At 70.1% G+C, this 43,594-nt stretch carries 56 protein-coding genes; 48 read left to right on the forward strand and 8 right to left on the reverse strand.

Going from position 1 to position 43,594, the window contains the following annotated elements; genetic code table 11:
• Nucleotides 1-40: 40 nt before the first annotated feature.
• From AB0O00_RS02520 to rfbA, 5 genes are all read right to left on the reverse strand, one after another.
• A complete protein-coding gene (locus tag AB0O00_RS02520) occupies nt 41-1,297 on the reverse strand; it encodes an acyltransferase (protein ID WP_363648266.1) in 1,257 nt (418 codons plus the stop codon).
• A 97-nt stretch (nt 1,298-1,394) separates the two neighbouring features.
• Nucleotides 1,395-2,351, reverse strand: a complete 957-nt coding sequence (locus AB0O00_RS02525) for an NAD(P)-dependent oxidoreductase (protein WP_363648267.1) — start codon at nt 2,349-2,351, stop codon at nt 1,395-1,397.
• A gap of 26 nt (nt 2,352-2,377) precedes the next feature.
• Nucleotides 2,378-3,280, reverse strand: a complete 903-nt coding sequence (locus tag AB0O00_RS02530; protein ID WP_363648268.1) for a glycosyltransferase family 2 protein — start codon at nt 3,278-3,280, stop codon at nt 2,378-2,380.
• A gap of 150 nt (nt 3,281-3,430) precedes the next feature.
• Complete coding sequence (locus tag AB0O00_RS02535; RefSeq protein ID WP_363648269.1) at nt 3,431-4,030, reverse strand: dTDP-4-dehydrorhamnose 3,5-epimerase family protein; 600 nt, start codon at nt 4,028-4,030, stop codon at nt 3,431-3,433.
• Nucleotides 4,027-4,902, reverse strand: a complete 876-nt coding sequence (gene rfbA, locus AB0O00_RS02540; RefSeq protein WP_363648270.1) for a glucose-1-phosphate thymidylyltransferase RfbA — start codon at nt 4,900-4,902, stop codon at nt 4,027-4,029. The genes AB0O00_RS02535 and rfbA overlap by 4 nt, the downstream gene beginning before the upstream one ends.
• Nucleotides 4,903-4,995: 93 nt before the next feature.
• Here rfbA and rfbB point away from each other — a divergent pair, with 93 nt between their 5' ends.
• The 41 genes from rfbB (at nt 4,996) to glmM (ending at nt 33,457) form a co-directional block, all read left to right on the forward strand.
• A complete protein-coding gene (rfbB, locus tag AB0O00_RS02545; RefSeq protein ID WP_363648271.1) occupies nt 4,996-5,970 on the forward strand; it encodes a dTDP-glucose 4,6-dehydratase in 975 nt (324 codons plus the stop codon).
• Nucleotides 5,967-7,283, forward strand: coding sequence for a hypothetical protein (locus AB0O00_RS02550; protein WP_363648272.1), 1,317 nt, complete (start codon nt 5,967-5,969; stop codon nt 7,281-7,283). The genes rfbB and AB0O00_RS02550 overlap by 4 nt, the downstream gene beginning before the upstream one ends.
• Before the next feature lie 111 nt (nt 7,284-7,394).
• The gene (locus AB0O00_RS02555; protein ID WP_359962256.1) at nt 7,395-7,796 is read left to right on the forward strand and encodes a DUF2304 domain-containing protein; all 402 of its coding nucleotides are present in this window, start codon (nt 7,395-7,397) and stop codon (nt 7,794-7,796) included.
• Nucleotides 7,793-8,572, forward strand: coding sequence for a glycosyltransferase family 2 protein (locus tag AB0O00_RS02560; RefSeq protein WP_363648273.1), 780 nt, complete (start codon nt 7,793-7,795; stop codon nt 8,570-8,572). The genes AB0O00_RS02555 and AB0O00_RS02560 overlap by 4 nt, the downstream gene beginning before the upstream one ends.
• Before the next feature lie 211 nt (nt 8,573-8,783).
• Nucleotides 8,784-10,595, forward strand: a complete 1,812-nt coding sequence (locus AB0O00_RS02565) for a hypothetical protein (protein ID WP_363648274.1) — start codon at nt 8,784-8,786, stop codon at nt 10,593-10,595.
• A 393-nt stretch (nt 10,596-10,988) separates the two neighbouring features.
• Entirely contained in the window at nt 10,989-11,297 is a 309-nt protein-coding gene (gene rpsJ, locus AB0O00_RS02570; RefSeq protein WP_012785157.1) for a 30S ribosomal protein S10, read from the forward strand.
• Nucleotides 11,298-11,311: 14 nt separating this feature from the next.
• On the forward strand, nt 11,312-11,959 hold the full coding sequence (gene rplC / locus AB0O00_RS02575; protein WP_030263524.1) for a 50S ribosomal protein L3: 648 nt from the start codon (nt 11,312-11,314) through the stop codon (nt 11,957-11,959).
• 4 nt (nt 11,960-11,963) lie between these two features.
• Complete coding sequence (rplD, locus tag AB0O00_RS02580; RefSeq protein WP_350573998.1) at nt 11,964-12,641, forward strand: 50S ribosomal protein L4; 678 nt, start codon at nt 11,964-11,966, stop codon at nt 12,639-12,641.
• Entirely contained in the window at nt 12,641-12,958 is a 318-nt protein-coding gene (gene rplW, locus AB0O00_RS02585; RefSeq protein ID WP_030280768.1) for a 50S ribosomal protein L23, read from the forward strand. Before rplD ends, rplW begins: the two co-directional genes overlap by 1 nt.
• 46 nt (nt 12,959-13,004) lie before the next feature.
• Nucleotides 13,005-13,841: a 50S ribosomal protein L2 gene (gene rplB / locus AB0O00_RS02590; protein WP_363648275.1), complete on the forward strand. Its 837-nt coding sequence runs from the start codon at nt 13,005-13,007 to the stop codon at nt 13,839-13,841.
• Nucleotides 13,842-13,852: 11 nt separating this feature from the next.
• Entirely contained in the window at nt 13,853-14,134 is a 282-nt protein-coding gene (gene rpsS / locus AB0O00_RS02595) for a 30S ribosomal protein S19 (RefSeq protein ID WP_030280772.1), read from the forward strand.
• Nucleotides 14,135-14,216: 82 nt separating this feature from the next.
• On the forward strand, nt 14,217-14,564 hold the full coding sequence (gene rplV / locus AB0O00_RS02600; protein WP_030280773.1) for a 50S ribosomal protein L22: 348 nt from the start codon (nt 14,217-14,219) through the stop codon (nt 14,562-14,564).
• Nucleotides 14,564-15,388 carry a 30S ribosomal protein S3 gene (gene rpsC, locus AB0O00_RS02605; protein ID WP_097237487.1) on the forward strand — a complete coding sequence of 275 codons (825 nt, stop codon included), beginning with the start codon at nt 14,564-14,566 and terminating at the stop codon, nt 15,386-15,388. The genes rplV and rpsC overlap by 1 nt, the downstream gene beginning before the upstream one ends.
• Before the next feature lie 5 nt (nt 15,389-15,393).
• Nucleotides 15,394-15,813, forward strand: a complete 420-nt coding sequence (gene rplP, locus AB0O00_RS02610; RefSeq protein ID WP_030232476.1) for a 50S ribosomal protein L16 — start codon at nt 15,394-15,396, stop codon at nt 15,811-15,813.
• Entirely contained in the window at nt 15,813-16,037 is a 225-nt protein-coding gene (rpmC, locus tag AB0O00_RS02615) for a 50S ribosomal protein L29 (protein WP_030232478.1), read from the forward strand. Before rplP ends, rpmC begins: the two co-directional genes overlap by 1 nt.
• Complete coding sequence (gene rpsQ, locus AB0O00_RS02620; protein ID WP_030280777.1) at nt 16,037-16,309, forward strand: 30S ribosomal protein S17; 273 nt, start codon at nt 16,037-16,039, stop codon at nt 16,307-16,309. Before rpmC ends, rpsQ begins: the two co-directional genes overlap by 1 nt.
• A 102-nt stretch (nt 16,310-16,411) precedes the next feature.
• Nucleotides 16,412-16,783: a 50S ribosomal protein L14 gene (rplN, locus tag AB0O00_RS02625; RefSeq protein ID WP_030232481.1), complete on the forward strand. Its 372-nt coding sequence runs from the start codon at nt 16,412-16,414 to the stop codon at nt 16,781-16,783.
• A 15-nt stretch (nt 16,784-16,798) separates the two neighbouring features.
• A complete protein-coding gene (gene rplX, locus AB0O00_RS02630) occupies nt 16,799-17,110 on the forward strand; it encodes a 50S ribosomal protein L24 (protein ID WP_270151185.1) in 312 nt (103 codons plus the stop codon).
• Nucleotides 17,110-17,679 (forward strand): 50S ribosomal protein L5, encoded by a 570-nt coding sequence (rplE, locus tag AB0O00_RS02635; RefSeq protein WP_350573995.1) that lies wholly within the window; start codon nt 17,110-17,112, stop codon nt 17,677-17,679. Before rplX ends, rplE begins: the two co-directional genes overlap by 1 nt.
• A gap of 4 nt (nt 17,680-17,683) precedes the next feature.
• On the forward strand, nt 17,684-17,869 hold the full coding sequence (locus tag AB0O00_RS02640; RefSeq protein WP_030055830.1) for a type Z 30S ribosomal protein S14: 186 nt from the start codon (nt 17,684-17,686) through the stop codon (nt 17,867-17,869).
• A 286-nt stretch (nt 17,870-18,155) separates the two neighbouring features.
• Entirely contained in the window at nt 18,156-18,563 is a 408-nt protein-coding gene (gene rpsH, locus AB0O00_RS02645; protein WP_196949336.1) for a 30S ribosomal protein S8, read from the forward strand.
• A 22-nt stretch (nt 18,564-18,585) separates the two neighbouring features.
• Entirely contained in the window at nt 18,586-19,125 is a 540-nt protein-coding gene (gene rplF / locus AB0O00_RS02650; RefSeq protein WP_363648276.1) for a 50S ribosomal protein L6, read from the forward strand.
• Nucleotides 19,126-19,128: 3 nt separating this feature from the next.
• The gene (gene rplR, locus AB0O00_RS02655) at nt 19,129-19,512 is read left to right on the forward strand and encodes a 50S ribosomal protein L18 (RefSeq protein WP_030280785.1); all 384 of its coding nucleotides are present in this window, start codon (nt 19,129-19,131) and stop codon (nt 19,510-19,512) included.
• Nucleotides 19,513-19,560: 48 nt separating this feature from the next.
• Nucleotides 19,561-20,184: a 30S ribosomal protein S5 gene (rpsE, locus tag AB0O00_RS02660; protein ID WP_030055834.1), complete on the forward strand. Its 624-nt coding sequence runs from the start codon at nt 19,561-19,563 to the stop codon at nt 20,182-20,184.
• Nucleotides 20,184-20,366 carry a 50S ribosomal protein L30 gene (rpmD, locus tag AB0O00_RS02665; protein WP_030055835.1) on the forward strand — a complete coding sequence of 61 codons (183 nt, stop codon included), beginning with the start codon at nt 20,184-20,186 and terminating at the stop codon, nt 20,364-20,366. The genes rpsE and rpmD overlap by 1 nt, the downstream gene beginning before the upstream one ends.
• Nucleotides 20,366-20,821 carry a 50S ribosomal protein L15 gene (rplO, locus tag AB0O00_RS02670; protein ID WP_097237491.1) on the forward strand — a complete coding sequence of 152 codons (456 nt, stop codon included), beginning with the start codon at nt 20,366-20,368 and terminating at the stop codon, nt 20,819-20,821. Before rpmD ends, rplO begins: the two co-directional genes overlap by 1 nt.
• A gap of 321 nt (nt 20,822-21,142) precedes the next feature.
• Nucleotides 21,143-22,453, forward strand: a complete 1,311-nt coding sequence (secY, locus tag AB0O00_RS02675) for a preprotein translocase subunit SecY (protein ID WP_363648277.1) — start codon at nt 21,143-21,145, stop codon at nt 22,451-22,453.
• Entirely contained in the window at nt 22,453-23,106 is a 654-nt protein-coding gene (locus tag AB0O00_RS02680) for an adenylate kinase (protein WP_363648278.1), read from the forward strand. The genes secY and AB0O00_RS02680 overlap by 1 nt, the downstream gene beginning before the upstream one ends.
• A 108-nt stretch (nt 23,107-23,214) precedes the next feature.
• Nucleotides 23,215-24,054, forward strand: a complete 840-nt coding sequence (gene map, locus AB0O00_RS02685; RefSeq protein WP_363648279.1) for a type I methionyl aminopeptidase — start codon at nt 23,215-23,217, stop codon at nt 24,052-24,054.
• A gap of 128 nt (nt 24,055-24,182) precedes the next feature.
• Nucleotides 24,183-24,608, forward strand: coding sequence for a large conductance mechanosensitive channel protein MscL (gene mscL, locus AB0O00_RS02690; RefSeq protein WP_363648280.1), 426 nt, complete (start codon nt 24,183-24,185; stop codon nt 24,606-24,608).
• A 194-nt stretch (nt 24,609-24,802) separates the two neighbouring features.
• A complete protein-coding gene (gene infA, locus AB0O00_RS02695) occupies nt 24,803-25,024 on the forward strand; it encodes a translation initiation factor IF-1 (RefSeq protein WP_003956442.1) in 222 nt (73 codons plus the stop codon).
• A gap of 56 nt (nt 25,025-25,080) precedes the next feature.
• The gene (rpmJ, locus tag AB0O00_RS02700) at nt 25,081-25,194 is read left to right on the forward strand and encodes a 50S ribosomal protein L36 (RefSeq protein ID WP_003956441.1); all 114 of its coding nucleotides are present in this window, start codon (nt 25,081-25,083) and stop codon (nt 25,192-25,194) included.
• Between the two features lie 178 nt (nt 25,195-25,372).
• Entirely contained in the window at nt 25,373-25,753 is a 381-nt protein-coding gene (gene rpsM, locus AB0O00_RS02705; protein ID WP_188306769.1) for a 30S ribosomal protein S13, read from the forward strand.
• Between the two features lie 72 nt (nt 25,754-25,825).
• Complete coding sequence (gene rpsK, locus AB0O00_RS02710) at nt 25,826-26,233, forward strand: 30S ribosomal protein S11 (protein ID WP_030232513.1); 408 nt, start codon at nt 25,826-25,828, stop codon at nt 26,231-26,233.
• A gap of 144 nt (nt 26,234-26,377) precedes the next feature.
• Complete coding sequence (locus AB0O00_RS02715) at nt 26,378-27,400, forward strand: DNA-directed RNA polymerase subunit alpha (RefSeq protein ID WP_030055844.1); 1,023 nt, start codon at nt 26,378-26,380, stop codon at nt 27,398-27,400.
• Between the two features lie 129 nt (nt 27,401-27,529).
• Nucleotides 27,530-28,009, forward strand: a complete 480-nt coding sequence (rplQ, locus tag AB0O00_RS02720; RefSeq protein ID WP_350519919.1) for a 50S ribosomal protein L17 — start codon at nt 27,530-27,532, stop codon at nt 28,007-28,009.
• Nucleotides 28,010-28,091: 82 nt separating this feature from the next.
• On the forward strand, nt 28,092-29,003 hold the full coding sequence (gene truA / locus AB0O00_RS02725; RefSeq protein WP_363648281.1) for a tRNA pseudouridine(38-40) synthase TruA: 912 nt from the start codon (nt 28,092-28,094) through the stop codon (nt 29,001-29,003).
• A 41-nt stretch (nt 29,004-29,044) separates the two neighbouring features.
• Entirely contained in the window at nt 29,045-30,703 is a 1,659-nt protein-coding gene (locus AB0O00_RS02730) for an ATP-binding cassette domain-containing protein (protein ID WP_363648282.1), read from the forward strand.
• 232 nt (nt 30,704-30,935) lie between these two features.
• Nucleotides 30,936-31,379, forward strand: coding sequence for a 50S ribosomal protein L13 (gene rplM / locus AB0O00_RS02735; RefSeq protein WP_030055846.1), 444 nt, complete (start codon nt 30,936-30,938; stop codon nt 31,377-31,379).
• Nucleotides 31,380-31,424: 45 nt separating this feature from the next.
• Complete coding sequence (gene rpsI / locus AB0O00_RS02740; RefSeq protein WP_224273932.1) at nt 31,425-31,928, forward strand: 30S ribosomal protein S9; 504 nt, start codon at nt 31,425-31,427, stop codon at nt 31,926-31,928.
• 164 nt (nt 31,929-32,092) lie between these two features.
• Complete coding sequence (gene glmM / locus AB0O00_RS02745; RefSeq protein ID WP_363648283.1) at nt 32,093-33,457, forward strand: phosphoglucosamine mutase; 1,365 nt, start codon at nt 32,093-32,095, stop codon at nt 33,455-33,457.
• 109 nt (nt 33,458-33,566) lie between these two features.
• On the opposite strand, the gene coaA is transcribed toward glmM, so the two are convergent.
• The gene (gene coaA / locus AB0O00_RS02750; protein WP_363648284.1) at nt 33,567-34,562 is read right to left on the reverse strand and encodes a type I pantothenate kinase; all 996 of its coding nucleotides are present in this window, start codon (nt 34,560-34,562) and stop codon (nt 33,567-33,569) included.
• Between the two features lie 99 nt (nt 34,563-34,661).
• Between coaA and glmS the strand changes: the two genes are divergently transcribed.
• Nucleotides 34,662-36,518, forward strand: a complete 1,857-nt coding sequence (glmS, locus tag AB0O00_RS02755) for a glutamine--fructose-6-phosphate transaminase (isomerizing) (protein WP_363648285.1) — start codon at nt 34,662-34,664, stop codon at nt 36,516-36,518.
• 32 nt (nt 36,519-36,550) lie between these two features.
• Here the strand turns inward: glmS and AB0O00_RS02760 are convergent, their stop codons facing one another.
• Entirely contained in the window at nt 36,551-37,099 is a 549-nt protein-coding gene (locus AB0O00_RS02760; protein WP_363648292.1) for a Uma2 family endonuclease, read from the reverse strand.
• A 169-nt stretch (nt 37,100-37,268) separates the two neighbouring features.
• Between AB0O00_RS02760 and AB0O00_RS02765 the strand changes: the two genes are divergently transcribed.
• The 5 genes from AB0O00_RS02765 to AB0O00_RS02785 all read left to right on the forward strand — a co-directional run bounded on the left by AB0O00_RS02765 (nt 37,269) and on the right by AB0O00_RS02785 (nt 42,609).
• Nucleotides 37,269-38,744 (forward strand): NAD(P)H-hydrate dehydratase, encoded by a 1,476-nt coding sequence (locus tag AB0O00_RS02765; RefSeq protein WP_363648286.1) that lies wholly within the window; start codon nt 37,269-37,271, stop codon nt 38,742-38,744.
• Between the two features lie 515 nt (nt 38,745-39,259).
• Nucleotides 39,260-40,447, forward strand: a complete 1,188-nt coding sequence (alr, locus tag AB0O00_RS02770; RefSeq protein WP_363648287.1) for an alanine racemase — start codon at nt 39,260-39,262, stop codon at nt 40,445-40,447.
• Nucleotides 40,448-40,520: 73 nt separating this feature from the next.
• Complete coding sequence (locus AB0O00_RS02775) at nt 40,521-41,693, forward strand: alpha/beta hydrolase (protein ID WP_363648288.1); 1,173 nt, start codon at nt 40,521-40,523, stop codon at nt 41,691-41,693.
• 117 nt (nt 41,694-41,810) lie between these two features.
• Complete coding sequence (gene tsaE, locus AB0O00_RS02780; RefSeq protein WP_363648289.1) at nt 41,811-42,305, forward strand: tRNA (adenosine(37)-N6)-threonylcarbamoyltransferase complex ATPase subunit type 1 TsaE; 495 nt, start codon at nt 41,811-41,813, stop codon at nt 42,303-42,305.
• Nucleotides 42,306-42,414: 109 nt separating this feature from the next.
• Nucleotides 42,415-42,609: a hypothetical protein gene (locus AB0O00_RS02785; protein WP_363648290.1), complete on the forward strand. Its 195-nt coding sequence runs from the start codon at nt 42,415-42,417 to the stop codon at nt 42,607-42,609.
• 25 nt (nt 42,610-42,634) lie between these two features.
• On the opposite strand, the gene AB0O00_RS02790 is transcribed toward AB0O00_RS02785, so the two are convergent.
• Entirely contained in the window at nt 42,635-43,201 is a 567-nt protein-coding gene (locus AB0O00_RS02790; protein WP_363648293.1) for a hypothetical protein, read from the reverse strand.
• A 154-nt stretch (nt 43,202-43,355) separates the two neighbouring features.
• Between AB0O00_RS02790 and tsaB the strand changes: the two genes are divergently transcribed.
• The coding region (gene tsaB / locus AB0O00_RS02795; RefSeq protein ID WP_363648291.1) for a tRNA (adenosine(37)-N6)-threonylcarbamoyltransferase complex dimerization subunit type 1 TsaB at nt 43,356-43,594 on the forward strand (239 nt) is incomplete at its 3' end.

Raw genomic sequence — 43,594 nt, forward strand, 5'->3', positions numbered from 1 at the left:
CCGGGCGCTCTCGTCGTGCCGGAAGGGGGAGGGCCCGGCCTCAGGCCGAGACGGTCGGCGGCCGGACGGCGTCCTGCTCGCGGTCGGCCTGCTCCGCGGTGCCGGCCGGTGCCGCGGCGGCCCGGCGGGCCTTGAGGCGGCGGACCGGTCCCGGCGTCCAGTCCTTGAGCTTCATCGCCGGCGACTCGATCAGGTGCCAGGACAGCGCGGCCAGCGCGACCGTCCCGGCCAGCGCGCAGGCGAGGAAGACGGGCTTGCCGTACTTGGCGTAGCCGAGCATGGCCAGCGACTGCTCGACGGTGAAGCCGTAGATGTAGATGCCGTACGAGTAGTCCCGCTTGCGGCCGACCTTCTGGAACGGGCGCGGCAGCCGGATCGCGAGCCAGAACAGCAGGTACGCGAAGGCCGGGTAGCCGAACACGAAGAGCCCGCCCCACTGCAGCGTGGCCAGGAAGACCAGCACGCAGGCCAGTGCCAGGCCGTCGTTGATCGGCACGCGCTCGCGGTAGAGCTGGAAGGTCGCGCCGATCATGAAGACGAAGCCCAGGTGGACGATGTAGTGGAAGACCAGCGGGCCGAGGAACGGGACGTTGACGGCGGAGCCGAGGTCCCCGGGGATGCCGCGCCAGGCGGGCGCGTCGATCCAGTCGTTGATGATCAGGCCCCACAGCGCGACCGCCGTCAGCGGCACGAAGCGGCGTGCCCGCAGCAGCACCCCGCCGGCCGCCAGCAGGCCCACGACTATGTAGCAGAGGATCTCGTACTTCAGCGACCAGAGCGCCCCGTTGACGCTCTGGTCGAAGTTGGTGTGGCGCCGGACGCCCTCGGCGATGACGCCGGAGACGTCCCAGCCGCCGGTGAGCGAGGTGTTCCAGGTGCCGCTCAGGTACGTCTTGGGGCCGTTGGGGTGGCTCCAGAACCCGTTGAGGGTGTGGTGCTGCCACCGGTACAGCAGCGGCATGATCACCAGGGTGGAGACCACCAGTGAGCCCCAGAGCCCGGGCATGATGCGCAGCGCGCGGTGCCAGGAGTAGCGGCCGATGGTGATGCGGCGGCCGCTGCCCGTGATCATGAAGCCGGAGAGGACGAAGAAGCCGATCACGGCCATCTTCCCGAGGTCGGTCTGCTCGCCGCTGCGCTTCCACAGCGGGTCCAGGTGGCCCCAGGCCAGCGGGTAGACGTGGGAGACCACGACCGAGGAGGCCAGCAGCAGTCTCAGCAGGCCGAAGCTGTTGGCACGCCCGGAGAACAGCTCGGCCAGGGTGCCGCGGGACTGGAACAGGCTGCGCGGTCTCATGGGTTCCTCAAGGAGTGGATCGGGGCTACCCGATGGGCGGAGGCGCCGGACGGTGGCCCGTCCGGCGCCGGTGGTGGCCCTGCTGGGTTTCCCGGTCCTACGCGGCCGGGGCGGTGGCCTGGGCGGTCCAGAGCTCGCGGACGGCCTCGCGCAGGCTGCGGCGGGGGGTCCAGCCGAGGCTCTCGCGGGCGACGGTGACGTCGAGCTGCTGCCACTCGGTCTCCGGGCCGGTGCCGTCGGGGGCCGGGACCTCGGTGATCTCGGTGGGCACGCCGCTCTCCTCGATCAGGAGCTCGACGAGGTGGCGGGCGGTGGAGGCGGATCCGGTGCCGACGTTGACGACCGGCGGGGCCGAGCGGTCGGCGGCGGCCAGCAGGACGGCGTCGAGGGTGTCGGTGAGGTCGACGAAGTCGCGCAGGGCGGTGAGCGGCTGCAGCGACAGCTGAGCGGTCTCACCGGCCACGCGGGCGGCGTCGAGCTTGGCGGCCATCACGCCGAGCAGGCTGTGGCCGGGCTGGCCGGCGCCGACGACGTTGCCGAGGCGCAGCACGACGCCGCTGATCCGGCCGGCCTCGACGGCGCGCACGACGGCCTCGGTGGCGGCCAGCTTGAGCTTGCCGTACTCCATGACCGGGGCGGCCGGGTCGCTCTCGCGCTGGCTGGTGCCGACCGGGGCCATGCCGTACTCGTGGACGGTGCCGAGGTGGACCAGGTGGGCGGGGGAGGCCATGGCGGCGACGGCCTCGATGAGCCGCTCGGTGAGGACGACGTTGGCCTGGTACATCTGCTCGTCGTTCAGGCCCCACATGCCGCCGGCCGCGTTGACGACGGTGTCGATCCGCTCGCGGTCGAGCAGCGCGGTGAGCTCGGCGGGGTCGCCGCCGGAGAGGTCGAAGGCGACGAAGCGGCCGGGGGCCGGCTCGGCCGGGGCCTTGCGGGCGAGGCTGACGACCTCGGCGCCCTGCGCCAGGAGGCGGGCGCCGAGCACCCGGCCGATGAAGCCGGTGCCACCGAGGACGGCCACCCGGGCCGGTGCCGTGTGCGGAGCGGTCATTGCGGGGACTCCAGGGGGTTCGTGGGTCAGCGGGGACGGCGGGCCGTGCTGGTGGCGTTGCGAAGCAGGGCCTTCGCGCCGTCCCACTGGCCGGCGCGCATCGCGCCCGGGACCAGGGTGAGGGCGTGGATGCGGGCGGACAGGTGGATCCGGGAGGCGCGCGCCGCCCGCGACCAGCCCTGCGCGTCGAGGCGGTCGGCGGCGTCGAGGAAGTAGCGCCGGGCCTCGGTGAAGCGGGTGCCGCTGAACGCGGACGAGGAGGAGATGCTGACGGCGTGCCGGCGGTACTGGAAGGCGAGCACGTCGTCGATGACCATCTGCTCGCCGGCCTGGAGCAGGTCGATGACCAGGGCGAGGTCCTGGATGATCTCCAGGTTGTCGCGGAAGCCGGTGGTCTTCACGGCCTCGGTGCGCCAGCAGATGGACGGGAAGTACAGCCAGTTGCCCTTGAGCAGGCTGACCGCGAGGTCCTCGCCGCCCATCAGGACGCGGCCCTGCGCCTTGGGCGCGTAGATGCGGCGCTTGGACTCGTCGGCGAGCGAGGTGCTGGGCCGGCCGTCGCTGCCGATGACCTGGACGCCGGGCTGGATCATCGCGACGCCGGGGTGCTGGGCGAGGATCGAGCGGATCGTGGCCACGTAGTTGGGCAGCATGACGTCGTCGGTGCCCATGAACATCATGTGCTCGTGCTCGGCCATGCCCAGGCACTTGCGGTAGTTGCCGGTGACGCCGAGGTTCTGCTCGTTGCGGAAGTAGCGCACCCGCGGGTCGTCCAGCTCCGCGAACCACTCCGGGACCCCGGGCTCCTTGCCGTCGTCCACTACGGTCAGCCGCCAGTCCGGGTCGGTCTGGGCCAGGACGCTGCGGACCGCCTCCTGCATCAGTGCGACGTCGCCGTAGTACGGAAGCAGGATTTCCAGAGTGGTCATGGTGGAGGCACATCCGGTGGTCGGTTCGGGGCCTGCGGGCGGGAGCACGACCCCGCGGCGGGCCCATCATACTGAGCCCCGCAGGGCCCTCCGCCGACGGCGATGCCCGGACCGGGGCCGCTGCGGGCGCCGGTCCGGGCATCGGTCGTTTCAGCTGGTGCGCAGGCTTTCGGTGTAGGCCACGCACTTCTCGTAGTCCGGCAGCAGGCCGCTCGCGATGGCCTCGGCGAGCGAGGGAGCGGCGGCGTCGCGGGCCGACAGCTGGGGGGCGCCGGCGGGCCACTCGATCGCGAGGTCGGGGTCGAGCGGGTGCACCGAGTGCTCGCCGGTCGGGTTGTACGTCTCGGAGCAGACGTACGACAGGGTGGCGTCGTCGGTCAGCGCGCAGAAGCCGTGGCCGAGGCCCTCGGCGATGTACACGGACTTGCGCTCGACGTCGTCGAGGCGGACGAACTCCCACTTCCCGAAGGTGGGGGAGCCCACCCGCAGGTCGACGATCACGTCCAGGACGGCGCCGCGCACGCAGCTGACGTACTTGGCCTGGCCGGGCGGGACGTCGGCGAAGTGGATGCCGCGCACGACGTCCTTGGCCGACACCGACAGGTTGCCCTGGGCGAGCCGCAGCGGGTGGCCGACGACCTCCTCCAGGCGGTCGAAGCGGTACCACTCCATGAACAGCCCGCGCGGGTCGCCGTGCTGCTGCGGGGTGACCTCGAAGGCGCCCGGGATGGACAGTTCGCGGAACTTCACTTGGCCGCCTCCTCGTCGAGCAGCGCGACCAGGTAGTCGCCGTAGCCGCTCTTGCGCAGCGGCTCGGCCAGCTCGCGCAGCTGCTCGGTGTCGATCAGGCCGGCCCGCCAGGCGGCCTCCTCGATGCAGCCGATCTTGAAGCCCTGGCGCTCTTCGATGACCCGGACGAACTCCGAGGCCTGGACCATCGAGACGAACGTGCCGGTGTCCAGCCAGGCGGTGCCGCGGTCCAGGACGGTCACGTGCAGCTCGCCGAGCTTGAGGTACTCCTCGTTGACGGCGGTGATCTCCAGCTCGCCGCGGGCGCTCGGGGTCAGGCCGCGGGAGATCTCCACCACGCGGTTGTCGTAGAAGTAGAGGCCGGGCACGGCGTAGCGGGACTTCGGGGCGTCCGGCTTCTCCTCGATGGAGATGACCTGGCCGTGGTCGTCGAACTCGACGACGCCGTAGGCGGTCGGGTCGGCGACCGGGTAGGCGAAGACCATGCCGCCCTTGGGGTCGGTGCGCTGGGCGAGCCGGGTGCCCAGGCCGCTGCCGTGGAAGATGTTGTCGCCCAGGATCAGCGCGACCGGCTCGTCGCCGATGAAGTCGGCGCCGAGGACGAAGGCCTGGGCGATGCCCTCGGGCTTCTCCTGGACGGCGTACTCCAGCTTCAGGCCGAACTGGGAGCCGTCGCCGAGCAGACGCTGGAACTGCTCCTGGTCCTGGGGGGTGGTAATGATCAGGATCTCGCTGATGCCCGCCATGACCAGGGTCGACAGCGGGTAGTAGATCATCGGCTTGTCGAAGACCGGGAGGAGCTGCTTCGAGACAGCCCGGGTCAGCGGCCAGAGTCGGGAGCCGGTGCCGCCGGCCAAGAGGATTCCACGCATGGCACGCAGCTTATGTGAGGTCCGGGGGCGCTTCGGAAGCCCCCGTCGGCCCGGGGTCGGGGGTTCGATTCGCCCCGGTAGACTGCCCGCACTATGCGCATCCTCGTCACCGGCGGCGCCGGCTTCATCGGTTCAGAGTTCGTCCGCCAGCTGCTCGGCGCCGACGCAACGGATCAGATCACCGTCTTCGACAAGCTCACCTACTCGGGCGTCGAGGCCAACCTGGCCCCGGTCGCCGCCCACAGCGGCTACACCTTCGTGCGCGGCGACATCTGCGACGCCGACGCCGTCGACCAGGTGATGCCCGGGCACGACGTGGTCGTGCACTTCGCGGCCGAGTCGCACGTCGACCGCTCGATCGAGGGCGCCGGCCCGTTCGTGGTGACCAACGTCCTCGGCACCCAGGTGCTGCTGGACTCGGCCCGCAAGCACGGCGTCGCCCGCTTCGTCCACGTCTCCACCGACGAGGTGTACGGCTCGATCTCCGAGGGCTCGTGGACCGAGGAGTGGCCGCTCGCCCCGAACTCCCCGTACTCCGCCTCCAAGGCCGGCTCCGACCTGCTGGCGCTCGCCTACCACCGCACCCACGGCATGGATGTGGTGGTCACCCGCTGCTCCAACAACTACGGGCACTACCAGTTCCCGGAGAAGGTCATCCCGCTGTTCACCACGAACCTGCTGGACGGCAAGAAGGTGCCGCTGTACGGCACCGGCGGCAACATCCGCGACTGGCTGCACGTCTCCGACCACTGCCGCGGCATCGAGCTCGCCATGCGCAAGGGCCGCGCCGGCGAGGTCTACAACATCGGCGGCGGCACCGAGCTGACCAACAAGGAGCTCACCGAGCTGCTGCTGCAGGCCGCCGGCGCCGACTGGTCCTCGGTCGAGCCGGTCGCCGACCGCAAGGGCCACGACCTGCGCTACTCGCTGGACATCACCAAGATCAGCGAGGAGCTCGGCTACGCCCCGCAGGTCCGTTTCGAGGACGGCCTCGCGGCCACCATCGCCTGGTACCGCGAGAACCGCGCCTGGTGGGAGCCGCTGAAGGCCAAGGCCGCGCTGCGATGACGAACCCGGTGGCCAAGCTGCTGGGGGCGCTGCCCCCCGGCGTGCGGCTCGTCGCGGGGGGCACCGTCGTGCTCGGTGCCTCCTCGTACATCTTCCTGGCGCTCGCCGGGCACGGCTTGGACACCACGCAGGTCGCCGGCGTCTCGATGCTGTGGACGCTGGTCATGTCGGTCGGGTACGGGCTGTTCTCGCCGGTCGAGCTGGAGCTCAACCGGCTGGTGGCCGCCCGCGACGTGGCCGGCCACGGCCCCGGCCCGGCCATCCGCCGGGTGCTGCTCGCCACCGCCGCCGTGCTGGCCGTCGTGCTGGCCGGCGTCGCGGTGGCGGCCCGCCCGATCGCGGACCGCTTCTTCTCCGGCGACATCGGCCTGGTGGCCGGCATGGGCGGCGCGCTGGTCGGCCTGGCCGTCAGCTCGGTGGCCCGCGGCGCGCTGGCCGGCCTCGGCCGGTTCGGCGCGTACGGCCTCCAGCTGGGCGTCGACGGCGGCCTGCGGATCGGCCTGGCCGCGCTGATCCCGCTGTTCGGCGTGCACTCCGCGTTCGCCTTCAGCCTGATCCTCGTCGTGGCGCCGCTCGCCGCCTCGGTGATCGGGATGCGCTCGGTGCTCGCCGACCGCCGCGGCGGCCCGGCCCCGGCCTGGCGCGACGTCGTCACCGGGCTCGGCCTGCTGACCGGCTCGACGCTGCTCGCGCAGCTCATGGTCAACGCCGCGGTGGTGAGCGTGGGCGTGCTGTCGCCGTCCTCCAAGGCGCTGATCGCCGCGCTGCTCAACGCGGTGGTGCTGGCCCGGGTGCCGCTCTTCGCGTACGCGGCCATCCAGGCCTCGCTGGTCTCCTCGCTGTCCGGGGCAGCGGCGGCCGGCAACCACGCCGAGTTCCGCAAGGTCCTGCTGCGCACCGGCGGCATCGTCGCGCTGATGTGCACCGCGGCCGGCGTGCCGACGGTGATCCTCGGCCCGTGGGCGATCCGGCTGTTCTTCAAGGCCCAGGACGTGCTCGGTCCGCTCGACTTCCTGTGGCTGTCGCTCGGCACGCTCTGCTACATGCTCGCGACGGTCTTCGGGCAGGCGCTGCTCTCGCTCGGCCGCCACCAGCGGCAGCTGCTGTCCTGGCTCGCCGGCACGGTGGTGCTCGTCGCCGTGACCGCGGCGCCGGGGGCGATCGCCACGCGCGTCGAACTGGCCTACCTGGCTGGTGCCGCGGTCAGCGCGGCTGCCATGCTATGGGCGCTGGCCCGGTCCCTGTCGGCTCCGGTCGCGACCGCGGTGGAGCCGGGTGCAACCATGGCGGCGCGCCAGTCGTCAGAAGTCTGACACCATCTGCGCGGCCCCCGGACAACCGGCGGCGGCAGTCCGTTCCGCCAGGCCTTTTAAACTGTCATTGCTTTCGCCACGCCACACAGCCGCTGAAAGGCGCTCCCCGTCGTGCATCTCACCGTCATCACTTCGATCACCGGCGTGCTGGTGCTCGTCTACATCCTGGAGCTGCTGCGCCGACAGCAGCTCCGGGAGAAGTACGCGGCGATCTGGCTCGCGATCGGCGTCGTCGTCGCGCCGCTCGGGTTCTTCCCCACGATCCTGGACTCCACCGCCCGCCGGCTCGGCATCGCCTCCGGCGTCAGCCTCGTCCTGTTCGCGGGCTTCATCCTGGTGCTGATGGTCTCGCTGCACCTGAGCTGGGAGGCCTCCCGGCTGGAGGCCGAGACCCGCACGCTGGCCGAGGACGTCGCGATGATGCGCGCCTACCTGGCCGAGCACCACGACTACCCGATCGCGCGCAGCAACAACGACGCCGCCAAGGCGAACGACCCCGGGGTGACGGCATGATCGACGGCAAGCGGGTACTGATCATCCTCCCGGCCTGGAACGAGGCCGAGGGGCTGCCCAAGATCCTCCGGGAGATCCAGCAGAAGCTGCCCGGCGTCGACACCCTGGTCGTCGACGACGGCTCGGTGGACGACACCGCCGCCGTCGCCGCGGCGAACGGCTCCAAGGTCGCCCAGCTGCCCTACAACCTGGGCGTCGGCGGCGCGATGCGCTTCGGCTACCGCTACGCGCACCTGCACGACTACGACATCGCGCTGCAGTGCGACGCCGACGGCCAGCACGACCCGTCCTACGTGCCGTCGCTGATCGCCAAGCTGGACGAGGCCGACCTGGTCATCGGCGCCCGCTTCGCCGGCGAGGGCTCGTACAAGGTGCGCGGCCCGCGCTCCTGGGCGATGAAGCTGCTCTCGGTGGTGCTGTCCCGGGTCGCCCGCACGCGGCTGACCGACACCACCTCGGGCTTCAAGGCCTGCAACAAGCCGATGATCGAGTTCTTCTCGCAGTGGTACCCGGTGGAGTACCTGGGTGACACGATCGAGAGCATGGTCGGCGCCGCCCGCTGCGGCTTCGTGATCCGCCAGGTGCCGGTCGCGATGCGCGAGCGGACCACCGGTACGCCCAGCGCCTCCCCGATCAAGGCGACGATCTACCTCGCCCGGGCCGGCCTGGTCCTGCTGCTGGCGATGATCCGCCGGATGCCCAAGCACCTCAAGCTGATCCAGCCCGCCACCAAGAAGGCCGCGGCCCCGCGGCGCGAACTGGCCGGCCGACGCTGATCACGGCGCGTGACCGCCGGGCCCGAACCCGTGAGTGAGCGGGTGGGGCCCGGCATCGCCTTGCTAGCGTGGCGGGCGTGAACGTCCCGTCGGCATTCCGGGGGCGTTCCGTGGCGACCGGATGTCCCCCGGCCGGCGCCCGCAGACCTCGCTCGCCCCGTCGAGCCGGCCCGACCTGCGGCAGAGTGCCGCTTCACGGAAGCGAATAGACATGACGGATTTGGCACCGGACGTCGTCGGCGCCCCCTCCAGCACGCCCGACGGCGCCAGAGGCGCGTCGACCGGCGGGACGTCGACGGCCCGGCCGGGCGGCCGCTTCGACCGGTGGACGGAGAAGCGCTGGTTCCTCCCGCTGGGGGAGGGCGTGGTCAGCGTCGTCGTCGCCCTCGGGTTCATGCTGCTGTGCACCCACATCAGCGTCAACCCCACCACCCGCATCGGGCAGGTCAGCGGCCTCGCCAAAATCCAGCAGTACGCGGCGCTGCTCGGCATCCCGCTCCTCGCGGTCCTGCTGTTCCTCGCCTACCGCGGCACGCTGCGCTACTACCAGGTCGCGCAGCGCCTGGCGTGCGCGGCCATCGCGGGCCTGGGCACCGGCGTCGTGGCCGGCGGCATAGTGGTCGCGCTGCACGGCACCCCGTGGGGCCTGGGCGGCCAGGAGGGCGACCCCGGCAACCTCATGGGCATGGCCAACGACATGATGCGCGGCAAGGGCCTGCCGGGGGTCTACCCCCCGCTGTTCCCCGCCCTGCTCGCGGTCTGGGCCAAGCTCTTCCACAACGGCATCGCCGGCGTGGGCCACGCCCTCAAGGACCTCCAGCTGATCCTCAGCGCGCTGGTCGGGCCGATGGCCTACCTCTCGTGGCGGATGCTGCTGCGCCCGTTCTGGGCGATGGCGGTCGCGGTGCCGACCTCGATCGTCTTCCTCGACCCGATCCGCCCGTACAGCCACGGCTCCATGCTGGTGCTGCTGCCGCTGCTGGCCGCCTGCTTCCGTGAGATCCGTCGCGCCGACGAGCTCTCGACCCGTTCGGCGCTGCTGCGCGGGCTCGGCTTCGGCATCGCGTTCGGCGTGATGTTCCTCTGGTACTCGGGCTGGTACCTGTGGGCCGCGCCGGGCTCGTTCATCCTCGGCCTGATGCTGTTCCCGTGGCGCCGCGGCCGGGCCGCGATCAAGCGCGCGGTCCTCTTCCTCGGCGCGATGCTGGTCACCGCCGCCGTGATCGGCGCGCCGCTGCTGTACCAGCTGGTCCGCCTGGGTGCCACGACGATGGACCGCTACGCGTACATCAACACGTACATCGACCCGGCGTACGTCATGGGCTGGGCGTCCGACCGCTCCGGCCCCCTGACGTACCACAACTGGCCGGAGTCGGGTGAGCTGGCCGGCCAGACCGGCTTCGGCGTGCTGCTGCTCCTGGGCGTGGGCATCGGCGTGGGCCTCGGCCTGCGCAACATCGCGGTCCGCACCGCGGGCTTCGTGCTCGCCGGCGCCTGGCTGCTGCGCTTCTGGTTCGCCTCCCACATGGAGCACAACCAGGCCGTCCAGCTGTACCCGCGCACCACCTGGATCATCTTCTACTGCCTGATCATCCTGGCCGTCCTCGGCGTGATGCTCACGTACGAGCGCGGCTTCGGCTGGATCCGCGGCACGCTGAAGGAGGTCGCCCCGGCCCGGGCGGCCCGGATCTCGCCGCGCGTGATGGCCCAGCTGGCCGCCGGTCTGGTCTGCGCGATCGCCCTGTTCGCCACCATGGGCGGCTCGTGGTCGGCCAACCGCTTCATGCCGTCCACCAACCCGGGCGTCGAGGACATGGGCCTGGACGCGCTGCGCGCCCACCTGCAGCAGCTGGACAACGGCAAGTGCCCCAAGTACTCGCCGAACAACGGCGTCCGGGCCTGCAACCCGATCAACATGGGGCTGTCCGAGTACACGTTCGGGCCGGACCAGAAGAAGCTCTACTGCGCCAACGCGGCCTCCAAGGAGTACGACGTCGTGTGCGGCCGCCCGCCGAAGGACTGACCACCGACGGGTGACGATCGGGGCCGGTGAGGTGCACCTCACCGGCCCCGATTGGCATCCGGGCTGCTCCATGTGGCAGTATGTCCAAGTTGCTCGGTTGAGTGCCGATGCTGCGCGCCTCCCGCCGGGAGGACTGGAAGCGAGTCCCATGTACTCGTCGTTCCCGTGATGGCCGTCAAGCGTGAGTTCTACGCCACGGCAGCTGCGGGGCGAAAGTACGGGAATCTTCCGGGAAGCGTGAGCGGGGCCTCGGCCCGGCTGCCCCTCACCCCGAAAGTTTGAAACCGACGAGTTCTTCGCCGGTTTTTTGCAAGCGCGAGTGCGACACGCCCGAGCGCGGGGGTCGGAGAGGGAGTCGTGCAGTGACTAAGGACAAAGGACTACTGAGTAGCCATGGCGGGACAGAAGATCCGCATCCGGCTCAAGGCCTACGACCACGAGGTCATCGACTCCTCGGCGAAGAAGATCGTCGAGACGGTGATCCGTACTGGTGCGCAGGTCGCGGGCCCGGTGCCGCTGCCCACTGAGAAGAACGTGTACTGCGTCATCCGCTCGCCGCACAAGTACAAGGACTCGCGCGAGCACTTCGAGATGCGTACTCACAAGCGTCTGATCGACATCCTCGACCCCACGCCGAAGACGGTTGACTCGCTCATGCGTCTCGACCTGCCGGCGGGCGTCGACATCGAGATCAAGCTCTGAGAGGCGCACCGAAGATGGCTAAGCAGATTAAGGGCATCCTGGGCGAGAAGCTCGGCATGACCCAGGTCTGGGACGAGAACAACCGGATCGTTCCGGTGACCGTCGTCAAGGCTGGGCCCAATGTCGTGACCCAGGTCCACACCGCCGACAGCCCGGCCGGCTACGACGCCGTCCAGATCGGCTTCGGCGAGATCGACCCCCGCAAGGTGAACAAGCCCCTCGCGGGTCACTTCGCCAAGGCCGGTGTCACCCCGCGCCGTCACCTGGTCGAGCTCCGTACCTCGGACGCCTCCGAGTACACCCTGGGCCAGGAGATCACCGCCGAGCTGTTCGAGGCGGGTGTCAAGGTCGACGTGACCGGCACCTCCAAGGGCAAGGGCTTCGCCGGTGTCATGAAGCGTCACAACTTCAAGGGCCTCGGCGCCGGTCACGGCACCCAGCGCAAGCACCGCTCGCCCGGTTCCATCGGTGGCTGCGCCACCCCGGGCCGCGTGTTCAAGGGCCTGCGCATGGCTGGTCGGATGGGCCACGAGCGTGTCACGACCCAGAACCTGACCGTGCACGCGGTCGACGCGGAGAAGGGTCTGCTGCTCATCAAGGGCGCCGTCCCGGGCCCGAACGGCGGCCTCGTCCTCGTCCGCACCGCGGCGAAGGGGCTGTGAGGAAATGAGCACCATTGACATCCTGTCGCCGGCTGGCGACAAGACCGGCAGCATCGAGCTGCCGGCCGAGATCTTCGACGCGAAGGTCAGCGTTCCGCTGATGCACCAGGTCGTCGTGGCGCAGCTCGCTGCGGCCCGTCAGGGCACCCACAAGACCAAGACTCGTGGCGAGGTCCGCGGTGGCGGCAAGAAGCCGTACCGCCAGAAGGGCACCGGCCGCGCCCGTCAGGGCTCGACCCGTGCGCCGCAGTTCGCCGGCGGTGGCGTCGTGCACGGTCCCGTGCCGCGCGACTACTCGCAGCGGACCCCGAAGAAGATGATCGCCGCCGCCCTGCGCGGTGCGCTCACCGACCGGGCCCGCCACAACCGCATCCACGTCATCACCGACGTGACCGCGACCGAGGCGCCGTCGACCAAGGCCGCCAAGAGCCTGTTCGGCAAGATCACCGACCGCAAGAACGTCCTCCTGGTCGTCGAGCGTGCGGACGAGCTGGGCCTCAAGTCCGCTCGCAACCTGCCGAACGTGCACATCCTGGACGCCGGTCAGCTGAACACCTACGACGTGCTCGTCTCCGACGATGTGGTCTTCACCCAGGCCGCCTTCGAGCGTTTCGTGGCCGGTCCGGCCGCGTCCGCCAAGGCCGTTGCCGCTGAGGGCGAGCTCGAAGGGAGCGCCGCCTGATGAGCGACGTTACGAGCAAGACGTTCACGGACCCCCGTGACGTCCTGGTGAAGCCGGTCATCTCGGAGAAGAGCTACTCGCTCCTCGACGAGAACAAGTACACGTTCATCGTGTCGCCGGGCGCCAACAAGACCCAGATCAAGCAGGCCGTCGAGGCGGTCTTCTCGGTCAAGGTCGAGGCTGTCAACACGATCAACCGTCAGGGCAAGCGCAAGCGCTCCAAGACGGGCTTTGGCAAGCGCAAGGACACCAAGCGCGCCATCGTGACGCTGGCCGAGGGCAACCGCATCGACATCTTCGGTGGTCCGGTCTCCTGAATCGGGAGATCGTGATCGTCGATTAGGACGAGGACGAGAGAGCCAAATGGGCATCCGCAAGTACAAGCCGACTACGCCGGGCCGTCGTGGCTCCAGCGTGGCCGACTTCGTAGAAATCACGCGGTCCACCCCGGAGAAGTCGCTGGTTCGCCCGCTGCACAGCAAGGGCGGCCGCAACAACGCCGGTCGTGTCACCGCTCGCCACCAGGGTGGCGGTCACAAGCGCGCCTACCGCGTGATCGACTTCCGTCGTCACGACAAGGACGGCGTGCCGGCCAAGGTCGCACACATCGAGTACGACCCGAACCGCACCGCGCGCATCGCGCTCCTGCACTACGTGGACGGCGAGAAGCGCTACATCATCGCGCCGCGCGGCATCGCGCAGGGCGACCGGATTGAGAACGGCCCCGGCGCCGACATCAAGCCCGGCAACAACCTGCCGCTGCGCAACATCCCGGTCGGTACCACCATCCACGCGGTGGAGCTGCGTCCCGGCGGCGGTGCCAAGCTGGCCCGCTCCGCGGGTTCCGGCATCCAGCTGCTGGCGCGTGAGGGCAAGATGGCGCACCTGCGCATGCCCTCCGGTGAGATCCGTCTGGTCGACGCGCGCTGCCGCGCCACCGTCGGCGAGGTCGGCAACGCCGAGCAGTCGAACATCAACTGGGGCAAGGCCGGCCGCATGCGCTGGAAGGGCGTCCGCCCGACCGTGCGTGGTGTCGCCATGAACCCGATCGACCACCCGCACGGTGGTGGTGAGGGTAAGACCTCCGGTGGTCGCCACCCGGTCTCGCCGTGGGGTAAGCCCGAGGGCCGCACCCGTCGCCCGAACAAGGCGTCGGACAAGCTCATCGTGCGCCGCCGCAAGACCAACAAGAAGCGCTAGGAGCAGGTCAGATGCCGCGCAGTCTTAAGAAGGGCCCCTTCATCGACGGCCACCTCATCAAGAAGGTGGACGCTCAGAACGAGGCGGGTACTCAGAACGTCATCAAGACCTGGTCCCGTCGTTCCGTGATCTCCCCGAGCATGCTCGGTCACACGATCGCGGTTCACGATGGCCGTAAGCACGTCCCGGTGTTCGTCACCGAGTCGATGGTCGGCCACAAGCTCGGCGAGTTCGCTCCGACCCGTACCTTCCGTGGCCACGTGAAGGAAGACCGGAAGTCGAAGCGCCGCTAAAGAGCCCATCAGTGGCCCCTGGCCACGGGCTGAGCTTGCGCGCCAAAAAGACTCAATGACTTACTCCATTAAGGGGACAACCATGGAAGCCAGGGCTCAGGCGCGGTACATCCGCGTGACGCCCATGAAGGCCCGCCGCGTGGTGGACCTCATCCGTGGCATGAATGCCACGGAGGCCCAGGCCGTCCTGCGTTTCGCTCCGCAGGCCGCCACCGTGCCGGTCGGCAAGGTGCTCGACAGCGCCATCGCCAACGCCGCGCACAACTACAACCACTCCAACGTGGACGACCTCTACATCTCCGAGGCGTACGTTGACGAGGGCCCGACCCTGAAGCGGTTCCGTCCGCGTGCCCAGGGCCGCGCCTACCGGATCCGCAAGCGGACCAGCCACATCACCGTGGTCGTCAGCAGCAAGGAAGGGACCCGGTAATGGGCCAGAAGGTTAACCCGCACGGGTTCCGCCTCGGCATCAGCACGGACTTCAAGTCCCGCTGGTACGCCGACAAGCTGTACAAGGACTACGTCAAGGAAGACGTCGCCATTCGTCGCATGATGACGAAGGGCATGGAGCGCGCCGGCATCTCCAAGGTCGAGATCGAGCGCACCCGCGACCGCGTCCGCGTTGACATCCACACCGCTCGCCCCGGCATCGTCATCGGTCGCCGTGGCACCGAGGCCGACCGCATCCGCGGCGACCTCGAGAAGCTGACCGGCAAGCAGGTCCAGCTGAACATCCTCGAGGTCAAGAACCCCGAGCTGGACGCCCAGCTCGTGGCTCAGGGCGTCGCGGAGCAGCTGTCCTCGCGCGTCTCCTTCCGCCGTGCCATGCGCAAGTCGATGCAGGGCACCATGAAGTCCGGCGCCAAGGGCATCAAGGTCCAGTGCTCCGGTCGTCTCGGCGGCGCCGAGATGAGCCGTTCGGAGTTCTACCGCGAGGGTCGCGTGCCGCTGCACACCCTGCGTGCGAACGTCGACTACGGCTTCTTCGAGGCCAAGACCACCTTCGGCCGCATCGGCGTGAAGGTCTGGATCTACAAGGGCGACGTCAAGAACATCGCCGAGGTCCGCGCTGAGAACGCCGCTGCCCGCTCGGGCAACCGCCCGGCCCGTCCCGAGGGTGGTCGTCCCGCCCGCGGTGGCGAGCGTCGCGGTGGCGAGCGCGGTGGCCGCGGCCGTCGTCCCGCCGCTGCCGAGGCCCCCGCGGCCCCGGCCGTCGAGGCTCCGGCTGCAGAGAACACCGGAACGGAGGCCTGACCCAAATGCTGATCCCCCGTCGGGTCAAGCACCGCAAGCAGCACCACCCGAAGCGCCGCGGCGCTGCCAAGGGTGGCACCGAGCTGGCGTTCGGCCAGTTCGGCATCCAGGCCGTGACCCCGGCCTACGTGACGAACCGTCAGATCGAGTCCGCTCGTATCGCGATCACCCGTCACATCCGTCGTGGCGGCAAGGTCTGGATCAACATCTACCCGGACCGCCCGCTCACCAAGAAGCCGGCCGAGACCCGCATGGGTTCCGGTAAGGGTTCGCCGGAGTGGTGGATCGCGAACGTGCACCCGGGTCGGGTCATGTTCGAGCTGTCGTACCCGAACGAGAAGGTTGCTCGCGAGGCGCTCACCCGCGCCGCGCACAAGCTGCCGATGAAGTGCCGGATCGTCCGGCGCGAGGACGGTGAGAGCTGATGTCGGCCGCTACCAAGGCTGCTGAGCTTCGCTCGCTGGACAACGAGGGTCTCGTTGCCAAGCTGCGCGAGGCCAAGGAGGAGCTGTTCAACCTCCGCTTCCAGGCGGCGACCGGGCAGCTCGACAACCACGGACGGCTCAAGCTCGTCCGCAAGGACATCGCGCGGATCTACACCCTGATGCGCGAGCGCGAGCTGGGCATCGAGACGGTGGAGAACGCCTGATGACTGAGAACACCAACGAGACGCGCGGTTTCCGCAAGACCCGTGAGGGTCTCGTCGTCAGCGACAAGATGGACAAGACCGTCGTCGTCGCCGTCGAGGACCGCGTCAAGCACGCTCTGTACGGCAAGGTCATCCGCCGTACGAACAAGCTGAAGGCGCACGACGAGCAGAACGCGTGCGGCGTCGGCGACCGGGTCCTCCTCGCGGAGACCCGCCCGCTGTCCGCCACCAAGCGCTGGCGCGTCGTCGAGATCCTCGAGAAGGCCAAGTAACGAAGCCGATGAGGTACGGCCGTATGTGCACCGGGTCCCCCTGGGACGCCGGTGTGAGCAGCGGCCGGCCCGTCGACTCTCGTTGACGATCAGGAGAAAGCTGTGATCCAGCAGGAGTCGCGACTGCGTGTTGCCGACAACACTGGTGCCAAGGAGATCCTTTGCATCCGTGTTCTCGGTGGCTCCGGTCGCCGCTACGCCGGCATCGGGGACGTCATCGTCGCGACCGTCAAGGACGCGATCCCCGGTGGTTCGGTGAAGAAGGGTGACGTCGTCAAGTGCGTCGTCGTCCGCACCGTCAAGGAGCGTCGTCGTCCGGATGGCTCGTACATCCGTTTCGACGAGAACGCCGCTGTCGTGCTGAAGAACACCGAGGGTGACCCCCGTGGCACCCGCATCTTCGGCCCGGTGGGCCGCGAGCTGCGCGACAAGAAGTTCATGAAGATCATCTCGCTGGCGCCGGAGGTGCTCTAACCCATGGCGAACAGCATGAAGATCAAGAAGGGTGACCTGGTCCAGGTCATCACCGGCAAGGACAAGGGCAAGCAGGGCAAGGTCATCCAGGCCCTGCCGGCTGAGAACAAGGTCCTGGTCGAGGGTGTCAACCGGGTCAAGAAGCACACCAAGCCGGGTCCGGGTACCCAGGGTGGCATCGTGACCGTCGAGGCCCCGGTGCACGTCTCCAACGTCCAGCTGGTCGTGGAGAAGGACGGCAAGAAGGTCGTCACCCGCGTCGGCTACCGCTTCGACGACCAGGGCAACAAGATCCGCGTTGCCAAGCGGACCGGTGAGGACATCTGATGTCTGAGACGACTGTTGAGAAGGTGGCCCCCCGCCTCAAGGAGCGTTACAACTCCGAGATCAAGGGCCAGCTGCAGGAGCAGTTCTCGTACGAGAACGTCATGCTGATCCCCGGCCTGGTCAAGGTCGTGGTCAACATGGGTGTCGGCGAGGCCGCCCGTGACAGCAAGCTGATCGAGGGCGCGATCAAGGACCTGACCGCGATCACCGGTCAGAAGCCGGCCGTGACCAAGGCCCGCAAGTCCATCGCGCAGTTCAAGCTGCGCGAGGGCCAGCCGATCGGCACCCACGTCACCCTCCGTGGTGACCGTATGTGGGAGTTCCTGGACCGTCTGGTGTCGCTGGCCCTGCCGCGCATCCGTGACTTCCGTGGCCTCTCCCCGAAGCAGTTCGACGGCCGTGGCAACTACACCTTCGGTCTGACCGAGCAGGTTATGTTCCACGAGATCGACCAGGACAAGGTCGACCGTCAGCGCGGTATGGACATCACCGTCGTGACCACCGCTCAGACCGACGACGAGGGCCGGGCGCTCCTGCGCGCTCTGGGCTTCCCGTTCAAGGAGGCGTGAGCCAATGGCGAAGAAGTCCCTCATCGCGAAGTCCGAGCGCAAGCCGAAGTTCGGCGTCCGGGCCTACACCCGGTGCCAGCGCTGCGGCCGTCCGCACTCGGTGTACCGCAAGTTCGGCCTGTGCCGTGTCTGCCTTCGTGAGATGGCGCACCGCGGCGAGCTGCCGGGCGTGACCAAGAGCTCCTGGTAGTCCTCTCTCCGTAGAGGGCCAGAGTTCTAGGCACCGCCAGCGACGCAGAGGTGCCCGACCCCACATCGCCCCGTTTTGGGCTCCCGTACGGATTCCCGTAAGGTTGTGGGGTCGGGCCCCCTGCCACGGCTTCCCCATGGATGTCCGTGGCCCTTCCTTGGAAGGGCTCGCACCCAGTCTTACTACGTCGTAGGTCCCCTGCGCTTGTGCCCCTGACGCACTCGTTCCGAGTGCGGTGGGGGGACCTGGTGCGGAGAAACCACGGCGAGAGAGGCCTGAGGCCATCATGACCATGACCGACCCCATCGCAGACATGCTCACGCGTCTGCGTAACGCGAACTCGGCGTACCACGACTCTGTCGCGATGCCGTCGAGCAAGATCAAGGCGCACGTCGCCGAGATCCTGCAGCAGGAGGGGTACATCTCCTCCTACAAGGTTGAGGAGCCCACCGAGGGCGAGGTCGGCAAGAAGCTGACCATCGAGCTCAAGTTCGGCCCCAACCGTGAGCGCTCCATCGCCGGCATCAAGCGCATCAGCAAGCCGGGTCTGCGTGTTTACGCAAAGTCCACCAACCTGCCCAAGGTGCTCGGTGGCCTCGGCGTGGCGATCATCTCCACGTCGTCCGGCCTCCTGACCGACAAGCAGGCCGCCAAGAAGGGCGTAGGCGGAGAAGTTCTCGCCTACGTCTGGTAATTCGGGAAACGGAGGTACAGCAATGTCGCGCATTGGACGGCTGCCCATCCAGGTCCCCGCTGGCGTGGACGTCACCATCGATGGCCAGACGGTCGCGGTGAAGGGCCCCAAGGGTTCCCTCACCCACGTTGTCGCTGAGCCGATCGAGATCGGCAAGGGCGAGGACGGCACCGTGCTCGTCTCCCGCCCGAACGACGAGCGTCGCTCGAAGGCCCTCCACGGCCTGACCCGCACGCTGGTGGCGAACATGATCACCGGCGTGACCGCGGGCTACCGCAAGTCGCTGGAGATCAGCGGTGTTGGTTACCGAGTCACGGCGAAGGGCTCCGACATGGAGTTCGCGCTGGGCTACAGCCACCCGATCCTGGTCACCGCGCCGGAGGGCATCTCCTTCGTCGTCGAGTCGCCCACCAAGTTCCACGTGGACGGCATCGACAAGCAGAAGGTCGGCGAGATCGCCGCCAACATCCGCAAGCTGCGCAAGCCCGACCCGTACAAGGCCAAGGGCGTCAAGTACGCGGGCGAGGTCATCCGCCGCAAGGTCGGAAAGAGTGGTAAGTAAGCGATGAGTGTCTCTGTCAAGATCGGCAAGGGCAACGCCTACAAGAGCGCCGCTCGCAAGCGCCGCGCGATCCGCGTTCGCAAGCGCGTCGTCGGCACCGAGGTGCGTCCGCGTCTCGTCGTGACGCGCTCGAACCGTCACATGGTCGCCCAGGTCATCGACGACGCCAAGGGTCACACCCTGGCGTCGGCGTCCACCCTCGACGTGTCCATCAAGGGCGCCGAGGGCGACAAGACCGAGCTGGCCAAGAAGGTCGGGAGCCTGGTCGCCGAGCGCGCCAAGGCCGCCGGCATCGAGTCGGTCGTCTTCGACCGCGCGGGCAACCGGTACGCCGGCCGCATCGCCGCCCTGGCGGACGCGGCCCGCGAGGCCGGGCTCGACTTCTAAGCCGCTCGTCGACTCAGTCGACGGACGTAATCGAGAGAGGTAATTCCAATGGCTGGACCCCAGCGCCGCGGTAGCGGCGCCGGCGGTGGCACCGGCGGTGGCGAGCGGCGCGACCGTAAGCGTGACGACCGGGGCAACGCCCCCGCCGTCGAGAAGACCGCTTACGTCGAGCGCGTTGTCGCGATCAACCGTGTCGCCAAGGTTGTCAAGGGTGGTCGTCGTTTCAGCTTCACCGCGCTGGTCGTGGTGGGCGATGGCGATGGCACCGTGGGTGTTGGTTACGGGAAGGCGAAGGAGGTTCCGGCCGCCATCGCCAAGGGTGTTGAGGAGGCCAAGAAGAACTTCTTCAAGGTCCCCCGTATCCAGGGCACCATCCCGCACCCCATCCAGGGTGAGAAGGCCGCCGGCGTCGTGCTCCTGAAGCCCGCCGCCCCCGGTACCGGTGTTATCGCCGGTGGTCCGGTGCGCGCCGTCCTGGAGTGCGCCGGCATCCACGACATCCTGTCGAAGTCGCTCGGCTCGGACAACGCGATCAACATCGTGCACGCCACCGTGGCTGCTCTGAAGGGCCTCGTTCGCCCCGAGGAGATCGCCGCCCGTCGTGGCCTGCCGCTGGAGGACGTGGCCCCCGCCGCTCTGCTGCGGGCGCGTGCTGCTGGGGTGAGCGCCTGATGGCTCGCCTGAAGATCACGCAGACCAAGTCGTACATCGGCAGCAAGCAGAACCACCGTGACACCCTGCGTTCGCTTGGTCTCAAGCGCATGCACGACGTCGTGGTGAAGGAGGACCGTCCCGAGATCCGCGGGATGGCCCACACGGTCCGTCACCTGGTGACGGTTGAGGAGGTGGACTGATCATGGGCGACAACCCGATCAAGATCCACAACCTGCGTCCCGCCCCGGGTGCCAAGACCGACAAGATCCGCGTGGGTCGTGGTGAGGGTTCCAAGGGTAAGACCGCCGGTCGTGGTACCAAGGGCACCAAGGCCCGCTACCAGGTTCCGCAGCGCTTCGAGGGTGGCCAGATGCCGCTCCACATGCGTCTGCCGAAGCTGAAGGGCTTCAAGAACCCGTTCAAGATCACGTTCCAGGTCGTCAACCTCGACAAGCTGGCCGAGCTCTACCCGCAGGGTGGCGAGGTCACGGTCGAGGACCTGGTCGCCAAGGGCGCGGTTCGCAAGAACTCCCTCGTCAAGGTGCTCGGCACCGGCGAGATCTCGGTCGCGCTGCAGGTGACGGTCGACGCCGTCTCCGGCTCCGCCGCCGAGAAGATCACCGCCGCTGGCGGTACGGTCACCGAGCTCGTCTGAGCCCGCTGACCACAGCTCCGAACCCCGCACTTCCTCCGGGAGGTGCGGGGTTCGTGCTTTTCCGGTTCGGCCACGGACCGAAAACAGGCCGGAGCGGCCCTCGTTCTTTTGTGTGGCAAATCCGGGCATCCCGTACCCCGTAGGTGGGGGAGGGGCCGTACGCGCTTCTTCCGAGTGGCTGCGCACTGTTAGAGTCCGTGGAGTTCCCTTGTAGGCTGCGCGTAGGCTCGCCTGTGCCGTCTGTACGGGGGCCCGAACCGCAAACTCCCCATTCAGGACCGACCCTCCCGCCGACGACGTGCGGGAGGCGCAGGAGGCACCGTGCTCAGTGCGTTCGCGCGGGCGTTCCAGACGCCCGACCTGCGCAAGAAGCTGCTGTTCACGCTGGGCATCATGGTGCTGTTCCGGCTGGGCTCGCACATCCCGATTCCCGGCGTGAGTTTCACCGCCGTGAACGAGTGCGTGAAGGAGACCAAGAACAGCGGCCTCTTCGGGCTCGTCAACCTGTTCAGTGGTGGCGCGCTTCTTCAGCTCACGATCTTCGCGCTCGGCATCATGCCGTACATCACCGCGAGCATCATCCTCCAGCTCCTCACGGTCGTGATCCCGCGACTCGAGGCGCTGAAGAAGGAGGGCCAGGCCGGTACGGCGAAGATCACCCAGTACACCCGCTACCTGACCATCGCGCTCGCCGTGCTCCAGGGCACCGGCATCGTCGCGACGGCCTCCAGCGGTGCGCTGTTCTCCGGCTGCCCGCTGGCGAACCAGATCGTGCCGGACACCGGCGTGTTCCGGATCGCCGTCATGGTGCTGACCATGACCGCCGGCACCACCGTCATCATGTGGCTGGGCGAGCTGATCACCGACCGGGGCATCGGCAACGGCATGTCGCTGCTGATCTTCACCTCGATCGCGGCGCAGTTCCCCTCCAACATGTGGGCGATCAAGCAGTCGGGCACCATCGGTGGCGGCTGGGTCGAGTTCCTCTCCGTCGTCGCGGTCGGCATCATCGTTGTGATGCTGGTCATCTTCGTGGAGCAGGCGCAGCGCCGGATCCCGGTGCAGTACGCGAAGCGCATGATCGGCCGGCGCGCCTTCGGCGGGACCTCGACCTACATCCCGCTCAAGGTCAACCAGGCCGGTGTCATCCCGGTCATCTTCGCCTCGTCGCTGCTGTACATCCCGGCCCTGGTGGTCCAGCTGACCAACAGCCAGGCCGGCTGGGCGACCTGGATCCGGACGAACTTCGTCAAGGGTGACCACCCGATCTACATGGCCACCTACTTCCTGCTGATCGTCTTCTTCGCCTTCTTCTACGTCGCGATCTCCTTCAACCCCGAAGAAGTTGCCGACAATATGAAGAAGTATGGTGGCTTCATCCCGGGCATCCGGGCCGGCCGGCCGACGGCCGAGTACCTGAACTACGTGCTCACCCGAATCACGTGGCCGGGTTCGCTCTACCTGGGCCTGATCGCGTTGATCCCGATGATCGCCCTGGTCGCCTTCGGACAGCAGACCAACTTCCCGTTCGGCGGCACCAGCGTTCTCATCGTCGTCGGCGTCGGACTCGAAACTGTGAAGCAGATCGAGAGCCAGCTCCAGCAGCGCAATTACGAAGGGTTCCTCCGCTGATGCGTATCGTCCTCGTTGGTCCTCCCGGGGCCGGGAAGGGTACTCAGGCGCACCTGCTCGCCAAGACCCTGTCCATCCCCCACATCTCCACCGGAGACCTGTTCCGCGCCAACATCGGTCAGGGCACCCCGCTGGGGCTCGAGGCCAAGAGCTACATGGACGCGGGTCTCCTGGTGCCGGACGAGGTGACCATCGGGATGGCCAAGGACCGGATGCTGCAGGCGGACGCCGCGAACGGCTTCCTGCTCGACGGCTTCCCCCGCAACCTGGGCCAGGCCAAGGCGCTGGACGAGTTCCTCGCCGAGCAGGGCATCAAGCTCGACGGCGTGCTGGACCTGGAGGTCCCCGAGGACGAGGTCGTCCGCCGGATCGCCGGCCGGCGCCTGTGCCGCAACGACGGCGGCCACGTGTTCCACGTGGACTACAACCCGCCGAAGGCCGAGGGTGTCTGCGACGAGTGCGGCGGCGAGCTGTACCAGCGCTCGGACGACACCGAGGAGAAGGTGCGCACGCGCCTGGAGGTCTACCACACGGAGACCGAGCCGATCATCGACTACTACGTCCAGCAGGGCCTGGTGGCGACGATCTCGGCGCTCGGCAAGGTGGACGAGGTCACCCAGCGCGCGATCGAGGCGCTGAAGCAGGACAGCTGAGTTTTTTAGCGACGTACGTACGGCCGCGCTCCCCATCCCGGGCAGCGCGGCCGTACGGCGTCGTACGGTGGTAGGCAGTGGCAAGAGCAACGTGGAAGGCGTGACCAGATGGTGGAGATCAAGACCCCCGAGCAGATCGCGAAGATGCGAGCGGCCGGGCTGGTCGTCGCCGAGGCGCTCAAGGCCTGCCGTGAGGCGGTCGCTCCGGGGGTGACGACCCAGGAGCTCAACGACATCGCCGACAAGGTGATCACGGACCACGGCGCCACGTCGAACTTCCGCGCGCACCACGGCGGCCTGTGGTTCCCGGGCGTGATCTGCGCCTCGGTGAACAACGAGGTCGTGCACGGCATCCCCGGCGAGCGGGTGCTGCAGGAGGGCGACGTCATCTCGATCGACTGCGGCGCCATCCTGGACGGCTGGCACGGCGACTCGGCGATCACCGTCGCGGTCGGCGAGGTCCGCCCCGAGGTCGAGATGCTGAGCCGGGTGACCGAGGGCTCGATGTGGGCCGGCATCGCCCAGATGAAGAAGAGCAACCGGCTGGTCGACGTCTCCAAGGCGATCGAGGGCTTCATCCGCCGCCAGCCGCTGCCGCCGAAGGGCAAGTGGGGCATCACCGAGGGTTACGGCGGCCACGGCATCGGTACCGCGATGCACATGGAGCCGCACGTCCTGAACTACGTCGAGCGCGGCCGCGGCAAGGGCCCGAAGCTGGTCCCCGGCACCGTGCTGGCGATCGAGCCGATGGTGTCGCTGGGCACTCCGCACACCACCGTGCTGGAGGACGACTGGACGGTCGTCACCAACGACGGCACCTGGGCCTCGCACTGGGAGCACTCGGTGGCCGTCACCGAGCAGGGCCCGCTGGTCCTGACCGCCTTCGACGGCGGCAGGGCGGAGCTCGCGAAGCTCGGCGTCACGGCCGCGCCGGACCCGCTCGCGTAGCCGGCCGGTGGCCAACTGCCGCTGCTGACAAGGCATCAGAGCCCTGGAGGTTTGGACCTCCAGGGCTTTTGTCCTATTTTTATCGGCTGGCAGTGGTCACTGGTGGGCTCAGAGCGAGGAGAGAGCACGTGCTCAAGGGATTCCGCGACTTCATGATGCGCGGCAATGTCATCGACATGGCGGTCGGTGTGGTCATCGGTGCCGCGTTCACCGGGGTGGTGACCGGCTTCGTGTCCGCGTTCCTCACCCCGCTGGTGGGCGTGGTCGTCGGTGCGGCCGGCGACTTCAGCACGTACAAGGCGACGATCGCCGGGGTCACCTTCCCGTACGGCCAGTTCCTCAACGTGCTGATCGCGTTCGTGATGACGGCCGCGGTGCTCTACTTCTGCGTCGTCCTGCCGGTGAGCAAGGCCACCGCGCGGTACATGCCGAAGAAGCCGGCCACGCCGAAGCGTCCGTGCCCCGAGTGCCTGACCGAGATACCCGAGGCCGCCCGCCGCTGCTCGGCCTGCACCGCCCACGTCGAGCCGCTGACGGTCTCCGCCGGGGTCTGACCGCCAGGGGTGTGACGCTGTCGGCTTCCGGGGCCCCCGTTTTGGCCCATCGTTCGTGCTGGCGTAGGATGGACCGTCGGCTCACTCGTAGCGTGCTTCAGCACGCCCTCTTCCCCTCGGGGACGGGGTGAACCCAGGTTCGCACGAGCGTTCCGCATACGGTAGCCGGTCCCGGAAGGTGGATCTCGCAGTTCATGGCTAAGAAGCAAGGCGCCATTGAGATCGAGGGCACCGTGATCGAGTCTCTTCCGAACGCGATGTTCAAGGTCGAGCTGCAGAACGGTCACAAGGTCCTCGCGCACATCAGTGGCAAGATGCGCATGCACTACATCCGCATCCTGCCGGACGACCGGGTCGTCGTGGAGCTCAGCCCCTACGACCTCACGCGCGGCCGGATCGTCTACCGCTACAAGTAAAGTCACATCATCGCCTCGCGGCGGTGGCGTCAGATCTAGACCCGGAGAACCTGAACATGAAGGTCAAGCCGAGCGTCAAGAAGATCTGCGACAAGTGCAAGGTGATCCGCCGCCACGGTCGGGTCATGGTGATCTGCGACAACCTGCGCCACAAGCAGCGCCAGGGCTGATCTCTCCCCAGCATTTCTCGTAGTACTTCGCGCGACGCGAAAACGTCATAAGCGGGCTACCCGATCCGTCCCTGTGAAGGGCCGGACTGCCGCCCCCGGTCAGAGGCCGGGGCTCCCTCATCGTGAGATGTCGGAGTAGGTAGCACGCAAGACCTCTGAAGAAACACAGGAGCCTTGAATGGCACGCCTCGCCGGCGTTGATCTCCCCCGTGAGAAGCGGATCGAGATCGCCCTCACCTACGTGTACGGCATCGGTCGTACCCGCGCCCAGCAGACCCTGGCCGAGACCGGTGTCAACCCGGATGTCCGCGTTCGCGACATCTCCGAGGACGACCTCGTCAAGCTGAGCCAGTACATCGACGCCAACTACACGGTCGAGGGTGACCTCCGCCGTGAGGTGGCCGCCGACATCCGCCGCAAGGTCGAGATCGGCTGCTACGAGGGTCTGCGTCACCGCCGTGGCCTGCCGGTCCGCGGCCAGCGCACCCACACCAACGCGCGTACCCGCAAGGGCCCGCGTCGCGCGATCGCCGGTAAGAAGAAGCCGGGCAAGAAGTAGTCCGTCCCGTAACCGGACATCCCTCCGGCCCGCGGGTCAGCGGACCGACCACCTCAGTAGGAGAACAGACTTATGCCCCCCAAGGGTCGTCAGGCTGCCGGCGCGAAGAAGATCCGCCGCAAGGAAAAGAAGAACGTCGCTCACGGCCACGCGCACATCAAGAGCACGTTCAACAACACCATCGTTTCGATCACCGACCCCGCGGGCAACGTGATCTCCTGGGCCTCCGCCGGCCACGTCGGCTTCAAGGGCTCGCGCAAGTCCACCCCGTTCGCCGCGCAGATGGCCGCCGAGGCCGCTGCCCGTCGCGCGCAGGAGCACGGCATGCGCAAGGTTGACGTCTTCGTGAAGGGTCCGGGCTCCGGCCGCGAGACCGCGATCCGTTCGCTCCAGGCCACCGGCCTCGAGGTCGGCTCGATCCAGGACGTCACCCCCACCCCGCACAACGGCTGCCGTCCGCCGAAGCGCCGCCGCGTCTGACGCAGCGCCTTCGGGCACGCGGGTCTTGCTTTAAACCTCGTACGGGGTCCCCTTCGGTGAGTGTCACTGTTTGCGGGACCCCGTACGCTTGGTCCTGTCGGCATCAAATAGTGGGTGCCGAAGACAACTGGAGGAACATCCCCCATGCTTATCGCTCAGCGTCCCTCGCTGACCGAAGAGGTCGTCGACGAGTTCCGCTCGCGGTTCGTGATCGAGCCGCTGGAGCCGGGCTTCGGCTACACCCTCGGCAACTCCCTGCGCCGCACGCTCCTGTCGTCGATCCCGGGTGCCGCTGTCACCAGCATCCGCATCGACGGCGTCCTGCACGAGTTCACCACCGTGCCGGGCGTCAAGGAGGACGTGACCGACCTCATCCTCAACATCAAGCAGCTGGTCGTCTCCTCGGAGCACGACGAGCCGGTCGTGATGTACCTGCGCAAGCAGGGCCCGGGTGTCGTCACCGCCGCCGACATCGCGCCGCCGGCCGGTGTCGAGGTGCACAACCCCGAGCTGGTCCTCGCCACGCTGAACGGCAAGGGCAAGCTGGAGATGGAGCTGACCGTCGAGCGCGGTCGCGGCTACGTCTCCGCCGTCCAGAACAAGGCCTCCGGCCAGGAGATCGGCCGCATCCCGGTCGACTCGATCTACAGCCCCGTGCTGAAGGTCACCTACAAGGTCGAGGCCACCCGTGTCGAGCAGCGGACCGACTTCGACAAGCTGATCGTCGACGTCGAGACCAAGCCCGCCATGCGTCCGCGCGACGCCATGGCCTCGGCCGGCAAGACCCTGGTGGAGCTGTTCGGCCTCGCCCGCGAGCTGAACATCGACGCCGAGGGCATCGACATGGGCCCGTCCCCGACGGACGCCGCCCTGGCCGCCGACCTGGCGCTGCCGATCGAGGAGCTGGAGCTCACCGTCCGCTCCTACAACTGCCTCAAGCGCGAGGGCATCCACACCGTGGGTGAGCTCGTCGCCCGCTCCGAGGCCGACCTGCTCGACATCCGCAACTTCGGTGCGAAGTCGATCGACGAGGTCAAGGCGAAGCTGGCCGGCATGGGCCTGGCCCTCAAGGACAGCCCGCCCGGGTTCGACCCGACCGCGGCCGCCGACGCCTTCGGCGCCGACGACCTGGACGACGCGGGTTACGCCGAGACCGAGCAGTACTAAGAGATTTGGCCGCGGGGGCGGTTCTTCCGAGGACCGTCCCCGTCGTCGTGAAAGTCGTGCGGGCACAGTGCCCGTACGCCCGCTGCGGTACCTGGTACGGCCGCAGTCGGAGATCCAAGGAGTAATTCCATGCCGCGTCCCACCAAGGGTGCCCGCCTCGGCGGCGGCCCGCACCACGAGCCGCTGCTGCTCGCCGGTCTGTGCCGGGAGCTGTTCCAGTACGGCCGCATCACCACGACCGAGGCCAAGGCCCGTCGGATGCGCCCGCTGGCGGAGAAGCTGATCACCAAGGCGAAGAAGGGCGACATCCACAACCGTCGCCTGGTGCGCAAGACGATCACCGACATCGCCGTGCTGCACACCCTCTTCACCGAGATCGCGCCGCGCTACGAGAACCGCCCGGGTGGCTACACCCGCATCACCAAGATCGGTCCCCGTCGTGGCGACAACGCCCCGATGGCCGTGATCGAGCTGGTCGAGGCGCTGACCGTCGCGCAGACCGCCGTCGGCGAGGCCGAGGCCGCCACCAAGCGCGCCGTCAAGGAGGCCGACGAGGCCGCTGCCGTGGAGACCAAGGCCGACGAGGCCGAGGCCGCCGAGCAGGCCTGACACCTCTAGGTGTGTTGCGGGCCCGCTTCCCCAGCGATGGGGGAGCGGGCCCGTTCCCTATCCCCGCGGAGATTGAGAAGCAGTGGTCAACGATTGCGCCGAGCAGCCGCCGGTGAAGGACGGCCCCGCCGACGGGTACGTCCGCGTCCGGCTCGACCTCGCCTACCACGGTGCCGAGTTCTCCGGCTGGGCCCGCCAGAAGGGCGGCCGCCGGACGGTCCAGGAGGAGATCGAGAGCGCCCTGCAGGTCGTCACCCGCAGCAGCGAGCTGTTCCCGCTGACCGTGGCCGGCCGCACCGATGCCGGCGTCCACGCGCGCGGCCAGGTCGCGCACGTCGACCTGCCGGCCGAGCTCTGGGAGGCGCACCGCGAGAAGCTGCTGCGCCGGCTGGCCGGGCGGCTGCCCGGGGACGTCCGGATCTACCGGGTCGGCGAGGCGCCGGCCGGGTTCGACGCGCGCTTCTCGGCGATCTGGCGCCGCTACGCCTACCGCGTGGCCGACCACCCGGGCGGGGTGGACCCGTTGCTGCGCGGGCACGTGCTCTGGCACGACCGGCCGCTCGACCTCGACCGGATGAACGCGGCCGCGAAGCTGCTGCTCGGCGAGCACGACTTCGCCGCGTACTGCAAGAAGCGCGAGGGCGCGACCACCATCCGCACCCTGCTGGAGCTGCACTGGGACCGCGTCCCGGTGGACACCTACGCCGCCCAGGAGGGCTCGCTCGCGGTCGCCACCGTCCGCGCCGACGCGTTCTGCCACAACATGGTCCGGGCGCTGGTCGGCGCGATGCTGCTGGTCGGCGACGGGCACCGGCCGGTGGAGTTCCCCGGCGAGGTGCTGGCCGGCGGCGTCCGCAACTCGGCCGTCAACGTGATCCGGCCGTACGGGCTCACGCTGGAGGAGGTCGGCTACCCGGCCGACGACCTGCTCGCCGAGCGCAACCGCCAGGCCCGGCGCATGCGGACCCTGCCCGGGCAGCCGGCGGCGGGGTAATCCGTTTGGGCGGGGGGCGTGGGCTTGCGACAATCGCTCGCATGGGACACGTCGAGATTTCGCACCTTGAGTACTACCTGCCGGACGGGCGGGTGCTGTTCGACGACGCGTCCTTCCGGGTCGGCGAGGGCGCCGCGGTCGCCCTCGTGGGGGCCAACGGCGCCGGCAAGACGACGCTGCTGCGCATGATCGCGGGCGACCTCCAGCCGCACGGCGGCTCGGTGACGATCAGCGGCGGGCTCGGCGTGATGCGCCAGTTCGTCGGTACCACCGGCCGCGAGGACCAGGCCGCCACCCCCGGCGCGCTGCCGGCCGACGCCTCCGTCCGCGACCTGCTGGTGTCCGTCGCCCCCGGGCGGATCGCCACCGCCGCCCGCGCGGTGGACGCCGCCGAGCTCGCGATGATCGCGCAGGACGACGAGAAGACCCAGATGGCCTACGCCCAGGCGCTCTCCGACTGGGCCGACGTCGGCGGCTACGACTACGAGACCGACTGGGACGTCTGCACCATGGCGGCCCTCGGCGTGCCCTTCGACAAGGCCCAGTGGCGCGGCCTGAACACCCTCTCCGGCGGCGAGCAGAAGCGGCTCGTCCTGGAGGCGCTGCTGCGCGGCCCGGAGGAGGTGCTCCTCCTCGACGAGCCGGACAACTACCTGGACGTCCCGGGCAAGCGCTGGCTGGAGGAGGCCATCAAGGCCACCTCGAAGACCGTCCTGTACATCTCGCACGACCGCGAGCTGCTCTCCAAGACCGCCGACAAGATCATCGCGGTCGAGTCCGGCGCCGCCGGCAGCAGCGTCTGGGTGCACGGCGGCGGCTTCGACAGCTTCCACGAGGCCCGCAAGGACCGCTTCGCGCGGTTCGAGGAGCTGGGCCGGCGGTGGGACGAGGAGCACGCCAAGCTCAAGAAGCTGGTCGTCACCCTGCGCCAGGCCGCCGCCGTCAGCCACGCGCTCGCCACCCGCTACGCCGCCGCCCAGACCCGGCTGAAGAAGTTCGAGGAGGCCGGCCGCCCGGAGGAGCCCCCGCGCGAGCAGACCATCACCATGCGGCTCAAGGGCGGGCGCACCGGCGTGCGCGCGTTCACCATGGAGCAGCTGGAGCTCACCGGCCTGATGCAGCCCTTCGACCTGGAGGTCTACTACGGCGAGCGGATCGGGGTGCTCGGCGCCAACGGCGCGGGCAAGTCGCACCTCCTGCGGCTGCTGGCCGGCGACGACACGGTCGAGCACACGGGCTCGTGGAAGCTCGGCGCGCGCGTCGTCCCGGGCCACTTCCGGCAGACGCACGCCCACCCGGAGCTGTTCGGCCGCACCGTCCGCTCGATCGTCGAGGAGGAGCACGCGCTCAGCCGCGGCGCCGCGATGGGCGCGCTGCGCCGGTACGAGCTGGACCGGCAGGAGGAGCAGAAGTTCGAGTCGCTGTCCGGCGGCCAGCAGGCCCGGCTGATGATCCTCAAGCTCGAACTGTCCGGCGTGACGGCCCTGTTGCTCGACGAGCCGACCGACAACCTGGACCTGGAGAGCGCCGAGGCGCTGCAGGCCGGCATGGAGGCCTTCGACGGCACGGTGATGTGTGTCACCCACGACCGCTGGTTCGCGAGGACCTTCGACCGCTTCCTGGTCTTCGGGGCCGACGGCCGGGTCTACGAGTCGTCCGAGCCGGTCTGGGACGTGACGCGGGTCGAGCGCGAACGCTGAGTGACCGGCGGGCGGGTCCCGGAGGTTTTTTGACCCCTCCCCGCCCGCCCGGTAACCTGGACGCTTGATGTGCGTATTGGCTCGCTCTATCTCACGTGAGAGGTCGGTACGCCGGAGACATCAGGTCGACGACCAGCGGTCACCCTTGAATTGCGTCCAAGGTTGACCAGGCTGCTCTTCCGTCCGGGTGCTCCTGTCAGGACTCACTCACTGAAAAGCGAAGGCTACGACCGTGCGTACGTACAGCCCCAAGCCCGGCGACGTCCAGCGTCAGTGGCACGTCATCGACGCGACCGACGTCGTGCTCGGCCGCCTGGCTTCCCAGGCCGCCAACCTCCTCCGGGGCAAGCACAAGGCGATCTACGCGCCGCACGTTGACACTGGTGACTTCGTCATCATCATCAACGCCGACAAGGTGCACCTGTCCGGTAACAAGAAGACCCAGAAGCTGGCCTACCGCCACTCGGGCTTCCCGGGCGGTCTGCGCTCGGTGCGCTACGACGACCTGCTGGCGAACAACCCGGAGAAGGCCGTCGAGAAGGCCATCAAGGGCATGATCCCCAAGAACAGCCTGGGCCGTCAGATGCTCTCGAAGCTGAAGGTCTACTCGGGCGACCAGCACCCCCACGCTGCCCAGCAGCCGGTGCCGTTCGAGATCACCCAGGTCGCGCAGTAATTCGGCCACCAAGCCCCCCATCACTGAAAAGAGCTGAGGAACACCGTGGCCGAGACCACTGAAACCCTTGAGGTCGACTTCGACGAGACCGTCGTCGAGGGCGAGTACACCTCCGAGGAGAGCTACACCTCCGAGTCGCTGGCCGGCCGCTTCGGCGAGGCCGTCCCCGGCGCCGGCCTGGGCCGTCGCAAGGAGGCGATCGCCCGCGTGCGCATCGTCCCCGGCACCGGCCAGTGGAAGATCAACGGTCGCACCCTCGAGGGTTACTTCCCGAACAAGGTGCACCAGCAGACCGTGAACGAGCCCTTCAAGCTCCTCGAGCTGGACGGCCGTTACGACGTCGTCGCCCGCATCAGCGGTGGCGGCGTCTCCGGCCAGGCCTACGCGCTGCGCCTCGGCGTGGCCCGTGCCCTGAACGAGGCCGACGTGGACAACAACCGCGGCGCGCTGAAGAAGGCCGGCTTCCTGACCCGTGACGCCCGCGCCGTCGAGCGCAAGAAGGCCGGTCTGAAGAAGGCCCGCAAGGCGCCGCAGTACAGCAAGCGCTAATCGCGTCCCAGGGGGTGCGTACCGCCCTGGCGGCGTCGCCCCCTGGTTTGCGCAACCGTCGCCCCGGAGTACCACGTGTACTCCGGGGCGACGCGTTCCCCGGCTACTGTGCGGCGGTCGGGGACGGAGTGGACTTCCGGGACTGGTTGATGGAGGACGGGACAGTGGGACGACTCTTCGGTACGGACGGCGTGCGCGGGGTGGCCAACCAGGGCCTGACGGCGGAGCTCGCGCTCGGCCTGTCGGTCGCGGCGGCCCACGTGCTCGGCGAGGCCGGCGCCTTCGACGGCCACCGGCCGGTCGCGGTGGTCGGCCGCGATCCGCGCGCGTCGGGCGAGTTCCTGGAGGCCGCGGTCATCGCCGGCCTGGCCAGCTCCGGCGTCGACGTGCTGCGCGTCGGCGTGCTGCCCACCCCGGCCGTGGCGTACCTCACCGGCGCGCTCGGTGCCGACTTCGGCGTGATGCTCTCCGCCAGCCACAACGCGATGCCGGACAACGGCATCAAGTTCCTCGCCCGCGGCGGCCACAAGCTGGACGACACGATCGAGGACGCGATCGAGGCCCACTACCGCGCCCACGCCCTCGGCGGCGAGGAGTGGAACCGTCCGACCGGCGCGGCCGTCGGCCGGGTGCGCGAGTACACCGAGGGTTTCGACAAGTACGTCGCCCACCTGATCGGCGTCCTGCCCAACCGCCTGGACGGCATCAAGGTCGTCATCGACGGCGCCCACGGCGCCGCCGCCTACGTCGCCCCCGAGGCCTTCGCCCGGGCCGGCGCCGAGGTCGTCCACACCCTGGGGGCGGAGCCCACCGGCCTCAACATCAACGACGGCGTCGGCTCCACCCACCTGGACCGGCTGCGCACCGCGATGAGGGAGCACAAGGCCGACCTCGGCATCGCCCTCGACGGCGACGCCGACCGCTGCCTGGCCGCCGACGCCGACGGCAACGAGGTGGACGGCGACCAGATCATCGCCATCCTCGCCGTCGCCATGAAGGAGGCCGGCACCCTGCGCCGCAACACCGCGGTCGCCACCGTGATGTCCAACCTCGGCTTCAAGCTGGCGATGGAGCGCGAGGGCATCGACCTGGTGGAGACCGCCGTCGGCGACCGCTACGTGCTGGAGGCGATGAAGGAGCACGGCTTCGCGCTCGGCGGCGAGCAGTCCGGCCACGTCATCCTGCTGGACCACGCCACCACCGGCGACGGCACCCTGACCGGCCTGATGCTGGGCGCCCGCCTGGCCGCCACCAAGCAGCCGCTGGCCGACCTGGCCGCCGTGATGACCCGCCTGCCGCAGGTGCTGATCAACGTCAAGGGCGTCGACAAGAGCCGCGTGAAGACCAGCACCGAGCTGGCCGCCGCGGTCGCCGAGGCCGAGGCCGAGCTGGGCTCCACCGGCCGGGTGCTGCTGCGCCCGTCGGGCACCGAGCCGCTGGTGCGCGTCATGGTCGAGGCCGCGGACGCCGTCCAGGCCGAGGGCGTCGCCGCGCGGCTGGCCGAGGCCGTGCGGACGCACCTGGGCTGAGCCCGGACGTACCTGGGCTGAGCCCGGAAGTGACGAAGGCCCCCCGCCGGGCCCCTTGTTCAGGGGGCTGCGGCGGGGGCCTTCGTGGTTCGGGGGGCCTTCCGGGGCGTCAGAGCTTGCGCAGCAGCGCCCGGCGGACCTTGTGGTCCGGGCCCTTTTGCAGGACCAGGGTGGCCCGGCCCCGGGTCGGCAGCACGTTCTCCAGCAGGTTGGGCTTGTTGATGGTGCGCCAGACCTGCCGGCCGTAGTCCATCGCCTCCTCCTCCGGCACCTCGGTGAAGCGGCGGAAGTAGGAGTTCGGGTCCTGGAACGCGGTCTCGCGCAGCTTGCGGAAGCGGTCCAGGTACCAGTGCTCGATGTCGTCGGTGCGGGCGTCGACGTAGATCGAGAAGTCGAAGTAGTCGGCCACCGCCAGGCGGGTCCGGCCGTCGGTGCCGGGCAGGGCGGGCTGGAGCACGTTCAGGCCCTCGACGATGAGGATGTCCGGGCGCTCCACGGTGAGGCGCTCGTCCGGCACGATGTCGTACACCAGGTGCGAGTAGACCGGCGCGCTGACGCGGTCCTTGCCCGCCTTCACGTCCGCGACGAAGCGCATCAGCGCGCGGCGGTCGTACGACTCGGGGAAGCCCTTGCGGGCCATCAGGCCGCGGCGGCGCAGCTCCGCGTTGGGCAGCAGGAAGCCGTCGGTGGTGACCAGCTCGACCCGCGGGTGCTCGGGCCAGCGGGCCAGGAGGGCCTGCAGCAGGCGGGCGGTGGTCGACTTGCCGACCGCGACGGAGCCGGCCACGCCGATGATGAACGGCGTGCGGGTGCGCTCGGTGTCCGGGGTGTCCAGGAACGTGCCCAGCGCGCCGCGCAGTTCGTGCGTGGCGTGGATGTAGAGGTTCAGCAGCCGGGACAGCGGCAGGTAGACGTCCCGGACCTCGTCCAGGTCGAGCGCGGTGCCGAGCCCGCGCAGCCGCTCCACCTCCTCGGCCGTCAGCGGCAGCGGCGTACGCTCGCGCAGGGCGCTCCACTCGGCTCGGCTGAGGTCCACGTAGGGGGACGGTGACGGGCCGGGGGTGGCCGCGCCCCGTGTACAGAGTTCGGTCAGCACATGCTCCATTGTGAGCCGTTGCGGCGTTCACGGTGGTTGTGGTGTCTGTCACGCACTGTTCGCGAAAGGTGGGAAAACGGGCCCAGACCCGCCCTTATGCTGGCACGCATGTGCGGAATTGTTGGATACGTGGGCGCGCAGTCCGCCCTCGACGTAGTAATCGCAGGCCTGCAGCGACTGGAGTACCGGGGCTACGACTCGGCCGGTGTCGCCGTGCAGGTCCAGGGCTCCGACGGGCAGTGGAGCCTCGCCACCGACAAGCGGGCCGGCAAGCTCGCCAACCTGGAGAAGTCGCTCGCCGAGTCCCCTCTGCCCGGCGGCACCACCGGCATCGGCCACACCCGCTGGGCCACCCACGGCGGCCCGACGGACGCCAACGCCCACCCCCACCTGGACGACGACCGCCGCGTGGCCGTCGTGCACAACGGGATCATCGAGAACTTCGCCCAGCTGCGCGCCGAGATCGCCGAGCGCGGCCACACCCTGCGCTCCGAGACCGACACCGAGGTCGTGGCGCACCTGCTCGGCGAGGCGTACGAGGGCGACCTCGCGGAGGCCATGCGCGTGGTCTGCCGCCGGCTGGACGGCGCCTTCACCCTCGTCGCCGTGCACGCCGACATGCCGGACGTCGTCGTCGGCGCCCGCCGCAACTCGCCGCTGGTCGTCGGGCGCGGAGAGGGCGAGAACTTCCTCGCCTCGGACGTCGCCGCGTTCATCGCGCACACCCGCGAGGCCATCGAGCTGGGCCAGGACCAGGTCGTCGAGCTGCGCCGCGAGGGCGTGACCGTCACCAACTTCGACGGCACCCCGGCCGACGTGCGCGAGTACCACGTCGACTGGGACGCCTCCGCCGCCGAGAAGGGCGGCTACGACTACTTCATGCTCAAGGAGATCGCCGAGCAGCCGAAGGCCGTCGCCGACACCCTCCTCGGCCGGATCGGCGCCGACGGCCGGCTGACCCTCGACGAGCTGCGCATCTCCGACGCCGACCTGCGCTCCGTCGACAAGGTCGTCATCGTCGCCTGCGGCACCGCCTTCCACGCCGGCATGATCGCCAAGTACGCGATCGAGCACTGGACCCGCATCCCCTGCGAGGTCGAGGTCGCCTCGGAGTTCCGCTACCGCGACCCGATCATGGGCCCGGGCACGCTGGTCATCGCGATCTCGCAGTCCGGCGAGACCATGGACACCCTGATGGCCCTGCGGCACGCCCGCGAGCAGGGCGCCAAGGTGCTGGCGATCTGCAACACCAACGGCTCGACGATCCCGCGCGAGTCGGACGCGGTGCTGTACACGCACGCCGGTCCCGAGGTCGCCGTCGCGTCGACCAAGGCGTTCCTCACCCAGCTGGTCGCCTGCTACCTGGTCGCCCTGTACCTGGGCCAGGTCCGCGGCACCAAGTGGGGCGACGAGATCTTCACGATCATCCGTGAGCTCGGCGACGCGCCGAAGCAGGTCGAGCAGGTGCTGGAGACGATGGAGCCGGTGCGCGAGCTGGCCCGCTCGCTCGCCGACGCCCGCTCGGTGCTGTTCCTCGGCCGTCACGTCGGCTTCCCGGTGGCCCTGGAGGGCGCGCTCAAGCTCAAGGAGCTCGCCTACATGCACGCCGAGGGCTTCGCGGCCGGCGAGCTGAAGCACGGCCCGATCGCGCTCATCGAGGAGGGGCTGCCGGTCGTCGTGGTCGTGCCCTCGCCGCGCGGGCGCTCGATCCTGCACGACAAGATCGTCTCCAACATCCAGGAGATCCGCGCCCGTGGCGCCCGGACCATCGTGATCGCGGAGGAGGGCGACGAGGCGGTCGTGCCGTACGCCGACCACCTGATCCGCATCCCGGTCACGCCGACGCTGCTCCAGCCGCTGGTGTCCACCGTCCCGCTGCAGGTCTTCGCCTGCGAGCTGGCGACGGCCAAGGGCCACGAGGTCGACCAGCCGCGGAACCTGGCGAAGTCGGTCACCGTCGAGTAGTGGCGGCGTGGTGCCCCTGCGGTGGCTGCGTCCTACCGCAGGGGCGCCGTGTCGAGCGTGAAGGAGAAGGGGGCGGGCAGGTCGATCGGCTTGCCGAAAGGAACCGGCTCCTTCCCGGTGTAGTCGTCGCCCTCGGGCTCGGTGAACAAGGTGACCGTGCCTTCGCTCCGATCCACCAGCAGGTAGCACGGGATGCCGGCGGCGGCGTACCCACGGCGCTTCTGCTCGCGATCCCGGCGCGGACTCGTGGACGTGACCTCGAAGACCAGCAATACGCCGGCGGCGTCCGCCCACGAACCGGCATTCAGGAAGTGTCCGACCGGGCTGATGGTGCCGTCGGGAATGAACCGCCCCGTCGGCACGATCAACCCCTTGTTCCCGGAGAGGTCCAGGTCGATCGCGGCCTTGCGGAAGAACTGCCTGGCGAGCAGGGAGAACGCGGTCTCGTGTTCTCCATCCGGTGGTGGCGTCACGACGATTTCCCCTTCGATGAGCTCTGCCCTGTAGCCAGGTGGTGTGTCCAGCTCCAGGAACGCCTGGAGCAGGTTGTTCTGGCCCCGCGGGTGCTCGACTGCAGGCATGGCGACCATGGCCCTTCTCCCTCCTGTGGGTCCGTGCCGAGCCACAAGGTAGGCGTACGGACCGACACGGGCGGGGGATCGAAGTGGTTGTCACTCGAAAGTGTGCCGCACCCCGGGCCGGGGCGGGCGTAGCGTCGGCGGTAGCCGACTGCTGAAGGAGCCCCCCCGCATGCGTCACGCCCATCGTGTTGAAGTGGTCCGGGCCGCTGAAGGTGAGCTGATGGCCCGCCTGCCGGACGGGACGCTCATGCAGCGGGCTGCTGCTGGGCTCGCTGTCACGTGCGCGCGGCTGCTGACGGGGCGTCGGGGGCGGGTGTACGGCAGCCGGGTGGTGGTGCTGGCGGGCAGCGGGGACAACGGGGGTGACGCCCTGTACGCCGCCGCCGCGCTGGCCCGGCGCGGTGCGCGGGTGACGGCGGTGCTGCTCGCGCCCGAACGGGTGCACGAGGGCGGGCTGGCCGCGGTGCGGGCTTCGGGTGGGCGGGTCGTGGTGGAGCGGGAAGTCGGCCTGGCCGACTTCTCGCGCGCGGACCTGGTGCTGGACGGGATCGTCGGCATCGGCGGCCGTGGCGGACTGCGGCCCGAGGCGGTGCCGTACGCGCAGGCCGCCCGGCGGGGCCTGGTGGTGGCGGTGGACCTGCCGAGCGGGGTCGACGCCGACACCGGCGAGGTGCCGGGCGTCGCGCTGCGGGCGGACGTCACGGTGTGCTTCGGCACGTACAAGCCGGGCCTGCTGGTCGGCCCGGGAGCCTCGTACGCGGGGACCGTCCAGCTCGTCGGTATCGGGCTGGAGCTGCCGGAGGCGGACGTGTCCGCGCTCCAGCACGCGGACGTGGCCGCGCTGCTGCCCGAGCCGGGCGCCGAGAGCGACAAGTACCGGCGCGGCGTCGTCGGCGTGGCGGCCGGCTCGGGGACGTACCCGGGGGCGGCGGTGCTGGCCGTCGCCGGGGCGCTGCGGGGCGGCGCGGGGGCCGTCCGGTACGTCGGCGCGGCGGCGGAGGAGGTCGTCCGGCGCTTCCCGGAGACGCTGGTCACCGAGGGCGGGCCGCACGGCGCCGGGCGGGTGCAGGCCTGGGTGGTCGGCCCCGGCGGCGGCGAGAGCGCACGGCAGACTCTCGCCGAGGCGCTCGCGAGCGACGTCCCGGTGCTGGTCGACGCGGACGGGCTGACCGAGCTGGGCCGCCTCGGCCCGTCGGCCCTGGCCGGCCGCACGGCGCCCACCCTGCTCACCCCGCACACCGGCGAGGCCGCCCGGCTGCTCGCGGGCGCCGACGGCACACCGCCCCCGGCGGCCGACGACCTGGCCGCCGCCCGGCTCGCCACCGCGCGCCGCCTGGCCGCCGCGTACCGGGCGACCGTGCTGCTCAAGGGCTCCACGACGGTGATCGCCGACCCGGGCGGTGCGGTCCGGATCAACCCGACCGGCACCTCCTGGCTGGCCACCGCGGGCAGCGGCGACGTCCTGGCCGGCCTCGCCGGCTCCCTCCTCGCCGCCGGCCTCACCCCCCTGGACGCCGCCTCGGCCGCGGCCTACCTGCACGGCCTCGCCGGCCGCCACGCAGCCGGAGAGCCGGGCGCACCGGTGACGGCAGTGGCGGTGGCGGAGGCCCTGCCGACGGTGTGGCGGGACGTCCGGTCGGGCTGACCGACGCCGGCCGGATCGGCAGGCGGGGGCTGCGGGGAGTCGCCTCGATGCGCCTGCGTCCGGCGGCGGCGCGGCGGGATTGGCCGCCTCGATGCGCCCGTGTCGGGGTTGGCGGTCGCCCGGCGTGTCCGGTCGACGAGTGGCGCGCTCTGGGGAGGGGCACCTGGGGCCGGCGTGATGCGCCCGCTCCGCGGCGCCGGCCCGGTCCGGCGGTCACGAAGCCGATGAGTGGCCGGTCGCGGAGTGGAAAGTCGGTGGGGCCGACTTCTCGTGCGCGTCGCTGTGGGGACGGTGGTCGGTCGTGGAGTGGGAAGTCGGTGGGGCCGACTTCTTGTGCGCGCTTTGTGGGGAGCGTGGTCGGTCGTGGCTGCGGAACCGGGGGTGGTGGGTGGGGCGTCCGAGGTTGCGGAGGCCGGTCCGGTGCAGGTCGGAGCAGCGGGTGGACGGCGGCCGTGGTGCGCCGCGCCGACGGGCCGTTCGGCGAGGACTCCGGGACGTCTGGGAGACTGACCCTGATGACAACTGCGAAGACGGCCGGCTCGGCCACCCTCACCGACGGCGTACGGGCCGAGGCGACCATCGATCTGGGCGCCCTGCGCGGCAACCTCGCCGCGCTGCGCGAACGCGTCGCCGGCGCGGCCGTGATGCTCGCGGTCAAGGCGGACGCCTACGGCCACGGCGCGGTCGCGTGTGCCCGCGAGGCGGTCGCGAACGGGGTCGGCTGGCTGGGCTGCGCGACGCCCGAGGAGGCGCTGGCGCTGCGGGCCGCGGGCATCCGTCCGGAGCAGGCCCGCATCCTGTGCTGGCTGTGGACCCCCGGCGGCCCGTGGCGGCAGGCGCTCCTCTCGGACCTGGACATCTCGGTCAGCGGCCAGTGGGCGCTCGACGAGCTGCTGCCCGTGGTCCGCGAGACCGGCATCCCCGCCCGCGTGCACCTGAAGGCCGACACCGGCCTCGGCCGCAACGGCTGCCAGCCGCACGACTGGCCGGCCCTGGTCGACGCCGCCCGCCGCGCCGAGGCCGAGGGGCTGCTCACGGTCGTCGGCGTCTGGTCGCACTTCGCCGCCGCGGACGAGCCAGGCCACCCGTCGATCCAGGCCCAGCTGGACTCCTTCCACGCCGCCCTGGCGTATGCGGAGGCCGCCGGGCTGCGCCCCGAGGTGCGGCACCTGGCGAACTCGCCGGCCACCCTGCTGCTGCCGGAGTCGCACTTCGACCTGGTCCGCACCGGCCTCGCCGCGTACGGGCTGTCGCCGGTGCCCGAGGTGGGCTCGCCGGCCGACTTCGGGCTGCGCCCGGTGATGTCGCTGACGGCGCGGCTGGCGCTGGTGAAGCACGTGCCGGGCGGGCACGGGGTCAGCTACGGCCACCACTACACGACGCCGGGGCCGACCACGCTGGGGCTCGTCCCGGTGGGCTACGGCGACGGCGTGCCGCGGCACGGGAGCGGCACCGGGCCGGTGCAGATCGGCGGCAAGTGGCGCACGGTGGCCGGCCGGGTCGCGATGGACCAGTTCGTCGTGGACCTCGGCGGGGACACCCCGCAGGTCGGCGAGGAGGTGCTGCTGTTCGGCAGCGGCGAGCGCGGCGAGCCGACCGCGGAGGACTGGGCCCGGGCCTGCGGCACCATCGCGTACGAGATCGTGACCCGGATCGGCGCCCGGGTGCCGCGGCGTCACCTGGACGGCACGGGTTCTGCATGAGGGAGCGCAGCGAGGTCGTCATCGGGAGGCGCGGGTCTCGCGAAGCGGCCGGCGAGCGTGGCGGGGCGGGCGCATGAGTGAGGCCGACGGCCCGGTCGGGGCGGTCGCGAAGGCGGCGTCCGGGGTGAGCCGGGCGGGCGTGATCGGGATCTCGGTCGGCGTGCTGGCGGCCGGGGCCGCGGCCGGCGTGGCGATCGAACGGCTGACGGTCGGCCGGGCGACCCGCCGCCGGGCCAGGGCGGAGCTGGACGCCGGCGCCCCGTACGGTTCGCTGCGCGGGCGCCCGCGGACGGTGGCCGCACCGGACGGCACCGAGTTGTACGTCGAGCTGGACGGCACCGGCTGGGACACCCCCTCCGGGGACGCGGAGCCGCTGACCGTGGTGTTCAGCCACGGCTACTGCCTGAACCAGGACAGCTGGCACTTCCAGCGGGCCGCGCTGCGCGACGGCCTGCGGCTGGTCTTCTGGGACCAGCGCAGCCACGGCCGTTCGGAGCGCTCCCGCTCCTACCTGGCCGGGGAGCCCGCGAGCATCGACCAGCTGGGCGGGGACCTCAAGGCGGTGATCGACGCCGTCGCGCCGACCGGGCCGCTGGTGCTGGTCGGCCACTCGATGGGCGGCATGACGGTGATGGCGCTGGCCGACCAGCACCCGGAGCTGTTCCGCGACCGCGTGGCCGGGGTGGCGCTGGTGGGCACGCTGGCGGGGAACTGGGACGAGGTCAGCCTGGGCCTGCCGTCGGCGGGCGCGAAGCTGTTCAAGCGGGTCGCGCCCGGGGTGGTGAAGCTGCTGGGCCGGCAGGTGGAGCTGGTGGAGGCGACCCGGCGGTTCGGCTCGGACGTCACCGCCGTGTTCTACCGGAGGTTCTCGTTCGGCTCGAAGGACGTCGACCCGGGCGTGGTGCGCTTCGCCGAGCAACTGCTGGACGCCACGCCGATCGACGTCGTCGCCGAGTTCTACCCGGTGTTCGGCGCGCACGAGAAGACGGCCGCCCTGGCGGCCCTGCGCGGCCTGCCGGCACTGGTGCTGGCCGGCACCAAGGACCTCCTGACGCCGCCCGTGCACAGCGAGGCGATGGCCGAGCAGCTGCCCGGCGCCGAGCTGGTGATCGTCGAGGGCGCCGGCCACCTGGTGATGCTGGAGCGCCCGGAGCTGGTGGACCACCACCTGGCGGTGCTGCTCAAGCGGGCCGCGGCCTTCGGCGGGGCCGCCGAGCCGCCGTCGGCCGTCCTCGACCAGGCCTGAGGACCGGCCCGGGACCCGCTCACGGCCCCTGCGCACGCCAGGCCGCGGATGTGGCACGGTAGCGGGGGCGGCCGGTGGTCGGCGCGCCCGGTACGGACCGAAGGGCAAGACACGCGCATGGGCTCGCACGCCACTCTCACCGTCCCCACCCCGGACCGGATGGGCCGGCTCGGCCGGGAGCTGGCCGCGCTGCTGCGCCCGGGGGACCTGGTGCTCCTTTCGGGTGAGCTGGGCGCGGGGAAGACGACGCTGACCCGGGGCCTGGGGGAGGGGCTGCAGGTGCGCGGCGCGGTGACCTCGCCGACCTTCGTGATCGCCCGGGTGCACCCGTCGCTCGTCGGCGGCCCGGCGCTGGTGCACGTGGACGCGTACCGGCTGGGCGGCGACCTGGACGAGATGGAGGACCTCGACCTCGACGTCTCGCTGCCGGAGTCGGTGGTCGTGGTCGAGTGGGGCGAGGGCAAGGTCGAGCGGCTGTCCGAGGACCGGCTGGAGGTGCGGATCGAGCGGGCGATCGGCGACACCGCCGGTGAGGACCACGACCCGCGCCGGGTGCTGCTGACCGGCATCGGAGCGCGCTGGGAGGGCGTCGAGCTGGCGAAGCTGGCGTAGGAGCCGCTCCGACGGTTTCCCGACAGGCTGTCGGGAAGGTGTTGCGAGGGGGGCACCGGGCGTGATGGGATGGGTGCTGCGGTTAGGTCTGCCTAACTAGGGAGGCGCCATGTCGAGCACCACCCCCGCCCCGGAGCGCGCCGTGCGCACCGCCGGGGCCGGAGAGTCCGCCCGTCGCGCTCCGGGGGAGCCGATGCGGGCCCTGCTGGCCGCGTGTGCCGCGGCCGAGGCGGTGTCCACCCCGCCCGAGCCGGCGCCGCCCCGGGTCGACGACGCCGGGACGGACGCGCCCCGCGCGGCCTGAGCACCCGCGGCCCCGACGGCCCGGCTCAGGCGACCACGATCACCTTGGTGTCCTTCGGCGCGAAGTCCCACAGCAGCTGGCCGTCCTGGCGGGAGCTGCGGATGCCGCCGGTCTTGGTCTTCGGGTCGGCGGTCGGCGTCGCGCCGTCCACCGCCGCGCTGAAGCCGAACACCACGCCGTTCTGCTGCGCGAAGCGCACCACGTGCTCGATCTGCTTGCCGTCCGTCCCGGTGGTGGTGGCCGTGCGGCTGTACACCGGGTAGGCGCCGGGAGTCGGCTCGACGGTGCCCGGGGTGACCGCGAACGCGGCGACCACCTGCGGGTTCTTCTTCGGCTCGACCAGCCAGACGTAGTGGCCGGAGACCGAGTAGACGACCCGCGTGCCGGTGCCCGAGGAGGCCGGCAGCGCCGGTGCCGTCGGGGTCGGCGTCGTGCTCGGCGCCGCCGAGGTGGCCGGTCCGCCGGCCGTCGCGGTGGCGGTCGGACGGGCGGTGCCCGCGCGGTCCTGAGCGCCGTTCGCCTGGAAGGCCAGCAGGCTCACGACCGCCAGGGCTCCCAGGGTCAGCCCCGTGACCACCACTCCAGGACCCATCTTCGCCACTGCCGCTCCCGCCGCCGTCCGCTGTACGTACCGCCCTTATCGTGCCAGGTCTCCGGGGGCGGTCCGCAGCGGCTCGGACGTGTGTTCCGCGCTGGTACGCCGTCTCGATCGGCTGGTCGGCCCAACGTCGGTCTAACCTTGACCCGTGCTGCTGCTCGCGTTCGACACCGCAACCCCCGCCGTCACCGCCGCCGTCCACGACGGCACGGCCGTCCTCGCCGAGACCGACCAGGTCGACGCCCGGCGCCACGGCGAACTGCTCCTGCCCGCCATCGACCGGGTGCTGCGGACGGCCGGCGTCGACAAGCACGAGCTCACCGGCATCGCGGTCGGCGTCGGCCCGGGCCCGTACACCGGCCTGCGGGTCGGCCTGGTGACCGCCGC

This window comes from Kitasatospora sp. NPDC093558, assembly GCF_040683475.1.
GTDB lineage: Bacteria > Actinomycetota > Actinomycetes > Streptomycetales > Streptomycetaceae > Kitasatospora.

Coding starts and splice junctions, on each gene's coding strand:
- AB0O00_RS02520 (WP_363648266.1), bottom strand. CDS start 1,297: ATGAGACCGCGCAGCCTGTTCCAGTCCCGCGGCACCCTGGCCGAGCTG.
- AB0O00_RS02525 (WP_363648267.1), bottom strand. CDS start 2,351: ATGACCGCTCCGCACACGGCACCGGCCCGGGTGGCCGTCCTCGGTGGC.
- AB0O00_RS02530 (WP_363648268.1), bottom strand. CDS start 3,280: ATGACCACTCTGGAAATCCTGCTTCCGTACTACGGCGACGTCGCACTG.
- rfbA (WP_363648270.1), bottom strand. CDS start 4,902: ATGCGTGGAATCCTCTTGGCCGGCGGCACCGGCTCCCGACTCTGGCCG.
- rfbB (WP_363648271.1), top strand. CDS start 4,996: ATGCGCATCCTCGTCACCGGCGGCGCCGGCTTCATCGGTTCAGAGTTC.
- AB0O00_RS02550 (WP_363648272.1), top strand. CDS start 5,967: ATGACGAACCCGGTGGCCAAGCTGCTGGGGGCGCTGCCCCCCGGCGTG.
- AB0O00_RS02560 (WP_363648273.1), top strand. CDS start 7,793: ATGATCGACGGCAAGCGGGTACTGATCATCCTCCCGGCCTGGAACGAG.
- AB0O00_RS02565 (WP_363648274.1), top strand. CDS start 8,784: ATGACGGATTTGGCACCGGACGTCGTCGGCGCCCCCTCCAGCACGCCC.
- rpsJ (WP_012785157.1), top strand. CDS start 10,989: ATGGCGGGACAGAAGATCCGCATCCGGCTCAAGGCCTACGACCACGAG.
- rplC (WP_030263524.1), top strand. CDS start 11,312: ATGGCTAAGCAGATTAAGGGCATCCTGGGCGAGAAGCTCGGCATGACC.
- rplD (WP_350573998.1), top strand. CDS start 11,964: ATGAGCACCATTGACATCCTGTCGCCGGCTGGCGACAAGACCGGCAGC.
- rplW (WP_030280768.1), top strand. CDS start 12,641: ATGAGCGACGTTACGAGCAAGACGTTCACGGACCCCCGTGACGTCCTG.
- rplB (WP_363648275.1), top strand. CDS start 13,005: ATGGGCATCCGCAAGTACAAGCCGACTACGCCGGGCCGTCGTGGCTCC.
- rpsS (WP_030280772.1), top strand. CDS start 13,853: ATGCCGCGCAGTCTTAAGAAGGGCCCCTTCATCGACGGCCACCTCATC.
- rplV (WP_030280773.1), top strand. CDS start 14,217: ATGGAAGCCAGGGCTCAGGCGCGGTACATCCGCGTGACGCCCATGAAG.
- rpsC (WP_097237487.1), top strand. CDS start 14,564: ATGGGCCAGAAGGTTAACCCGCACGGGTTCCGCCTCGGCATCAGCACG.
- rplP (WP_030232476.1), top strand. CDS start 15,394: ATGCTGATCCCCCGTCGGGTCAAGCACCGCAAGCAGCACCACCCGAAG.
- rpmC (WP_030232478.1), top strand. CDS start 15,813: ATGTCGGCCGCTACCAAGGCTGCTGAGCTTCGCTCGCTGGACAACGAG.
- rpsQ (WP_030280777.1), top strand. CDS start 16,037: ATGACTGAGAACACCAACGAGACGCGCGGTTTCCGCAAGACCCGTGAG.
- rplX (WP_270151185.1), top strand. CDS start 16,799: ATGAAGATCAAGAAGGGTGACCTGGTCCAGGTCATCACCGGCAAGGAC.
- rplE (WP_350573995.1), top strand. CDS start 17,110: ATGTCTGAGACGACTGTTGAGAAGGTGGCCCCCCGCCTCAAGGAGCGT.
- AB0O00_RS02640 (WP_030055830.1), top strand. CDS start 17,684: ATGGCGAAGAAGTCCCTCATCGCGAAGTCCGAGCGCAAGCCGAAGTTC.
- rpsH (WP_196949336.1), top strand. CDS start 18,156: ATGACCATGACCGACCCCATCGCAGACATGCTCACGCGTCTGCGTAAC.
- rplF (WP_363648276.1), top strand. CDS start 18,586: ATGTCGCGCATTGGACGGCTGCCCATCCAGGTCCCCGCTGGCGTGGAC.
- rplR (WP_030280785.1), top strand. CDS start 19,129: ATGAGTGTCTCTGTCAAGATCGGCAAGGGCAACGCCTACAAGAGCGCC.
- rpsE (WP_030055834.1), top strand. CDS start 19,561: ATGGCTGGACCCCAGCGCCGCGGTAGCGGCGCCGGCGGTGGCACCGGC.
- rpmD (WP_030055835.1), top strand. CDS start 20,184: ATGGCTCGCCTGAAGATCACGCAGACCAAGTCGTACATCGGCAGCAAG.
- AB0O00_RS02680 (WP_363648278.1), top strand. CDS start 22,453: ATGCGTATCGTCCTCGTTGGTCCTCCCGGGGCCGGGAAGGGTACTCAG.
- map (WP_363648279.1), top strand. CDS start 23,215: ATGGTGGAGATCAAGACCCCCGAGCAGATCGCGAAGATGCGAGCGGCC.
- infA (WP_003956442.1), top strand. CDS start 24,803: ATGGCTAAGAAGCAAGGCGCCATTGAGATCGAGGGCACCGTGATCGAG.
- rpmJ (WP_003956441.1), top strand. CDS start 25,081: ATGAAGGTCAAGCCGAGCGTCAAGAAGATCTGCGACAAGTGCAAGGTG.
- rpsM (WP_188306769.1), top strand. CDS start 25,373: ATGGCACGCCTCGCCGGCGTTGATCTCCCCCGTGAGAAGCGGATCGAG.
- rpsK (WP_030232513.1), top strand. CDS start 25,826: ATGCCCCCCAAGGGTCGTCAGGCTGCCGGCGCGAAGAAGATCCGCCGC.
- AB0O00_RS02715 (WP_030055844.1), top strand. CDS start 26,378: ATGCTTATCGCTCAGCGTCCCTCGCTGACCGAAGAGGTCGTCGACGAG.
- rplQ (WP_350519919.1), top strand. CDS start 27,530: ATGCCGCGTCCCACCAAGGGTGCCCGCCTCGGCGGCGGCCCGCACCAC.
- AB0O00_RS02730 (WP_363648282.1), top strand. CDS start 29,045: ATGGGACACGTCGAGATTTCGCACCTTGAGTACTACCTGCCGGACGGG.
- coaA (WP_363648284.1), bottom strand. CDS start 34,562: ATGGAGCATGTGCTGACCGAACTCTGTACACGGGGCGCGGCCACCCCC.
- glmS (WP_363648285.1), top strand. CDS start 34,662: ATGTGCGGAATTGTTGGATACGTGGGCGCGCAGTCCGCCCTCGACGTA.
- AB0O00_RS02760 (WP_363648292.1), bottom strand. CDS start 37,099: ATGCCTGCAGTCGAGCACCCGCGGGGCCAGAACAACCTGCTCCAGGCG.
- AB0O00_RS02765 (WP_363648286.1), top strand. CDS start 37,269: ATGCGTCACGCCCATCGTGTTGAAGTGGTCCGGGCCGCTGAAGGTGAG.
- alr (WP_363648287.1), top strand. CDS start 39,260: ATGACAACTGCGAAGACGGCCGGCTCGGCCACCCTCACCGACGGCGTA.
- AB0O00_RS02775 (WP_363648288.1), top strand. CDS start 40,521: ATGAGTGAGGCCGACGGCCCGGTCGGGGCGGTCGCGAAGGCGGCGTCC.
- tsaE (WP_363648289.1), top strand. CDS start 41,811: ATGGGCTCGCACGCCACTCTCACCGTCCCCACCCCGGACCGGATGGGC.
- AB0O00_RS02785 (WP_363648290.1), top strand. CDS start 42,415: ATGTCGAGCACCACCCCCGCCCCGGAGCGCGCCGTGCGCACCGCCGGG.
- AB0O00_RS02790 (WP_363648293.1), bottom strand. CDS start 43,201: ATGGGTCCTGGAGTGGTGGTCACGGGGCTGACCCTGGGAGCCCTGGCG.